Consider the following 51,134-nt stretch of genomic DNA (forward strand, 5'->3'; position numbering starts at 1 on the left):
CCGAGCCATCACTCGAGTGTTGCCTTCGAGCGCAAGCGCGCTGATCACCAGGCTGCCGAGCGTGATCGCCAGCGCCAGCAGTGCGATCGCGATCCCAAGCGCGCGCTGGCTGACGCGGCGCAGCTTCTCGCCGAGCATCATGCGATCGTTGTCCGAGCGCTGGAGGCTCATTGCCTGATCTCGATGGCGAGACCGAGGCGTCTGGCGCCAGGGACACTGCCGCAGGCGACGACCAGCACCATTGCTCCGTCGGGGATCATCCGGATCAGGCAGCCAGCCCCAGCCGCCGGCAGATTTCGGTGGTCGGGCCGGCCATGTTCATGCTGTAGAAATGCAGCCCGGGCGCGCCCTCGGCGATCAGCTTCTCGCACAGGCGGGTGACCACGTCGAGGCCGAAGGCACGGATCGAATCGGTGTCGTCACCGTAGCTCTCGAAGGTCTTGCGCATCCAGCGCGGGATCTCGGCGCCGCAGGCGTCCGAGAAGCGCGCCAGCTTGCTGAAGCTGCCGATCGGCATGATGCCGGGCACGATCGGGATGTCGACGCCCAGCTTGCGCACCGCGTCGACGAAGTTGAGGTAAGCGTCGACGTTGTAGAAATACTGCGTGATCGCCGAGTTGGCGCCGGCCTCGGCCTTGCGCTTGAAGGCGGCGAGGTCGTCCTGCGGGCTGCGAGCCTGCGGATGCCATTCGGGATAGGCGGCGACTTCGATGTGGAAGCGGTCGCCGGTCTCGGCACGGATGAATTCCACGAGCTCGTTGGCGTAGCGGAATTCGCCCGGATCAACCACGCCCGAGGGCAGGTCGCCGCGCAGCGCGACGATGCGACCGATGCCGGCTTCCGTGTACTCCTGCAGGATCTCGCGAATGCTGTTGCGGGTGGAACCCACGCATGACAGGTGCGGCGCAGCCGCGAAGCCGGCAGCGGCGATCTCCTGCACCGTGGTGAAGGTGCGCTCGCGGGTGGAGCCGCCGGCACCGTAGGTCACCGAGAAAAACGATGGCCTGAGTGCGGCGAGCTTGTCGCGCGTGATGCGCAGCTTCTCGGCGCCTTCGGCGGTGGTGGGCGGGAAGAACTCGATCGAGATTTCGGTGCTCATTGTGTGTCCGGGTCTGTGTCGCCGACCGGTGTGCGGATGGCGGGGAAGAAGGGTTCGCGCGTGCTGTCGCCGCCGGGGACGAAGTGGTCGCTGTCGTCCGCCGTCACGGCCAGCCGTGCCTCTGGCGGTAACGCCAGCGCCGGTTTGGTGATCACGTGGCCGTCGTGGCTGACCCGCCCGGTTGCAACCAGTGCGCGCGCTGCGGCACGCGAGGGCGCGAGCCCCTGCATCACCAGCAACTGGTCGACGCGCAGCAAGCCGTGACGGTCGGCCGGATGTCGGCGCTCGGCCGCCTGGCGTGGCCGTCCCTGGCGGGCATGGAAGGAGTTCATGCTCATCGGGACGGCCTCCGGCGTCGATCAGTAGCGGTACGAGTCCGTCTTGTACGGGCCCGCTTTCGGCACGCCGATGTAGGCCGCTTGCGCGTCGGTCAGCTCGGTGAGCTGCACGTTGAGCTTCTTCAACTGCAGGCGGGCGACCTTCTCGTCGAGGTGCTTGGGCAGGGTGTAGACGCCCACCGGATAGTCGGCCGTGCGGGTGAACAGCTCGATCTGCGCGATCGTCTGGTTGGCGAACGAGCTCGACATCACGTAGCTCGGGTGGCCGGTGGCGCAGCCGAGGTTCACCAGGCGGCCCTTGGCGAGCAGGATGATTCTCTTGCCGTCGGGGAAGATGATGTGATCGACCTGGGGCTTGATCTCTTCCCACTCGTAGCCCTCGACACTGGCGACATCGATCTCGTTGTCGAAGTGACCGATGTTGCACACGATGGCCTGGTCCTTCATCTTCGCCATGTGGTCGTGGGTGATCACGTGGTAGTTGCCGGTGGCGGTGACGAAGATGTCGGCCTTGTCGGCAGCGTATTCCATGGTCACCACGCGGTAGCCTTCCATCGCGGCCTGCAGCGCGCAGATCGGGTCGACCTCGGTCACCCACACCTGGGCCGACAGCGCGCGCAGCGCCTGGGCCGAGCCCTTGCCCACGTCGCCGTAGCCGGCCACCACCGCGACCTTGCCGGCGATCATCACGTCGGTGGCGCGCTTGATGCCGTCGACCAGCGATTCGCGGCAGCCGTAGAGGTTGTCGAACTTCGACTTGGTGACCGAATCGTTGACGTTGATCGCCGGGAACTTGAGCTCGCCGCGGGCATGCATCTGGTACAGGCGGTGCACGCCGGTGGTGGTCTCTTCGGTCACGCCCTTGACCTGCGCGAGGCGGGTCGAGTACCAGGTGGGATCCTGCGCCAGCTTGGCCTTGATCGCGGCGAAGAGCACGGTCTCTTCTTCCGAGCCAGGCTTGGCCAGCACCGAGATGTCGGATTCCGCGCGTGCGCCCAGGTGCAGCAACAGGGTGGCGTCGCCGCCGTCGTCGAGGATCATGTTGCTGTAGCCCCCATCCGCCCATTCGAAGATGCGGTGGGTGTAGTCCCAGTAGTCCTCGAGCGACTCGCCCTTGACCGCGAACACCGGGATGCCGTCGGCGGCGATTGCGGCGGCGGCGTGGTCCTGGGTCGAGAAGATGTTGCACGAGGCCCAGCGCACCTCGGCGCCGAGCGCGGTCAGCGTCTCGATCAGCACCGCGGTCTGGATGGTCATGTGCAGCGAACCGGTGATGCGCGCGCCCTTCAGGGGCTGGCTGGCGGCGTATTCCTCGCGGATCGCCATCAGGCCGGGCATTTCGGTTTCGGCGATGCGGATTTCCTTGCGGCCCCAGTCGGCGAGCGACAGGTCGGCGACGACGAAATCGGTGAAGTTGGTGTCAGTCACGGCGTTCATGTAAAGCTCCATGCTATCGCCGGGCGGAACGTGGGGGAGGGCAACGCGCGGCGCTGCAGGGAGCTCACCCGACATCCCGAACCCGGCAGGGTTGAAGATGATTAGCAGGTGAGCGCCGTTGTACTGCAACCCGCCGGGCGGCGGGGTCCGAGCCTGGGGGCCTGGCAGCAGGGGATGCGGCCGGCGCCTCGCAGCGCTCCTCGGAAAGGACTGGATTATAGCAAAGCAGCGTGCCGTGGGAGCGGGCTTGCCCGCGAAAGCGGCACTTCAGCGCGGGGATGTTCGCGGGCAAGCCCGCTTCCCACGCAACCGCCTCCCACGGCAGGATTGCGCCGTTCAGGTGCTGCCGTGCTTGCCGTTGCTGCGCACGATGCTGACGACGATGGTGATCACGGTGAGCGGCATCACATAGCCGAGCATGATCCCCGAGAACGCCTGCACGCTGGCGTGCTGCTGCGCCTGCAGCACCAGCCAGGCGGTGTAGGCCATGTAGTAGGCGAGGAACACGACGCCTTCCCAGCGCGCGATCTCGCGCCCGGTGATCATGATCGGCAGGCAGGCGAAGGCCACCGCGAGCATCACCCACAGATCGAAGTTGCGTGCCGCCTCCGACACCGGCAGGCCGACGCCCGAGGCGATGCCGGCCGCGCCGAGTACGGCGAGGATGTTGAACACGTTGCTGCCCACCACGTTGCCCACGGCGATGTCGCGCTGGCCGCGCATGGCGGCGACGATCGAGGTGGCGATCTCGGGCATCGAGGTGCCGACCGCCACCACGGTGAGGCCGATCACCAGGTCGCTGACGCCGAAGGCGCGCGCGAACGCCACCGCGGCATCGACCAGCCAGTCGGCGCCCACCACCAGCATCACCAGGCCGACCACGATCAGCGCGACCTGAACCGCCCAATGGCTGTCCCAGGTCGAGGTCGGGATCTCGGTCTCGAATTCGTCCTGCACCGCCTTCGAAGCGCGCCGCGACTGGATCACCAGGAACACGGTGTAGGTGATCACCAGCGCGAACAGCACGATCGACTCCAGCAGGCCGATGTTGCCGTCGAGCGCCATCACCACCAGCAGCGCCGAGGCGCCGATCATGATCGGGATTTCCTGGCGGATGATCTGCTCGTCGACCAGCAGCGGCGTGATCAGCGCCGAGATGCCGAGGATCAGCAGCACGTTAGCGATGTTGCTGCCGACCACGTTGCCGATGGCGAGGTCGGGCGTTCCGGCGAGCGCGGAGCCGACCGAGACCGCCATCTCGGGTGCGCTGGTGCCGAAGGCGACCACGGTGAGGCCGACCACCAGCGGCGACACGCCGAAGGAGACGGCCAGCCGCGAGGCGCCGCGAACCATCACGTCGGCGCCGATGACGAGGGTGACCAGGCCGAGGACGAACATCAGGACTTGTTCAAGCATGGAGAAGCTCTGTGGCAGCGAAGCGGTGAAATCGTACTTGCCCGGGCAGGCCTCACGCCAGCAGAACCGTCGGAGCGCGTCGGGAGGCGTGGGGTTCCGCCAGGGCCGGTTTTTGTGGGAGCGGGCTTGCCCGCGAACAACCGCGCGCTCAGGCGCTGCTTTCGCGGGCGAGCCCGCTTCCACGGCAGGAGGTAGGGGAGGTGCTACCTGCTTGGTGGCTTACAGTCCGGCGTCGGCGCGCAGTGCGGCGGCCTTGTCGGTCTGCTCCCAGGTGAACTCCGGCTCGTCGCGGCCGAAGTGGCCGTAGGCGGCGGTCCTGGAGTAGATCGGGCGCAGCAGGTCCAGCGTCTGGATGATCGCCTTCGGGCGCAGGTCGAAGTGCTTGCCGATGAGCTCGACGATCCTGTCGTCGGCGATGCGGCCGGTGCCGAAGGTGTTGACCATCAGCGACACCGGGCGCGCCACGCCGATCGCGTACGCCACCTGCACCTCGCACTTGTCGGCCAGACCGGCGGCGACGATGTTCTTCGCCACGTAGCGGCCGGCGTAGGCGGCCGAGCGGTCGACCTTGGACGGGTCCTTGCCGGAGAACGCGCCACCGCCGTGGTGGGCCGCGCCGCCGTAGGTGTCGACGATGATCTTGCGTCCGGTGAGGCCGCAGTCGCCGTGCGGACCGCCGACCACGAAGCGGCCGGTGGGGTTCACCAGGTAGCGCACGTCGCCCTGCATCAGCTCATTGGGCAGCACCGGCTTGATGATCAGCTCGATCACCGCCTCGCGGATCTGCTCCTGGGTGACGTCCGGGTCGTGCTGGGTGGACACCACCACGGTGTCGATCGCCACCGGCTTGCCGTCGACGTACTTGACCGTGATCTGGCTCTTGGCGTCCGGACGCAGCCACGGAAGCCGCCCGTCCTTACGCACCTCGGCCTGGCGCTGCATGATGCGGTGCGCGTAGTAGATCGGCAGCGGCATCAGGCTGGGGGTTTCGTTGGTGGCGTAGCCGAACATCAGGCCCTGGTCGCCGGCGCCCTGGTCGAGCGGATCGTCGTTGGCGGCATTCACGCCCTGGGCGATGTCGGGCGACTGGCGGTTGATCGCCGCCAGCACCGCGCAGCTCTTGTAGTCGAAGCCGATGTCGGAGTTGTCGTAGCCGATGCGGCGGATGACGTCCTGCGCGATCTCGCGATAGTTGGGGTGGGCGGTGGTGGTGATTTCGCCCGAGATCACGACGAGACCGGTCGACACCAGGGTCTCGCAGGCGACGCGCGCCTTGGGATCTTCGGCCAGCACCGCGTCGAGCACGCCGTCGGAGACCTGGTCGGCGACCTTGTCGGGATGACCTTCGGAGACCGATTCGGAGGTGAAGAGAAATTCAGCCATTTTGCTGCTCCTGAAAAACAAAAATCCCCGTTGCGGTGGCCTTGCGTCTGCGGCCAGCTCCGGGGATTTCGTCGAGCAGCCGACGCTTTAGCAGTATTTTTCGAGCAGGCCCTGCCTGCTGTGCCGCCCTGCAAGTTGTCGAGTTAACTCGGCGGTAAGTCGCGGATTATAGACCGAAGCGGCCGGGTGTGTAAGCATTCGGGGCGGAGCGTGATTTCCGTGTTTCCGTGGGAGCGGGCTTGCCCGCGAACATCGAGCGCTCGGTCGCTGCATTCGCGGGCAAGCCCGCTCCCACAGGTCATGGTTGTCGTTCCGCGACTCTCCGGGCACTTTTTACGGGACCCCGTCCGTGTTGTTCCAAAGCTTCTTCCGCCTTCTGTCGCACCTGTCGCTGTCCTGGCTTCACCGCCTGGGCGGCTGGCTCGGCTGGCTGACCTACAAGACCTCGCCGTCCTATGCCCGCCGCTTGCGCGAGAACCTCTTCAACGCGCTCGGCCGCGAGGACGAGGCGGTGCTGCGCGCGGCGATCGTCGAGGCCGGGCGCCAGGCGCTCGAGCTGCCGTTCATCTGGGGGCGGCCGGCGTCCGAGGTGGTGGCGAGCGCGGTGCGCACCGAAGGCTGGGAGCTGGTCGAGGCGGCGCGTGCCGAAGGCGCGGGTATCCTCTTCATCACGCCGCACCTGGGCTGCTTCGAGATCACCGCGCAGTGCATCGCGGCCAAGATCCCGATCACCGTGCTCTATCGCCCGCCGCGCAAGGAGGTGCTGCAGCCGCTGATGGAGGCGGGTCGCGCACGCGGGCAGATGCGCACCGCGCCGGCCGATCTGTCCGGCGTGCGCAAGCTGGTCAAGACCCTGCGCAGCCACGAGGCGGTGGGCATGCTGCCCGACCAGGTGCCGGGTGCGGGCGAGGGCGTATGGTCGACCTTCTTCGGCAAGCCGGCGTGGACGATGACGCTGGCCGCGCGCCTGGCCGCGGTGAAGGGCGTGCGCGTGATCTACACCTGGGCCGAGCGCCTGCCGCGCGGCGAGGGCTACGTGTTCCGCCTGCAGGCACCCACAGAGGCGCTCACCGGCGACATCGATACCGACGTGGGGGTCATCAACCGCGAGGTCGAGCGCATGATCCTGCAGTGTCCGCAGCAATACCTGTGGGGCTACAACCGCTACAAGGGGCCGCGCCGCGAGCCCGAGGACGAGTCGCCCGCAGGCAGCGATGGCGCCACCGATGCAGGGCATCGCGCATGAGCCGCATCGTCGTCGCCCTGATCTGGCTGCTGCACTGGCTGCCGCTGTCGCTGCTGGCGCCGATCGGCAGTGGCTTTGGCCGCGTGCTCTACTGGGTGATCGTGCCGCGGCGCAAGGTCGTGCTGATCAACCTGCGCCTGTGTTTTCCCGAGCTGTCCGAGGCCGAACGCCGCGCATTGGCCAAGCGCCACTTTGCGGTGACCGGGCGCAGCATGCTCGAGCGCGGTCTGGCCTGGTGGGCGAGCGCCGAGCGCCTGCGCGCAACGGTGCGTATCGACGGCCTCGAACACCTGCAGGCGCTCAAGGCGGCAGGGCGTCCGGTGCTGCTGCTGGCGCCGCACTTCGTCGGCCTCGACATGGCGGGCACCCGGCTGTCGCTCGAAGGCGACTTCGTCAGCGTGTACTCGCCGCAGAAGGACAAGGTGATCGACCACTGGCTGCACCACGGTCGCAGCCGCTTCAACGACCAGTTGCTGCTGTCGCGCCACGACGGCGTGCGCGCTACGGTGAAGGCGATGAAATCCGGTCGTCCGCTCTATTACCTGCCCGACCTCGACTACGGGCGCAAGGAATCCATCTTCGTGCCCTTCTTCGGCGTGCCCGCGGCAACCATCACCGGCCTGCCGCGGCTGGCCCGGCTGGCGGGTGCGGCGGTGATGCCCTGCGTGGTGCGTATCCTCCCCGGCGGTGAAGGCTATGTGCTCGAGCTCGGTGCGCCATGGGCGGATTACCCCTCGGACGACGTCGAGGCCGACACCCGGCGCATGAACACGTGGCTGGAAGGCGTGATCCGCACCATGCCCGAGCAGTACTACTGGGTGCACCGCCGCTTCAAGACCCGCCCCGAGGGCGAGCCGCGGATCTACTGAAGAGACACTGACTGGAAGGATGTGATGAAACTGCGCTTCACCAAGATGCACGGCCTGGGCAACGACTTCGTCGTCATCGACGCCACGCACGCGCCGATCGATCTCACCCCGGCGCGGGTCAAGGCGATCGCCGACCGCCACTTCGGCGTCGGTTGCGACCAGTTGCTGGTGGTGGAGCCGGCCAGCCGTGCCGACGTCGATTTCCGCTACCGCATCTTCAACGCCGACGGCGGCGAAGTCGAGCAGTGCGGCAACGGCGCGCGCTGCTTCGTGCGCTTCGTGCATGACAAGGGCCTCACCGCCAAGGACGAGATCCGGGTGGAGACCAGGTCCGGGGTGATCGTGCCGCGCCTGCGCGCCGACGGCCTGGTCACGGTGGACATGGGCGTGCCGGAGCTGACGCCGGCGAAGATCCCCTTCGTGTCCGATTCCGACGCGGTGGTGCTGCCCCTGCAGGTGGGAGACGACACGGTCGCGATCACCGCGGTTTCGATGGGCAACCCGCATGCCGTGCAGGTCGTCGCCGATGTCGATACCGCGCCGGTGACCGAGCAGGGCGCGCTGATCGAGCGTCACGAGCGCTTTCCGGCGCGGGTCAATGCCGGCTTCCTGCAGGTGGTGGATACGCATACCGTGCGCCTGCGCGTGTTCGAGCGTGGCGCGGGCGAGACCCTGGCCTGCGGCACCGGCGCCTGCGCGGCGGTGGTCGCGGGCATCCTGCGCGGGCTGGTGGAGACGCCAGTGCGGGTGTGCACGCGCGGTGGCGAACTCGAGATCGCCTGGGCGGGGCCGGGCACGCCGGTGCAGATGACCGGGCCGGCCGTCACCGTGTTCGAAGGCGAGATGGAGCTCGACTGAAACCTCCGCCTGCAAGGCTCACATGAAGCAGCGAATCAACCGTGCGGGGCGATCGATGTCCCGCCAGGAGTCCATGGAATGAATGCCGAAGATGTCGCGTACTACCTGCGCGCGCACCCTGATTTTCTCAGCCAACATCACGAGCTGTTCACCCAGCTCACCGTGCCCCACCCGCAGCATGGCGGCCAGGCGATCTCGCTCGCCGAGCGCCAGCTCCACGCGCTACGCGACAAGATCCGTCAGCTCGAGCTGAAACTCGCCGAACTCATCCGCTTCGGCGAGGAGAACGACGACATCAGCACCAAGGTGCATCGGCTGTCGGTCGCGCTGCTCGAGGCCGGTAGCGTCGATTCGGTACGCCAGGCACTGATCGACGGTCTGCGCGACGACTTCGCCGTGCCGCACGTCAGCCTCAAGCTGTGGGGTGTGGCGGCCACCGACGATGCGAGCGGGGTGGCCCATCCGGACGCGTTCGGGGTCAGCGAAGCGGCACGCCGCCATGTCGAGACGCTGCGTCACCCCTACTGCGGCGTGCCCGAGAGCATCGAGGTTGCGAGCTGGTTCGGCGAGGCGGCGCCCCACATCCGTTCGCTGGCCTTGATGCCGCTGCGCAGCCAGGGCGCATGTTTCGGGCTGCTCGCGCTCGGCAGCGCTGAAGGCGAGCGCTTCTACCCCGAGATGGGTACCCTCTATCTCGACCGCATCGCCGACCTCGCCGCCGCCGCGCTGGCTGCACGCGCGCGCTGACCCGCCGCCAACCGACAGGCGATCTGCCGATGCCGCCGCCGCTCGACCCTAGCTCACCGCTGCCGGCCGACTGCGAAGCCTGGCTTGACTGGCTCGCCAACCAGCGGCGCGCCTCGCCGCTCACGCTCAAGGCGTATCGCGCCGGGCTGCATGCGCTGCTGCGCCTGGCCGACGGGCGGCCGGTGGTCGAGCTGGAGGTGCAGGACATCCGCCGCTTCGTCGCCCGCCTGCATGGCGAGGGCCTGCAGGGGCGGTCGATCGCCCGCCACCTGTCGTCCTGGCGCGGACTGTTCCGCTGGCTGATCCGCCAGCATGGCGCGCGCGCCAATCCCGCGCTCGGCGTGCGCCCACCCAAGTCGCCGTCCGTCCTGCCGCGCGTGCTTTCGCCGGAGCAGGCCAATGCGCTGCTCGATCCAGAAGCGCAAAATATGCTCGAAACGCGTGATGTCGCGATATTCGAACTTTTTTATTCTTCCGGTCTGCGTGTGTCGGAGGTCGCCAGCCTCGACATCGACGGTGGCCTGGACCTGACCGAAGGCATGGTCACGGTGGCCGGCAAACGCAATCGCAGCCGCAGCGTGCCGGTCGGCAGCCATGCGACGACCGCGCTCGCAGCCTGGCTGGCGGTGCGCAGCCAGATCGCACGGTCGGGCGAACGCGCGCTCTTCGTCACTCGCAGCGGCGGCCGCCTGAGCGCGGGCGGCATCGCCAGCCGGCTCGGCCACCGCGCCCGCCTGCTGGGGCTGGGGGTTCATGTCCATCCGCACATGCTGCGCCACAGCTTTGCGAGCCACCTGCTGCAATCCAGCGGGGATCTCCGTGCCGTGCAGGAACTGCTCGGCCACGCCAGCATCCGCAGCACGCAGGTCTACACCCACCTCGACTTCCAGCACCTGGCGAAGGTGTATGACGCGGCCCATCCGCGAGCGCGAAAATAGATCACACTGTGTGATGAAATTCCCCATCTTGGGGACTTTTGCCGTCCGCGCATTCATGGGCTCCGCTATGCTGATTGCCTCTTAGTAAACGTTAAATCTCTAAATAACGCCGCTAGCTCGCAGAACTGCTTAAGACGGGTGAGGCGCGACTGGATTCGCATGTCTCCAACGGTTCAAATCCCCTCCACGGCGCGCGTGCCGGCGGCCAGTCCCGACGAGCAGCCTTCCGCCCATCGCGTCCTCAAGTCCGTCGCGCTGCTGCTTGCCCGCCACGAAATTCGCAGCCTTCGGCGCTGGTTCGACGACTTCGATCGCGACATCCTGCTGCCCATCCTTCTTGGCGAAATTGCCCTGCACAACATCGGTGCGCTGCAAAACGGCGTTGCCCGGCGTTCCGGCACCCGGGTCGGCAAGGCGCTGCCCGTGAATGCCGAGGCCCCTGCGGCCATCAGCACCGGCCTCAAGCCCTGTAACGCCTACTCCATCGCAGCGGCCACGGGGCTCCCGCGCGAAACCGTGCGGCGCAAGATCGTGCGTCTGATCGAACTCGGCTGGATTCATCGGCGTGACAACGGCCATCTCTTCATCACCGATGTGGCGCTGGAACAGTTCGGCACGATGCTGAGTTCGCGCGCCCTGGCCGAAGTGCTCGAAACCGCGGATCAGGCCCGTCGGCTGCTTGGCCAGGACGATTGAGGTCTGCTAGCGCGCCTGCGCGGGCGGGCGGTACTCCGGATTGGCGCCGGGTTCGGCCACGAACAGGGCTGCAGCGAACAGCCCGAGTGCGAGCACCAGCAGCATGAAGTAGCGAAGCTGCGCGGCCGGGCCGGGCAGACGACGGCGCGCGCTGTAATACATCGCGCGCATGTACAGCGCGCCCATCGCGGCCATCGTCAGCAAGGCGGCGCCGAGCAGGCGCGACGCGGCCGGGTCGAACTGGTGACCGACCGACGGGTCGCCGCGCCCCGGCATGAAGAAGCTCGGCGCCTGAGTGAGCAGGTACAGCCCGCCGATCAGGCACAGGGTCAGCATCACCACTTGCAGCGAGCGCATGGCGGGGCTGCGCTCAGGCGCCGAACAGGTCGCCGGCGCGCGGCGGCGTCAGCCCGAAGTGCTGCCAGATCGAATGCGTGGCCATGCGTCCGCGCGGCGTGCGCTGCAGGTAGCCCTGCTGGATCAGGTAGGGCTCGATGACGTCCTCGATGGTGTCGGTGGATTCGCCGATCGCCGCCGCGATGTTGTCCAGGCCGACCGGGCCGCCGCCGAATTTCTCCAGCATCGCCGACAGCAGCTTGCGGTCCATCAAGTCGAGGCCGAGCGTGTCCACGTCGAGCATCTTCAGCGCGGCGTCGGCGACCGCGGTGGTGATGCTGCCGCCGGCCTTGACCTCGGCGTAGTCGCGCACCCGGCGCAGCAGGCGGTTGGCGATGCGCGGCGTGCCGCGCGCGCGGCGGGCGATCTCGAGCGCGCCGCTGTCGTCGATCTCGACGTTGAGCAGGCGCGCCGAGCGGCTGACGATGAAGGCGAGCTCGTCGGCGGTGTAGAACTCCAGCCGCGAGACGATGCCGAAACGATCGCGCAGCGGGTTGGTGAGCATGCCGGCACGGGTGGTGGCGCCGACCAGGGTGAAGGGCGGCAGGTCGAGCTTGACCGAGCGCGCCGCCGGGCCTTCGCCGATCATGATGTCGATCTGGAAGTCTTCCAGCGCGGGGTAGAGGATTTCTTCCACCACCGGCGACAGGCGGTGGATCTCGTCGATGAACAGCACGTCGTGCGGTTCGAGGTTGGTGAGCAGCGCGGCGAGGTCGCCGGCGCGCTCGAGCACCGGGCCGGAGGTCTGGCGCATGTTAACGCCCATCTCGGCGGCGACGATGTGGGCGAGCGTGGTCTTGCCCAGCCCGGGCGGGCCGAACAGCAGCACGTGGTCGAGCGCCTCGCCGCGGTTGCGCGCGGCCTGGATGAAGATCTCGAGCTGTTCGCGGATCTTGGCCTGGCCCACATATTCGGCCAGGCGCTTGGGGCGCAGCGCGCGCTCGATCGCGTCTTCCTGGCGGTCGGCGGGCTGGGCGGAGATCAGGCGCTCGACAGGTGCGGCGCGCAGTTTGTCGGTTTCGATCATGGTGGCAGCTTAGCGCGTGTTCAGCCCCTGGACAGCAGCTTCAGCGCCTGGCGGATGCCGTCGGAGACGCCGACGTCCTCGGCCAGCCCCTTCATCGCGCCGAGCGCCTCGCGCTCGTTGTAGCCCAGCGCCAGCAGCGCGTTGAGGATGTCGCTCCTCGCGTCGGGGGGCGCGCCGGCGGCGGTGGCGAGCTTTGCCCCGGCCGTGCTGGGCAGGGCCTTGCCGAGCTTGTCGCGCAGCTCGAGCAGCAGACGTTCGGCGGTCTTCTTGCCGATGCCGGGAATCTTCACCAGGCGCCCGCTCTCCTGCAAGGCGATGGCCTGCGCGAGGTCGTTCACCGACAGCCCCGACAGCACCGCCAGCGCCATGCGCGCGCCGATGCCCGATATCTTGAGCAACTGGCGGAATGCTGCACGTTCCTCGTCGCTGGCGAAACCGAACAGGAAGTGGCCGTCCTCGCGCACCACGTGGTGGGTGTGCAGGCTCACCGCGCCGCCGGTTGCGGGCAGGTTGTAGAAGGTGCTCATCGGCACGTCGATCTCGTAGCCGACGCCGTGCACATCGACGAGGATCTGCGGCGGGTTTTTTTCCAGCAGGGTGCCGGTGATGCGTCCGATCATGGAAGTGTTTCGGGAAAACGCCAGCGCTGGCGGGAGCCGCAAGTCTATCAGGGCTGGTGGCTGGTGCTGCAGAGAAGGTGGTATTTCATACAGGTTCAGGAGCCGCGCCACCTGAAGCGGGGCGCGCGGGCGGCTTCTCACGCTAGAATCCAGCGGTTTTGTCGGGTTCGTGCCGCTGCCGCCGGCCGCCGGCCGCCTGTCGTCAATTCTGGCGAATTACATCAACGAGGAGACCTCCGAATGCAGTCGATGAAGAAGCTCGCCGTCGCCGTAGCGCTTTGCAGCGCGGCCACCGTCCACGCCGCCGACATCAAGGTCGGCATCGCGCTCGACATTTCCGGTCCGTTCTCGGCGCTCGGTGCCGAGGCGCGCGACGGTTTCGAGCTGGCGATCGAGAAGCTCGGCAGCAAGCTCGGCGGCCAGCCGGCCGAATTCATCCGTACCGACTTCGGCGGCAATCCGGAGCAGGCCAATCAGCTCGTCGCGCGCTACCTGCAGCGCGAGAAGATCGACTTCTTCACCGGTCCTATCGGCTCCAACGCCGCGCTTGCAGTCGGTCCGGCCTTGTTCGCGGCCAAGGTGCCCTACCTGTCGAGCAACCCCGGTCCCAGCGCCTATGCCGGCGAAAAGTGCAGTCCCTGGTTCTTTGCCCAGTACCAGAACGACACCTACGACGAGGCCGCGGGCAAGGTCGCCAATGAGAAGGGCTACCAGAACGTGGTGCTGATCGCGCCCAACTACCCGGCCGGCAAGGATCACCTCAACGGCTTCAAGCGCCTGTACAAGGGCGGGGTGAAGGACGAGATCTACACCAAGCTCGGCCAGATCGACTACGCCGCCGAGATCGCGCAGATCCGTGCGGCCAAGCCCGATGCGGTGTTCTTCTTCCTGCCCGGCGCGATGGGCATCAACTTCGTCAAGCAGTTCGTCGGTGGCGGACTCAAGGACGTGCCGCTGATCGCCCCCGGCTTTTCGGCTGACGAGGACGTGATCCAGGCGGTGGGCGAGCCGATGCTCGGCGTGCTCAACACCGCGCACTGGACCCACGACCTGCAGGTGCCGGCCAACGTCGAGTTCGTCACCGCCTTCCGGCAGAAATACGATGGCCGCTACCCCTCGGTGTACGCGGCGATGGCCTACGACACGCTGATGGCGATGGACGCCGCGGTGCGCGACGTCGGCGGCAATGTCGACGACCGCGAGGCGGTGCTCAAGGCGCTGAAGAACCCGAGCTTCAAGTCGGTGCGCGGCGAGTTCAAGTACGGGGTGAACAACTTCCCGGTACAGAACTACTACCTGCGCGAGGTCGGCGAGGACGCCGAAGGGCGCCTCACCAACAAGCTGGTGGGCACCACGCTCGAGCAGCACCAGGACGCCTACGTGGGCGCGTGCAAGATGTAATGCGCGGGTCGGTGCGGGCGGATTCCGGTAGGAGCAACTGTCTGCGGGAGCGGGCTTGCCCGCGAAAGGGCGCGAATATCGGCCCATTTCGCGGGCAATCCCGCACCCACAGATTTCCCCCCCCCGCCCAGGCCATTCAGCCGCGGCCATTCGCATGACCGACACGCGCCGCGTCCGCGCAACCAACCGATCACCTCCCGATGGATGCCATCTTCGTCTTCGAGCAGCTGCTCAACGGCCTGGGCTACGGTCTGATGCTGTTCCTGATCGCCGCCGGGCTCACGCTCGTGTTCGGCATCATGGACACCATGAACCTCGCCCACGGCTCGCTGTACATGGCCGGCGCCTATGTCGCCGCGCGCGTGCATGAGGCGAGCGGCGCGTTCGCGCTCGCCGTTGGCGCTGCGGTCGTGGTTACGGTGGCGGTGGCGGCGGTGCTCGAGTTCGTCGTCATCCGCCGTCTGTACCGGCGCGACCACCTCGTCCAGGTGCTCGCCACCTTCGGCATCATCCTGATCGCCGACGACCTGGTGAAGGCGATCTGGGGTGTGGCGCCGCTGCTGGCGTCGGCGCCGGCAGCGCTCGCCGGGCCGGTGCAGTTGTTCGAGGGCCTGCCCTATCCGTCCTACCGCCTGCTGCTGATCGGCGCCGGGCTGACGGTGGCGCTCGCGCTCTACCTGCTGGTCAACAACACCCGCATCGGCATGCTGGTGCGCGCCGGGGCGTCGAATCGGCAGATGGCCGAGTTCATGGGCGTGCGCGTGGGCGCGGTGTTCGCTTTCGTGTTTGCGCTCGGCGCCGGGCTGGCGGCGCTCGCGGGCGCGCTGATGGCGCCGATCAGCGCGGTGCAGATCGGCATGGGCGAAGCGATCCTGATCCCGGCGCTGGTGGTGATCGTGATCGGCGGCATCGGTTCGGTGCGCGGCGCCTTCGTGGCTGCGCTGCTGGTTGGGCTGGTGGATACAGCCGGACGCGCCTTCCTGCCGCCGGCGCTGCGTGCGGTGCTGCCGCCGTCGGTGGCGGCGGACCTCGGCCCGGCGCTCGCCGGCATCGCCATGTACGTACTGATGGCGGCGGTGCTGACGCTCAAACCCGCGGGGCTGTTCCCCGCGCGCGGGTGATGATCGTGATCCTGCAGCACATTCACGTCCCGGCTGGCCGTTCTGTCGCGCGGGCTTCGGCCGTGGGAGCAACTGTCTGTGGGAGCGGGCTTGCCCGCGAATGCAGCGGTTGGCGCTGCGATGTTCGCGGGCAAGCCCGCTCCCACGGTGTGAGGTGATGCTGAAGATGGCCTTCGACCGTCCTGCGCATTTCCCCGGTCTCTCTCGCCGCCTGCCGTGGCTGGTGCTGGCGTTGCTGGCGGCATTTCCGCTGATCGCGCCGGCCTTCGGGCTCGAGTACTACGTCGGCTTCGTGCGCCGCCTGCTGATCGTCGCCATCGCCGCGACCAGTCTCAACTTCATCCTCGGCTACGGCGGCATGGCGGCGCTCGGGCACGCCGGCTTCATCGGCGTGGGCGCCTACACCGTGGTGGCGCTGGTCGAGGCGGGGAGCGCGTCGGCCTGGCTGGCGTGGGGCGGCGCGGCGGTGGTCGCGGCGCTGGCCGCGGCGGCGATCGGCGCGGTGTCGCTGCGCACGCGCGGGGTGTACTTCATCATGATCACGCTCGCCTTCGCGCAGATGCTTTACTACCTGGCGGTGTCGCTGCGCACGTATGGCGGCGACGACGGCTACGGGCTCTACACGCCGCTTGAGATGGGCGCCTGGCTCGACGGCGCGCATCCGCAGGTCTTCTACTGGGTGGTGCTGGCGATCGCGGCAGGGGTGTTCGCGCTCTTCAGCCGGGTCGCGCATTCGCGCTACGGCCATGCGCTGCGCGGCATCCGCGACAACGAGACGCGCATGGTGGCGCTCGGCTACCCGGTGTATCGCTTGAAGCTCGCCGGCTTCGTCGCCGCGGGCGCGGTGGCCGGGCTGGCCGGCGGCTTGCTCGCCAGCCACAACGCCTTCGTCAGTCCGGGGATGATGCACTGGACGCAATCCGCCCTGCTGCTGGTCATGGTGATGCTCGGCGGCCTCGGCCGGCGCTGGGGCGCGCCCTTGGGTGTGGCGCTGTGGCTGACGCTGGAGGAGGTGCTGAAGATGTACACCGACTACTGGCACTGGCCGCTGGGTGTCCTGCTGCTGCTGGTGGTGTTCCACGCGCCGCAGGGCCTGGCGGCGCTGCTCGAGCGTCGCGGCGGGAAGGAGGCGACACGATGAGCCTGTTCAGGGCCGAGGGCCTGGTCAAGCGCTTCGGTGGCCTGCTCGCGACCGACCACGTCGACCTCGCCGTCGAGGCGGGCGAGATCCATGCGTTGATCGGCCCCAACGGTGCAGGCAAATCCACGCTGGTCAATCTGGTCTCCGGCCTGTTGCCGGCCGACGCCGGGCGTATCGTGCTCGACGGCGTCGATCTCACCGCGCTCGCGCCGCACGTTCGTAGCCGCTTCGGGCTGGCACGCTGCTTCCAGATCACCAGCGTGTTCGGCAACGATTCGGTACGCGACAACCTGGTGCTGGCGGCGCAGGCGCACGCCGGCTCGAGCTTCCGGTGCCTGGCGCGGCGCGATGCCGAGCATGCGCTGCAGCAGCGCGCCGAGGCGCTGGCGCAGCGGGTGGGCCTCGCCGATGTGCTCGAGCGCAACGCCGGCACCCTGGCGCACGGGGTGCAGAAGCGGCTCGACGTGGCGCTCGCGCTCGCCTCGCGCCCGAAGCTGCTGCTGCTCGACGAGCCGATGGCGGGCATGGGGCCGGAGGATTCGCAGCAGATGGTGGCGCTGATCCGCAGCCTCGCCAGCGAGATGGCGATCCTGCTCATCGAGCACGACATGGACGCGGTGTTCCAGCTCGCCGACCGCATCTCGGTGCTGGTGTACGGCAAGGTGCTGACCTCGGGCGATGCCGAGCACGTGAAGGGCCACCCCGAGGTTCAGTCGGTCTATCTGGGCACGGAGGCCCGGGCATGAGCGCGACACTGCTGCGCTGCCGCGGCCTGGAAGCCGGCTATGGTCTCAGCCAGGTGTTGTTCGGGCTGGATTTCGACATCCAGCCGGGCGAGGTGGTGGCGCTGCTTGGCCGCAACGGCATGGGCAAGAGCACGACCATAAAGGCCATCGTGGGTGGGCTGCGTCCGCAGCGCGGCGAGATCCATTTCGACGGCAAGCCCATCCACGGTGCGCGTGCCGACCAGATCGCGCGCCTCGGTGTGGCGATCGTCCCTGAGGGGCGGCAGTGCTTTCCCAACCTCAGCGTGCGCGAGCACCTCGTTGCCTTTGCCGACACCCGCAACGGAGCCGCCGAGCCGTGGACGCTGGCGCGCCTGTACGCGCTCTTTCCACGCCTGGCCGAGCGCGCTGGCCACATGGGCAATCAGCTCTCGGGCGGCGAGCAGCAGATGCTGGCGATCGCGCGCGCGCTATCGACCAACCCGCGCCTGCTGATCCTGGACGAAGCCACCGAGGGCCTGGCGCCGGTGATCCGCGACGAGATCTGGCGCTGCCTCGCGCTGTTGAAGGCGCAGGGCCAGACCACGCTGGTGGTCGACAAGTACATCGAGAAGCTGCTGGCGCTGGCCGATCGCAACCTGATCCTCGAGCGCGGGCGGATCGCCTGGCAGGGAACGTCGGCCGAGCTGGATGCCCGGCGCGAGCTGTGGGCGCGTTATCTCGGCGTGTAGGCGGCTGTTCGCGGGGGAGCCCGCTCCCACGGAGAAAGTCGCGGCACGCGCATGGTCAGAGCGAGTCTGCCAGCGAACAGCGATGTGAGACCGCGCCGGCTGCAGCGCTCAGAAGAAAGCGAGCGCGATCGCCAGCACGACGCCATGCACCAGCGCCGCGATCAGGCTGCGCTTGACCGCGGGCGCGAGGCTTTCCGGGTCGTCGGCGTATTCGATCAGGTCGCGCCCGGCGGGGAAGGACAGCGCCACCGTCAGCGCCGCGGCGGCACTCTTCTGCGGCAGCCAGTCGTTGGCGACCGTCAGCACCAGCCACGCGTAGGCGACGATGGCGATCAGCAGGTAGCCCCACTTGGCGACCTGGCGATCCATGCCGAACACGAGCGACCCCGCGGGCCCGGCGGCGAAGCGCCCGATCACGGAGAGGTTGGTGGCAAGCAGTGCGAAGGAAGGTGCAGCCAGTGCGAGCACATGCGCCGGCTGGCGCCCGAACGCGACCGCGGCCACCAACAGCGCTGCGACGGCGGCCAGCGCGATCCAGGACGCCCGCATCGCAGCCGGGCTCACAGCAGCACGATGTCGAACTGTTCCTGCGTGTAGCTGCCCTCGGCGTGCAGGGAGACCTTCTTGCCGATGAAGTCCGACAGCATCGCCAGCGCCTGGCTCTCCTCGTCGAGGAAGAGATCGATCACGTTGGGCGAGGCGAGCACGCGGAATTCCCTGGCGTTGAACTGGCGCGCCTCGCGCATCAGCTCGCGCAGGATCTCGTAGCACACGGTGCGCGCGGTCTTCACCTCGCCGCGGCCGCTGCAGGTCGGGCAGGGTTCGCACAGCAGGTGGGCGAGCGACTCCCGTGTGCGCTTGCGGGTCATCTCCACCAGGCCGAGCGCGGTGAAGCCGTTGATCGTCATCTTGGTGTGGTCGCGCGACAGTGCCTTGCGGAACTCCTCGAGCACCATCTCGCGGTGCTCGATGTTCTCCATGTCGATGAAGTCGATGATGATGATGCCGCCGAGGTTGCGCAGGCGCAGTTGGCGGGCGATGGCCTGGCTGGCCTCGAGGTTGGTCTTGAATATGGTGTCGTCGAAGTTGCGCGCGCCGACGAAGCCGCCGGTGTTGACGTCGACGGTGGTCATCGCTTCGGTCTGGTCGATGATCAGGTAGCCGCCGGATTTCAGATCCACGCGGCGGGCGAGTGCCTTCTGGATCTCCTCTTCGACGTTGTAGAGCTCGAACAGCGGGCGCTCGCCCGCATAGTGCTCGAGCAGCGGCAGCACCTTGGGCGTGTATTCGGCGGCGAAGGCGGTGAGTTTCTGGAAGTTTTCCCGCGAGTCGACGCGGATGCGCGAGGTCTCGTCGGTGACCAGGTCGCGCAGCGTGCGCTGGCCCAGGCTCAGGTCCTCGTGCAGCACCTTGGGCGGGAACAGCCCCATCGTGGAGCTGGAGACCTCGCGCCACAGCTTGCGCAGGTAGGCGATGTCGGCGCCGAGTTCCGCGTCCGAGGCGGATTCGGCCATCGTGCGCACGATGAAGCCGCCTGGCTCGTCCTCGGGCACCAGCGCAGTCAGCCGGCTGCGCAGGGCTTCGCGCTCGGCCTCGTCCTCGATCCGCTGCGAGATGCCGATGTGTTTTTCCTGCGGCAGATAGACCAGCAGCCGCCCGGCGAGGCTGATCTGGGTCGACAGGCGCGCGCCCTTGGTGCCGATCGGGTCCTTCAACACCTGCACCATCAGGCTCTGGCCTTCGGCGAGGATGCGTTCGATGGGGCGCGCGGATTCGCCGTGCTGGCGGTCGCTCCAGATGTCCGCCACATGCAGGAAGGCGGTGCGCTCCAGACCGATGTCGATGAAGGCCGACTGCATGCCGGGCAGCACGCGCACCACCTTGCCGAGGTAGATGTTGCCGACGATGCCGCGGCTGGCGGTGCGTTCGACGTGCAGCTCCTGCACCACGCCCTGTTCGACAAGCGCGACACGGGTTTCCTGCGGGGTGAAGTTGATGAGGAATTCGATGCTCATGATTGGGGCGCGCTCACAGCGGGTAACCGAAGATATCGAGCAGCGCTGCCGTGTCGAACAGTGGCAGCCCCATGATCCCGGAGTAGCTGCCGCGGATTTCCTCGATGAAGATCGCCGCGTGGCCCTGGATGCCGTAGGCGCCGGCCTTGTCCATCGGCTCGCCGGTCGCGATGTAGCGCCGGATGTCGTGCTCGGAGAGCGTGCGAAAGCGCACCTCGCTTACCGAAACGCGGCTGCGCGTACGCTCGCCGTCGCTCATCGCGATCGCGGTCAGCACGCGGTGCTGGCGCCCGGACAGGCGAGCAAGGATGGCGTGAGCATCGGCCGCGTCGCGCGGCTTGCCGATGATCTCGCCGTCGAGCTCGAGCGTGGTGTCGGCAGCGAGTACCGGATGCAGAAGCATCTTGCGCCACAACACGCGGCGCATGCCGGCCTGGGCCTTGGCGAGCGCAAGGCGTTCGACGTAGCGCTCGACGGCCTCGCCCGGGATGGGCGTTTCATCGACGTCGGCATCCTCGCCGCGCTCGCCGGAACGGAAGATCAGCACGTCGAAATTGACCCCGATCTGACGCAGCAGGTCGCGACGGCGTGGGCTTTTCGAGGCAAGGTAGATGCGTGGCGTGGGGTTCATGGACGGAAGTCGGCAAGGCGAAGCGCAGGCGCAAGCATGCGCGCGGGCGCATGGAGCGGTGGTTTGTCCCGAATTCTAATGGGTTTCGCGCACGGCCGCCGCCAGCGCCAGCGCGGGAGCGGGTTTTCGTGGGAGCAACTGTCTGTGGGGGCTTGCCCGCGAAAGCAGCGCTTCAGCCAGTGCAATTCGCGGGCAAGCCCGCTCCCACTGGGTCACTCCCGGTGGTAGGGATGATTCTTCAGCACCGTCCACGCGCGATACAGCGCCTCGGCCAGCAGCGGGCGCACGAGGGCGTGGGGCAGGGTGAGGCTGGAGAGCCGGATCGCTTCGTGCGCGGCGGCCTTGAAGTCCGGCGCGAGGCCATCGGGGCCGCCGACGATCAGCGCCACGTCCTGGCCCTCGCCCTGCCAGGCTTCGAGTCGGCGCGCGAGCGCCAGGGTGGTGAGGTCGGTGCCGCGCTCGTCGAGGATCACGCGCCGGCAACGTGGCGGCAGGGCGGCCTCGATGCGCCCGGCTTCGGCGGCCATCATCGCCTCCACCGTCTTGCCGCTGGTGCGCGGCTCGGCCTTGACCTCGATGAGCTGCAACGGCAGCTCGCGCGGCATGCGGCGGGCAAACTCGTCGAAGCCGGCCTGCACCCATCCCGGCATGCGGTGGCCGACGGCGACGACGAAGAGCTTCACGTCAGCGCGTGGCGGCGCGGCGGCTCGCCAGCGGCGTGTTCCACAGCTCTTCGAGCTTGTAGTGCGCGCGCACCGCAGGCTGCATCACGTGGACGACGATGCTGCCGAGGTCGACCAGCACCCATTCGCCGGTCTCCTGGCCCTCGGTGCCGATGATCTCGCCGCCGGCTTCCTTGACCTTGTCGTGGACGTTCTGCGCCAGTGCGCGCGTCTGCCGGCCGGATTCGGCGCTGGCGATGACGATGCGGTCGAACAGCGGGGTGAGTTTCGAGGTGTCGATGACTTCGATGTCGCGCGCCTTGATGTCTTCCAGCGCGGCGACGACGATTTTTTCGAGGGAGGGGGTGTCCATTCGGGTCCTTGGATGATGCGGATGGCTTCGTTGTGGGAGCAACTGTCTGTGGGAGCGGGCTTGCCCGCGAAAGCGGCGCTTGATCTTGCGACTTTCGCGGGCAAGCCCGCTCCCACGGGAGGGAAGTAACTCGGGGGCAGGCCCCTGTCACTCCCGGTAAAGATGGTGCGCGGCAATATAGTCGAGAACCGAATCGGGCAGCAAATAGCGTGCGCTGTGGCCGTTGCCGACCAGATCGCGGATCAGCGAGGCGGAGATCGCCAGCGGCGTCATGTCGAAGGGCATGACGCGACCGGCGGGCGCACTGCGCAGGTCGGCCGCGTTGGCGGTGTGGCGGTTGCGGCAGGCGGCGTCGAGTTCGGGCGACAGCGTGGCCGGCCAGCGCCGGCCGTGGGGGGCGTAGCCGGGGCGGTTGGCGACGGCGATGTGGGCGAGGCCGAAGAGTTCGGTCCAACGGTGCCAGGTGGGCAGGCCCTCGAAGGCGTCGGCGCCGAGGACCAGCACCAGCGGGCGCTGCGGGCCGACTTCGGCGCGCAGGCGCTGGAGGGTGAGTACCGTGTAGCTCTTCTGCCGCGCGCGCACTTCGCCGTCGTCCACCTGCAGCGCGGGGTTGCCGGCGACGGCGAGGTGGGCCATGGCCAGGCGGTCTTCGGCGGTGCTGCCGGGTTCGCCGCGGTGCGGCGGGCGCCCGGCCGGGATCAGGCGCAGGCTGCCGAGGCCGAGCGCTTCGCGTGCCTCTTCGGCCAGGCGCAGGTGGCCGATGTGGATGGGGTCGAAGGTGCCGCCGAGCAGGCCGAGCGGCAGGCTGGTGCAGGTGTCCGGCCCTTGTGCTGCCTCTGCCGCAGCAGGCAGGTGCTCAGCCGCCATGCTGCTCATCGGTGTCGGGCGTGCGCGGCGCCTGGCCGTCGGGCAGGCCGAAGACGTCGCGGGTGGCGGTGTAGAAGGTGGTGAAGATCACCGGCAGGATGATGAGCGGAATCGGCAGCGCGGCCAGGCTGGCGAGCGTGGGCGACAGCAGCCCGAGCACACCGATGAGGATACCGGGCAGGATGGCGCCGAAGATCGCCAGCCCGATCGCATAGGCAAGGAAGGGGCGCCAGTTGCGCAGGCAGGCGTAGAAGCTGAAGAACAAGGCCTTGGGCGCCGGCACCTTCCACCACGCGGCCAGCGCCGGCGCGAACCAGTAGGCCATCATCACCGGCGTGGACAGCACGACGCCGACCATCAACGTGAAGCCGAGCGATGAATCGCCGCCCATCTGCGCTTCGATCTCCTCGCCACGCATCACCGTCGCCAGGCTGCCGTCGTCGACCAGCGAGACGAGCAGCAGCACGACGATGGTGGCCGCGAGGTAGAGGCCGCCGATCGCAACCAGGGCGGGCAGGTTGGTCTTGAAGCCGGAAAACAGCACGTCCGGCCCGACCTTGCGGCCGGCGTCGGTGGCGCGGCAGGCGTTGAGCACGCCTACCGAGAGCGCCGGCATCAGCAGCGAGGCGACGAGCTGGCCGAGCAGCGGAACGATGCTCATCAAGACGATGGACAGCAGATAACCGAAGGTGGCGAAGGTGATCAGGGCCGGATTGCGGCGCCACAGCTGCATGCCCTCGCGCAGCCAGGCCCAGCCGCGCTGCATCGGGAGTTGTTGTGCTTGCATGTAGGGAGGTTCGTCTTCGAGTGTGTCGGGGTCAGGGTTTGGGGGTGTCGTCGAGCCCCGAGGGTGCATCCGGCTCGGGCGTCTCGGTCGGGGGAGTCGTGTCGTCGTTGCGGGTGGCCATGTCGGGTCCGCGCAGGGCGAGCAGCGGCGAGAAGGTTTCCTTCCAGGCGGCGTAGAGTGCGCCGGCGGTCACCGGGATCAGCACCAGCATGCCCAGCCCGGCAGGAATCATCGCCACCCACACGCCGACATAGAGCAGCGCGGCGAGCACGATGAAGGCGAGCAGGTTGTGGAAGCAGGCCCGCACCGAGAGCTTCATCGCGTCGAGCGGCGCGACCTCGTGCAGCATGACCAGCGCGGGGGCGAACCACATCGCCATCATCAGCAGCGCCCACAGCACGGTGAATACCACCACGCCGAGCATCATGCCGCCGGCCGCCATGCCCGCGCCTGCCAGCGCGCCCACGGCCATGCCGGTGAGCGCCGCGCTGCCGCCGATCGCCGCGGCTACCATGGCGGCGAGCAGCAGGCCGAGGAGATGGAAGGCGCCGACCAGCAGCAGGTTGCCGGCATGGCGGCGGATGCCGTCGAAGAGTGCGTCGATGCGCAGCGCCTCGCCCCGATCGACCGCCTGTGCCCCCGAGAGCATGCCGGCCACCAGCACCGGCAGCGCGACCGGCGCCGCCGCCCAGCCCAGGAAGGGCAGCATGCCGAGCGCGGCGATGATCACGAAGAAGATCAGGGCCTGGATGGCCCAGAGACCGGGGGCCTTCATGAACAGCCGCCAGCCTTCGGCCAGCCAGCTGAGGGCGTGGCCGGGGGCGACGTCACCGGGGGCGGGCGGTGGTGGATGGGGTGGGCGCGGGGCTGGGTTCATCGTGGGAATTCGCTGGGTTCGGCGCGTGTCGTGGGTCGGGGTCGGGGGCGGGGTGTCAGTGTGGCAGGGGGGGCACGCCGGCGCTGCGCAGGCGCAGGATGTCGCGGTATTCGTTGGGGTCCTTCACCAGCACCATCTCGCCCGCGCGCGGCAGGTGGAAGTCCGCCGCGCGCGACAGCCAGAAGCGCAGGGCGGCGGCGCGCATCAGCGTTGGCCAGGCCGCGCGTTCGGCGTCGGTGAACGCGCGCTCGGCATGGTAGGCGGCGAGCAGGGCGGCGACACGGACTTCGTCGAGCCCGCCGCCGGGGGTCGAGCACCAGTCGTTGACGGTGACGGCGACGTCGAACAGCAGCGCGTCGAAACCGGCGAAGTAGAAGTCGATGACGCCGCCGATGCGCACGCTGCCGTCGGTGTCGGTGTCCCACAGCACGTTGTCGCGGAACAGGTCGGCGTGGATCGCGCCGCAGGGCAGGGCGGCGAGGTCGATCGTGGCCTGGCTGGCGATCTCGGCGTCGAGCAGGGCCTGCTCGGCCGCGGGCAGGAAGGGGCGCACGATCTCGGCCGTGGCCGCGCGCCAGGCGGCGCCGCGCGGGTTGTCCTGGCGGCGGCCATAGGACTGGCCGGCCAGGTGCAGGCCGGCGAGCATGGCGCCGACTTTTTCGCAGTGGGGCAGGCCGGGGGCCATCTCGGAGCTGCCCGACAGGCGCACGACGAGCGCGGCCGGGCGGTCCTGCAGGGTGCCGAGGTATTCGTTGTCGCGGTTGGCGATCGGGCCCGGCACCGGCAGGCCGTGGCGCGCGAGGTGCGCCATCAGGTGCAGGTAATAGGGCAGCTCGGCGCGCGACATGTCTTCGAACAGGGTCAGCACATAGCGGCCGAGCGTGGTGGTGACGAAGAAGTTGCTGTTCTGCACCCCGGCAGAGATGCCCTTGAGCTCGACCAGGCGGCCGACGGCGTAGTCCTTGAGCCATTCGGCGAGCACGGATTCGGGGACGGGGGTGAAGACGGACATGCGGGCTCCGGGCGGTGGAAGCGGATCAGGCGGCGTGGGCGGCCAGGGTGTGGCCGCTGTGCGTGTCGTGGCTGTGCGGGTGTGCGTCGGTGCGTACGCTGTCTGCGGTGGCTGCCTTTACGGCCTGCCAGGCGGCAAGCTTGGCGTCAAAGTTGCGCGCCGCGTGTGCCGGGCTGGTAGAGGGCAGACGGGTGAAGTGCAGCGCGGGTAACGCGATCTGCCCACGCACATGGCGGCGGAAGGCGGCTTCGGCGGCGGCGCCGTTGAAGAAGACGTGGCGGATGTGCGGACAGGCGGCGAACAGCCCGGCGAAGTCGTTGGACTCGATGCTGGCGGGGTCGATCGCACTGTCCAGGCTGCCTGCGCGGACGCAGGTGCCGATCACGTCCCATAGCGCCACGCCGGCGGTGTTGAGACGTTGCAGGCGCACCGGATAGGGCAACTCGGGGCCGGCGCCGAACAGCGCGCCCATGATCGGCCAGAAGGCGTTACGCGGGTGAGCGTAGTACTCGGCCGCGGCGAGCGAGGCCTCGCCCGGCATGCTGCCAAGCACCAGCACGCGTGCATCCTCAGTGCAGGCCGGGGGGAAGCTCCGGCAAACCGGGAAACGGGGGACAGACCCCGATTTTCCGCGGGAAGTCAGGGGCATACCCCTATTTTCCTGCGCTGCGGCGGTCGTGCTCACCAGGACTTGATCACCCACATCGGCACCGCGAGTTCGGGCGCGCGGTCGTCGCGCACCATCTGGCCGTTGCCTTCCTTGTCGATCAGGTAATAGGGCACGCCATGCGGCGGCGTGACCTTGACCATGTAGAGCTTGCCGCGGATGCGGTACTCGGTGACGGTGTCCTCGCCACGCTGGAGGATGGTCACCTCGGGCTCGTCGACCTCGGCGCCTTCTGCGGGAATCGGCGGCGGCTCGGGTATCGGTTCGAGGCCGGCAGGCTGCTGCTGGGCGAATGCCGGCACGGCAGCGGCCAGCAACAGGGCGATGAGGGTGCGGCGCATGATGTTCTCCTGAAGATGGCTCAATTCTAGCCCGTAATGCCGGCGCACGCCCCGCGCCGGCTCACAGGTTGAGCATCATCTCGCGCTCGGCGGGCAGGGGCTGGAAGCCGCGGCGCTCGTAGTGCTTGAAGATGGCCTCGACCACCTCCTCGGGCTTGTCGATGACCTGCACCAGGTCGAGATCCTCGCGCTTGATCATGCCCTCGGCGACCAGGCGGTCGCCGAGCCAGTCGAGCAGTCCCTGCCAGAACGGGCGGTGCACCAGGATGATCGGGATCCTGCGGCTCTTCCTGGTCTGCACCAGCGTCATCGCCTCGAGCAGCTCGTCGAGCGTGCCGAAGCCGCCCGGCATCACCACGTAGGCCGCGGCGAACTTCACGAACATGAACTTGCGCGCGAAGAAGTGCTGGAAGGTCTGCGAGATGTCCTGGTAGGGGTTGGCGCTCTGCTCCATCGGCAACTGGATGTTGAGCCCCACCGACGGGCTCTTGCCGAAGAAGGCGCCCTTGTTGGCGGCCTCCATGATGCCCGGGCCTCCGCCCGAGATCACCGCGAAGCCCGAATCCGACAGCAGGCGGGCGACCTGCTCGGCGAGCATGTAGTACATGTGGTCGGGCGGAATGCGTGCGCTACCGAAGATCGACACCGCCGGGCGGATCGCCGACAGGCGTTCGGTCGCCTCCACGAACTCTGCCATAATCCCGAAAATTCGCCAGGACTCGCGCGCGTTGTAGCGCGGCGCGCTGTCGTCGGGCACGCTGCGGGGGAGTTTGTCTTTCGCGGTCATTGTTGTTCTCTCTGGGGTCAGGTCTTGCATCTGCTCATTCGATCGAGTCCCGATGAGCAGATGCAAGACCTGACCCCTTGTCGGCCAAGGATGTTCCAGAAGATGCCCACCCTGCTGCTCGTCGACGGCTCCAGCTATCTCTATCGCGCCTTCCATGCGCTGCCCGACCTGCGCAATTCGCAAGGCGAGCCGACGGGCGCGATCCGGGGGGTGCTGTCGATGCTAAGGCGGCTGGAAAGCGACTACAAGGCGGAATTTCGCGCCTGTGTCTTCGACGCCAAGGGCAAGACCTTCCGCGACGACTGGTATCCCGAATACAAGTCACACCGCCCGCCGATGCCCGACGACCTGCGCGCGCAGATCGAACCGCTGCACGAGGCGGTGCGGGCAGAGGGCTGGCCGCTGCTGTCGATCGAGGGCGTGGAGGCGGACGACGTCATCGGCACCTTGACGCGGCTGGCGCACGAGCGCGGCTGGGAGGTGGTGATATCGACCGGCGACAAGGACCTCACCCAGCTCGTGCGCCCCGGGGTGCGCTGGGTCAACACGATGAGCGAAGAGGTGCTCGACGAGGCCGGGGTGGAGGCCAAGTTCGGCGTGCCGCCCGCGCGCATCATCGATTACCTCGCGCTGGTCGGCGACACGGTGGACAACGTGCCTGGCGTGGAAAAGTGCGGGCCGAAGACCGCGGTGAAGTGGCTCAGGGAATACGGCGATCTGGACAACCTGGTCGCGAACGCCGACAAGGTCGGCGGCAAGGTCGGCGAGAACCTGCGCAGGCATCTGGACTTCCTGCCGCTCGGCAAGAAGCTGGTGACGGTGGCGACGGATGTGGCGCTGCCGGTGACGCTGGACGAGCTGCCTGCGCGTGAGGACGACAAGGCGGCGCTGCGCGCGCTGTACGAGCGCTTCGAGTTCCGTGGCTGGCTGAAGGATCTGGACGGCGCAGCGGGCGCCGCTGCAGAGGGTACCGATGCCGTGGGAGCGGGCTTGCCCGCGAACAGCCGCCGCCCGGCCGCCGCGGAGGGGAATAGGGGACAGGCCCCAATTTCCGGTTCTGACGACCTGCAGGGCGCGCACCGCAACGGCTACGTGGCCATCCTCGATTGGGCGATGTTCGACGCCTGGCTGGCGAGGATCTCCGCCGCCGAGCTCACCGCCTTCGATACCGAGACCACCAGCCTCGACCCGATGGCGGCGAAGCTGGTCGGGATGTCGTTCTCGGTCGAGCCGGGCGAGGCCGCTTACCTGCCGCTGACCCATCGTGGCCAGGACCTGGCCGCGCAACTGCCGCTCGCCGAGGTGCTCGACAAGCTCCGCCCCTGGCTGGAGTCGGACCAACACGCCAAGGTCGGCCAGAACCTGAAATACGACGCCCACGTGCTCGCCAACCACGGCATCACGCTGTGCGGCATCGCCCACGACACCCTGCTGCAGTCCTACGTGCTGGAATCCGACAAGCCGCACGACATGGATTCGCTCGCCAAGCGCCACCTCGGCCTCACGACCATCCCCTACACCGACGTATGCGGCAAGGGCGCCAAGCAGATCGGCTTCGACGAGGTCGCGATCGAGCGCGCCACCGAATACGCCGCCGAGGACGCCGACGTCACCCTGCGCCTGCATCAGCACCTGTGGCCGCAGCTCGAGGCCACGCCGCAGCTCGCCGCGCTGTACGGCGACATCGAGCTGCCGGTGCTCGGTGTGCTGCAGCAGATGGAGCGTACCGGCGTGCTCATCGACCCCTTCCTGCTCAGCCAGCACTCCGAGGAGCTCGGCCGCCGCCTGCACGCGCTCGAAGGCGAGGCCCACACGCTCGCCGGCCAGCCCTTCAACCTCGGCTCGCCCAAGCAGCTCGGCGAGATCCTGTTCGGCAAGCTCGGACTGCCGGTGGTCAAGAAGACCGCCACCGGCCAGCCCTCCACCGACGAAGAGGTGCTGGAAAAGCTCGCCGAGGATTACCCCCTGCCCAAGCTGCTGCTCGAACACCGCAGCCTGTCCAAGTTGAAGAGCACCTACGCCGACAAGCTGCCGCGCATGGTCAATCCGCACACCGGCCGCGTGCACACCAGCTTCTCGCAGGCCACCGCGGTCACCGGCCGGCTGTCCAGCTCCGAGCCCAACCTGCAGAACATCCCGATCCGCACGCCAGAGGGCCGCCGCATCCGCGCCGCCTTCATCGCGCCGCGCGATCACCTGATCGTGTCGGCCGACTATTCGCAGATCGAGCTGCGCATCATGGCCCACCTGTCGGACGACGCGCGCCTGCTCGAGGCCTTCGCGCAAGGTGAGGACGTGCACCGCGCCACCGCCGGCGAGGTCTTCGGCGTGCCGCCGGCCGAGGTGACCAGCGAGCAGCGTCGCTACGCCAAGGTGATCAACTTCGGCCTCATCTACGGCATGAGCGCGCACGGCCTGGCCAAGAACCTGGGCATCGAGCGTGGCGCGGCGCAGACCTGGATCGACCGCTACTTCGCGCGCTACCCCGGTGTCGCCGACTACATGGAGCGCACCCGCAACGAGGCGCGCGACAAGGGCTTCGTGGAGACCGTGTTCGGCCGCCGCCTCTACCTGCCCGACATCCGCGCCAGCCAGGCCGGCCGCCGCCAGGGCGCCGAGCGTGCCGCGATCAACGCGCCGATGCAGGGCACGGCCGCCGACCTGATCAAAAAGGCGATGATCGCCACCCGCGATTGGCTGGCCTCGTCCGGGCTGAAGTCGAAGCTCGTGCTGCAGGTGCACGACGAGCTGGTGCTGGAGGTGCCAAGGGCCGAGCTCGACACCATCCGGGAAGCGCTACCCAGACTGATGGGCGGCGTCGCCGAGTTGAAGGTGCCGCTGCTGGTGGAGGTGGGCGCGGGGGATAACTGGGACGAGGCGCACTGATGACCGAGCAGGTGCTCGCGGAGAAGCCGCTCGTCAGCAGCATGAAGGTGTACCGCCGCCTGCTCGGCTACACCCGGCCTTATCTCGGCTACTTCGCGCTCAGCATCCTCGGTTTTGCGATCGCGGGCGGGTGCAAGGCGGCGCTGGCGAGCGTGCTCAAGTACTTCATCGACGGCCTCGCCGCCCCCGATGAGCCGATCAGCACCGGCCTGGCCTGGCTCGACATGCTCGACCTCGTCCTCGCCATCCCGGTGATGATCGTCGTCATCGCCCTGCTCGAAGGCCTCGGCACCTTCCTAGGCAACTACGGCATCTCGCGCGTCTCGCTCGGCCTCATCCATGACCTGCGCACCCAGCTCTTCGGCAGCTTCCTGGTGCTGCCCAACCGCTTCTACGACGCCAACAATTCCGGCCACCTCGTCTCCAAGCTCACCTACAACGTGTCAATGGTGACCGACGCCGCCACCGACGCGGTCAAGATCCTGTTCCGCGAGGGCCTCACCGTCATCGCGCTGCTCAGCTACCTGCTGTGGATGAACTGGCGCCTGACGCTGACCCTGCTCGTGGTGCTGCCGGTGATCGCCTGGCTGGTGTCCAACGCCAGCCGCAAGTTCCGCCGCCTGTCGAAGAACATCCAGACCTCGATGGGCGAGGTCACCCACGTCGCCTCCGAGACCATCCAGGGCTACCGCGTGGTGCGCAGCTTCGGCGGCGAGGGTTACGAGCGCGCGCGCTTCGTCAAGGCGAGCACCGACAACACCAAGCGCCAGTTGAAGATGGTGCGCACGCAGGAGACCTTCTCCGCGCTGATGCACCTGATCGTGTATTCGTCGATGGGCCTGCTGCTATTCACCGTGCTCAAGGTGCGCGGCGACGCCTCGGCCGGCGACGTGGTCGCCTACATCACCGCCGCCGGCCTGCTGCCGCGCGCGATCCAGTTGCTCGGTGGCGTCAGCGCCCGCATCCAGCGCGGCGTGGCCGCGGCCGACAGCATCTTCGAACAGCTCGACGAGGCGCCCGAGCCCGACAGCGGCAGCATCGAGCGCGAACGCGTTGCCGGTCGCGTCGAGGCGCAGGGGCTGGGCTTCACCTATCCGGGCGCAGAAGGGCGCGCGCTGCAGGGCATCGACTTCAAGGCCGAACCCGGCCAGATGATCGCCCTGGTCGGCAAATCCGGCAGCGGCAAATCCACGCTCGCCAACCTCATCCCGCGCTTCTACCAGCACGACGAAGGCCGCCTGCTGGTAGACGGCGTGCCGGTCGAGGACTACACCCTGGCCAACCTGCGCCACCACATCGCGCTCGTCACCCAGCAGGTGACGCTGTTCAACGGTACGGTGGCCGAGAACATCGCCTACGGCGAACTCGCCGGCGCCAGCCGCGAAGAGATCGTCGCCGCCGCCGAAGCCGCCAACGCGCGCGAATTCATCGACCGCCTGCCGCAGGGCTTCGACACCGAGATCGGCGAGAACGGCGTGCTGCTTTCCGGCGGCCAGCGCCAGCGCCTGGCGATTGCGCGCGCGCTGCTCAAGAACGCGCCGATCCTGATTCTGGATGAGGCCACCTCCGCGCTCGATACCGAGTCGGAACGCCTCATCCAGGCCGCGATCGAGCGGCTGATGGAAGGGCGCACCACCCTCGTCATCGCCCACCGGCTATCGACGATCGAGAAGGCGGATCAGATTCTGGTGATGGAGGCGGGACGGATCGTGGAGCGGGGGACGCATGCCGAGCTGGTGGCACGCGGTGGCGTGTATGCGCGCCTGCAGGCGATGGGGGACGACACCGAGACGACCTGAGCAGCGGGGGTAGTGGGAGCGGGCTTGCCCGCGAACAGTGCATGCCCGGCCATTGCATTCGCGGGCGAGCCCGCTCCCACGAATCAACGGCAAATCGATCGGGTCGCACTCGATTGACGATTGAGGCCTACAAGGCCTCCGCGTCGATGTAGATCTCATCGACCGTGATTTCCGCATCAAGGCATTCCAGCCGGAAGCTACCTTCGGTGAAGGACTCGTGCCGCACGGTCTCGCCGAAGCGATAAACCTCCACGCAGCGCTTCTCCGGGTCGATCAGGAGGTATTCGCGCAGTGACGGGATCGTCTGGTAGGCGAAGAGCTTTTCGCGACGGTCGATGCGTTCGGTGCTGGGCGACAGTACCTCCACCACCATGCACGGGTGCCGGCGGTAGTAGGGCTCGCGATCCTGCGGGTCGCAGGCGAGCAGCAGGTCGGGGTAATAGAAGTAGGTCTGGTCGGCGTGGTCGACGCGCACTTTCATGTCGGCGATGAAGAGCTGGCAGGCCTTGCGGCGCGCGTGCGGAATCAACGCGGCGTGCAGGGCGCCCGCGACCAAGCCGTGCTGCGCGCTCGCGCCACCCATCGCGACCACCTCGCCGTCGAGGTATTCGTGCTTGATCTCGGTCCGCGTCTCGCCGTCGAGGTAGTCGTCGATGCTGATCGGGGCAGGGCGTGTCTGTGCATTTCTCATGAAGCCTCCGTTGTGGCGAACCGATCAAAGTCTGCACCCAATTCTGCCGATTTGCTGCGGGACTTCAAATCGCCCAGTTGGCCAACTGCAGCGCTTCCACGCGCTCGAACTCGCGCAGATTGTTCGACACCAGCGTCAGGCCTTCGCTGCGTGCGTGCGCTGCGATGTGCAGGTCATTGACGCCGATCGTCTGGCCACGCGTTTCAAGCTGGGCGCGGATGTTTCCATAGTGCATCGCGGCCTTGGGCCCATAAGGGAGCACTTGAAGGCGGCTGCAGAAATCCTCGACTGCGGCCAGCGACCGCGTCGGCGCATTGCTCTTTTCGGCGCCGTGCATCAACTCCGCGAGCGTGATCGACGAGATCGCCATGTGACCCGCGTTCTCGTTGAACAAGGCCAGCGCCGACAGCGGCCGGCGCTTGATCACGTAGATCACGATGTTGGTGTCGAGCAGGTAGCGCAACATCAAAGCGCCTCGCGTTCCTGCTGTTCCTGGCTGGCGCGGGTTTCCATGAAGTCGTCGGCAACCTGGGGGCCGTCGATGAAGAAGGAGTCCCAGCTATGGCCCACCGGCGCGATGATCCGCTCCACCCCATGCGCGCGGATATCCACGCGCTTCACGTCGGGCGGGAGGCGCATGTCGGCCGGCAGACGCACGGCCTGGCTGCGGTTGTTCGTAAAGACGGTGCTCGTTGTCATGAGTGCCTCCTTCATTGAGTTGGATACGGCGCGAGTATATCCCGTTACGCGACTGGGGCATTCGATGCCTGGCGGGCTCCTTCTCCGACGCCCGACACATTTCGACCCTGCCGCGCTTGATGGCGTGCTCACGCGCTGGCTGCCGCTTCCGGCGCTTGAGCCCGCTGTATCGACCGGCTATGCTCGGCCGATACAAGGAATACGCGCCATGGCCTCGCCCAAGATCAAGCCCGAATTCGACGCCGACGCCTACATGGCGTGGGAAGAGGATCAGCCCGAACGCCACGAGTACCTCGCCGGCGAGGTGTTCGCCATGTCCGGCGGTACCGATGCGCATTACACGATCCTGGGCAATGCCTACGCTGGACTACGCGCGGCCCTTTCCGGCAAGCCCTGCCGCGCCTTCGTCTCCGGCATGAAGCTGCGCATCGACCGTGTCGACGCCGTCTTCTACCCCGACGTCTTCGTCACCTGCGATGCGCGCGACCGCCAGCCCGAGGCCAGTCTCGCCAAGCAGCACCCGGCCCTGGTCATCGAGATCCTGTCCGACTCCACCGCCGCCTTCGACCGCGGTCGCAAGTTCGAGCTCTACCAGCAGATCGGCACCCTGCAGGAATACCTGCTCATCGAGCAGGACCGCAAGCACGCCGACCTTTTCCGCAAGAACAGCGAGGGGCTGTGGGTGCTTCATCCAGCGAGCGGGGGCGATGTCGTCAGGCTGGAAAGCGTTGGGGTCGATTTAGTGCTGGACGGGCTGTACGAGGATGTCGAGCTATGAGCAAATTCAAGACCTGACCCCAGCACCCCTACGCCGCTTCCCGCATCGGCACGATCGCTTCCAGCGAAGCGCCAAGCGCATCGCGTGCGCGCTCGACGTCGTAGCGCCGCTGCAGGTTCAGCCAAAGGTCTTCCGACGTGCCGAAGTAGCGGGCCAAGCGCAGCGCTGTGTCGGCCGTAATGCCGCGCTCTTCACGAACGATCTCGTTGATCCGCGCCGCGGTCACACCCAGCGCACGCGCAAGCGCATTGCTGGAGAGTCCGAGCGGCGCCATGAACTCCTCGCGCAGCACTTCGCCCGGGTGCATGGGGGCAAGCTTCTCGCTCATCGCGGCCTCCTTTCAGTGGTAATCGACAATCTCGACGTCCTCAGCCCCATCTGCCGTCCAGCGGAAACACACGCGCCACTGGTCGTTGATGCGAATGCTGTGTTGCCCCGCCCGATTACCCGACAAAGCCTCAAGCCGGTTTCCTGGCGGAATGCGTAGATCCTTGAGATCCTTTGCCGCGTCCAGCAATACCAGCTTTCGGCGAGCGCTCGCCTCAATATTGGCGAAGCGTGCAACACGTCCCCGTGCAAACAGTGATGCGGTAAGAGGACAGCGAAAACTCAGGATTGACATAAAAGAATGTATATCGATAACCGATACTTTTCAAGGCTCTTACCTCAATGCCGCGCCGGCTCATACTCCGGCACCCACCGCTTCAGCCCCATCCGCACATCCTCGTCCGCCACCGGCCCCGGCTGCGACAGCCACAGCTCCAGCTCATCCAGAAAACTCTCCGCCACCGGCCGCGAGCGCGCGATGCGCAGCTTGGGATGCGGCGTCTCGCGCGTCTCCTCCGCATCCGCCAGCAGCTCCTCGTACAGCTTCTCGCCCGGCCGCAGCCCGGAAAATTCGATGCGGATCTCGTCTTCCGTGTAGCCCGACAGCCGGATCATGTTGCGCGCGAGGTCGACGATCTTCACCGGCTCGCCCATGTCGAGCACGAACACCTCGCCGCCCTTGCCCATGGCCGCCGCCTGCAGCACGAGCTGCGCAGCCTCGGGGATGGACATGAAGTAGCGGTTGATCTCCGGGTGGGTCACCGTCACCGGCCCGCCGCGGGCGATCTGCTCGGCGAACTTGGGGATCACGCTGCCGGTGCTGCCGAGCACGTTGCCAAAGCGCACCATCTCGATCTGCGTGCCGCCCTTGCCCGAGCTGTGCAGCGCCTCGCAGGCCATCTCGGCCAGGCGCTTGGTGGCGCCCATAACGTTGGTGGGGTTCACCGCCTTGTCGGTGGAGATCAGCACGAAGCGCTCGGCGCCATGGCGCTGCGCGTGCGCCGCCACCAGCAGCGTGCCGAGCACGTTGTTGCGCACCGCCTGCCAGGCGTTGGCCACTTCCATGAGCGGCACGTGCTTGTAGGCGGCGGCGTGGAAGACGAGCTGCGGCTTCCAGGTGGCGAAGATCTCGTCGAGGCGCGCCGCGTCCTTCACGTCGCCGGCCAGCGGCACGATCTGCGTCTCGGGCTTGTGCACGCGGAACCACTGCTCGATGTTGTACAGCGCGAACTCGCTCGCCTCCATCAGCACCAGCCGCGCCGGGGCGAAGCGCGCCAGCTGGCGGCAGAGCTCGCTGCCGATCGAACCGCCGGCGCCGGTGATGAGCACGGTCTTGGCGCCGATCATGTCCTTGAGGTGGTCGGAGTCGATCTTCACCGGCTCCCGCCCGAGCAGATCCTCGATGTCGACCGGTCGCATCGCATTGATCGCCACCTTGCCGCTCATCAGGTCCTCGATGCCGGGCACGGTGAACACGTTCGCGCCCGCCCGCACCGCGGTATCAGCCGCACGCTTCAGCGCGTCCGCCGCGGCGGACGGCATGGCCAGGATCACGTGCTGGGCCTTGAAGTCCTCCAGCACCTGCGGCAACTGCTCGATCCCGCCCACCACCGGCTGACCATGGAGCTCCAGGCCCCACTTGGCCGGGTTGTCATCGACCAGGGCGACCACGTGCCAGTCCGGGCTGCGCTCGAGCTCGCGCACCAGCATCGCGCCGCCGGTGCCCGCGCCGACCACGACGACCGGCTTGCCTTCCGCACGCAAAGCACCGTAGATGCGGTGCTCCTTCCACATCCGCCACGCAGCGCGGCCGCCGCCCATCACCATCAGCAGCAGCACCGGATACAGGATCAGCATGGAGCGCGGAATCTCAGGCCCCGGTCGACGGTCGAGCGCAAGCAGAGCGACCAGGCTGAGTGCCGACACGCCCACCGCGCGCAACACGCGCTTCAGGTCCGGCAGGCTGGCGAAGATCCACATGCCGCGATAGAGGCCGGCCCAGCGGCAGGCGACGGCATGGATCACCAACAGTACGCCCAGGCCGAGCAGAAGCTTGTCGGTATAGACGCCGGGAAGCGTGAAGTTGAAGCGAATCCACATCCCCCCGACCCATGCGATGACCACCGCAAGCAGGTCGAAGAGAAAGACGAGAACCGATCGGAATGAGTTATTCATAGACAAGCAAGTATCCAGCTGTCGCCCGAGCGGGCGGCTTGTAGAGGGGTTGGGCTCAGACGGAGCGCGCCTCGCCGGGCGCAATCACTGCACCGTCTTCCACCTGCACGCCATAGCCGAGCGCGCTTCCGGCCTGCATCCAGGCGCGATGCCCCAGCACCGACCCACCTGCCATGCAGGCATTCACGCCGAGGTGCCCGAAGGCGTCGACCTTGCAATGGTGGTCGACTGTAGCGCCGCAATTAACGATCACGCCCTGGCCAAGATGGGCTTCCGTCCCGACCACAGCACCCGCCATCACCGCGCATCCAGGGGCCAATGCCGCTGTCGGCGACACGAAGGCCGTCGGGTGGACCACGCTCAGTAGCTCGCGGCCAGCTTCCCGTACCCGCACGTGAAGCTTCTCCCGGACGGCATTGTTGCCGATCGCGACCACCATTGCATCGGCGTGCTCGCGTAAGGAGTGAAGCGAGTCCGTCCTGCCGAGGATCGGATAGCCCCACACCTTCGCGTTCGCATCCGCGCCGTCATCGACAAAGCCGATGAGTTCATCCCGCCCGAGCAGCAGAATCGCCTCGGCCACGGAGCGTCCATGCCCACCCGCCCCAATCACAATGACACGCTTGCTCATGCCGCTGGCCCCACTTCCAGCTCGCCCGCGCGGAGCTTGATTGCCAGGAGCACAAGCGGCGCGTAGGCCAGCACGGCCCCAATCACCCCGTCGACCCTGCCCGTGCCAACGAGCAGCGCAATCGGCAGCAGCCATGCGAGGTTGATCACGCCGACGGTCAGCGTCACCGGCAGATGGCGTCCAAACTGGCGCGACGCGTATTGGTAAGCATGACTGCGGTGCGCCTCATACACCTTGTCGCCGCGCAACAGACGGCGCATCAGCGTGAAGGTCGCATCCACCACGAACACCCCGAGCAGAATCACCCAACTCCAGAACAATGCCGGATCGACCCAGCCCGCCTGAATCGACATGATGCCCAGCACGATGCCCAGGAAGCCGCTTCCCGCGTCGCCCATGAAGATCCGCGCGGGCGGGAAGTTCCAGTAGAGAAATCCTGCCACCGCCGCGGCAAGCATCAACGGCAACAAGGCCAGATCCGGCTTGCCAAGCAGCATATAAAGCAGCGCCCCACCTACGCATACACAGATCGCTTCCACGCTGGCGATGCCGTCGATGCCGTCCATGAAGTTGTAGAGGTTGAGTAGCCAGACCAGATACACCGCCACCAGGGCGAACCCGGGCCAGCCGAGATCGAACTGCACCCCGAAAAGCTGCAATGCCGGAGCGCCGCCCAGCCAGCCAAGCGCCCAGAAGGCCGCGACGAAATGTGCCAGCAGACGCCAGCGCGCCGCGATGTGGCCGTGGTCATCCAGAAAACCGACCAAGGCGACGATCCCTCCAGCGCCAAGCAGTGCAAGACATGCAGACGAATCAAGGCCGCCTGTTGCAGCAATGAGTGCAAGCGCAACCAGAAAACTCACGACGATGGCGACCCCACCACCGCGCGGTGTCGGCACCGAGTGCGAACTGCGCGCATTAGGGATGTCCATCAGGCTTCGCGAAAGCGCGTATTTGCGCAAACCATAGGTCAGCCCCCATGAGGCTGCTGACACCAAGAAAATCAGAAACCAGGAGTTCATTGTTTTTGCTGCTCGAGGAAGTGCTGAGCCGTCTTTTGGAGTGCAGCATCGACACTGACGGGGGGCGTCCAACCCAGGCGTTCGCGCGTGTGCGCGATGTCGACCTGCAAGGACCCGCAAAGCCTTTGTGCGATGGATTGCTTTCCAAGCGCTTTCGCCGCGGTCTCCAGCATCCACGCGGGCACCGGCAGCAAGCGTGGCCGCTTGCCAAGCGCGCGTGACATCCGCCGCAGAAGCCCCGTCGTTGAGAGATCCTCGCCGTCGCTGACCAGGAACGTCTGATTCGCCGCTCGTGGATGGTCGATGCAGGTCACGATCAGATCGACGAGATTCTCCAGCGCGACAAGGCTGCGCTTGTTGTGGATCGCGCCCAATGGAAGAGGAACGCCCCTGTACAACCATTTCATCATGTTGAGAAAGTTCGCCTTCACGCCCGGCCCGTAGACCAATGCGGGGCGAATGATGACGACCTCCATGCCGGTTTCGGCTGAGAGTTTGCGCAACTGCTGCTCGGCCTCCCACTTCGAGACGCCGTAGGGGTCGATCGGGGCGGGCGCTTGCTGCGCTGTGAATGGCTGTCCCGGCGCGGTGCTTTCACCGTTGACCTTGATCGAGCTGATGAAAACGAACCGCGTCACGCCTGCCGCCGCCGCCTGTCTGGCCAACTGAAGGGTCCCGTCGACGTTGATGCGACGGAACTCTCTTAGCGGATCGGCCGCGTCATCGTTCATTACATGCACACGTGCAGCACAGTGGATCACAATCGCAATGCCGTCTAGCGCCTGGCTCCAATCCTGCGCGGGGTCGAGCGTCGCATGAGCCACTTCACATCGCCCCCGCAGTGCCGCATCGATTGGACCGCGCACTGCGATGCGTAACGCCGCGCTTTCTTCTAGTCGATTACACAGCGCGCTCCCGACAAAACCAGTCGCCCCCGTGATAAGTATCCGCATATTAAAAGCTTATTTAACTTTGTATAAAATGAGCGCCCCGATGCAGGACGCAGCAAAGAAGTATCTGTCTCGAAGTCGCCGTCGAAATTTACTTGAGTTCACTGCTAGCCAGACGAGGTCCTTGCGCCTCATGCTGCACAAACGCGCCTGAGGTTGATTCGTTGAATTTCCGACAAGTTGAGCGATCATGCTTGCTTGTTGGAACCCCCAGCCGTTCAATATCTTTCTTGAACGCGCATGGAAGGCCCGAAATCCCTGATTGACGCCTACTTGGTTTGTGCTGTGCTGCCTGTAGAGCATACTTGGCGCTGGGTCGATGATCCATTTGAAACCATTAGATCGAGCAAACGCATAAATAAACCAGTCATGTAGTCCGATGTTTTTGATCTCGCCAGCCTTTTTAACAACGCATTCTTTAACTTTATTTGCCAACGAAGCGCTCAAGACATAAGTGCATCCAGGGCCAGCGGCCTCAAATAAATAATCGAACTCTCGCTGTGTTTGCGCTTTGTCAATTATTCTTTCACGACCGTTTTCCCAAAATGCAGTAACGTTGCTCGAGTAGCCATCGGCACCCGAAGTCGCTAGAGCTTTTATTCCTCGAAAGAGCTTGTCCGGCAGCCAAATATCGTCTTGATCAGATAATGCAACATAGTCATAAGGGGTGAAATCAACTTCTGCTAAAAGTCTAAAAAAATTGGGAGCTGCGCCGCCAAAACTATCGCCATAAGGTAAGAGTACGATTTTATCGTCCTTCTCGGCTAGTGTACGGATGTGGCTTTCAGTTCCATCGGTTGACACGTCAACACTGATATAGAGGGTGACATCAACACCTTCTTGGGCTTTGATTGATGTGATTTGCTCATCAATCCATTGCATTCCATTGTATGCCGCAAGGCAAACAGCTATCTGTGGTCTGGTGGTGCTATCGTGCATCGAAATATATCTATTCTCTAAAATTTATGAACAGGCTGTCGTGGCAGAACTGTTTGTTCAGAAAGCATGACCATCGCACCCGAAGGCCATGGGTCCCTCGCTCGGCAGGTTGCGGTAATTAGGCCGGTTTTGCGGTGTCGGGATCTCCTGGGCATCACAGATGCTAGCCAGCATTAGCACGGACAGCGGATAGTAGATCATCGACTTGGCACGGATCGGCAGCAGCAGGTTGGCGATGCCGAGTGAGATCGGATCTAAGCGTATTCGGCTCCCCGGGATGCGGATGCCTATCATTGCGTCTCGACCCAACGGCGATTAGGTTGGGAGACGAAGTTCATGGTGCAGCTCATGCAGGTAGCTCGATAGCCTAGTTAGACACCTGTCGCACAAGGTGCTTGCTCGCATCCCCTCCGGTGCCTCGGCATAGCAGCGCAACTCCGGTGCATTACCCGAAGGTCGAAGGTGCACGATCTCGCCCGACGCGAACGTGGCCCGCAGTCCATCCGTCGTATCTAGCGCTACAACCTCACCCGCATCCGGTGCCATCAGCCTTGCAGCCAGCCGGGCGTCAAACTCCAGCCTCCCCATCAACGCGCGGCTTAGGTCGGTCGGCACAGACTGTATTCGATCGCTCGCGGTGAAGCGCCTCGGCAAGTCGTCACCCAGTTCCGACAGCCGCAGGCCCTTCAACCGCGCTATCGCGAGCAGGGCAAGCATGGGCAGCACCGAGTCGCGCGTTGGCAGGGCCTTCAGCACAGAATCACCGCGTTCTACGTCGCTGCCGAGCAGAAAGCCTCCGTTCGCCTCGTAGCCTACTACCCGTCCTCCGTCGCGATAGGCGCCCATGTTTGCAATCACGTAGGGCGAGCCGATCCGTGTGCGTACCACTTGGCGGAAGGATCCGCATTGTTCCACCGCGGTATTGCTGCTCACCGGGGTCACCACCACGTCGGCCCGCAGATACTGCGCGCAAAGGATGCCTACCACGTCACCGCGCAGCCAGGTGCCGGTCTCGTCTCCGATCAGCGGCCTGTCGGCATCGCCGTCGGTCGATAGGATGGCGTCGAAGCGATGCGCCTGCGCCCACGCGCGTGCCTGCGTAATGTCTTCGGCGCGGACCGCCTCGGTGTCGATCGGCACGAAGACGTCGGTACGCCCGAGCGACAGGACCTCTGCGCCCAAGCGTTCGAGCACGCTTCGCAGCACATCACGCGCCACGCTCGAATGCTCGTATAGCGCGATGCGCAAACCGGCCAAGGTGCCCTCGCCAAAAAAACCGGTGTAGCGCCCGATGTAAGCCTCTAGCGCCGTGCCATCCACCGTCGGCAGATCAGCAGGCGTTAGGCCGTCCGGCACCGCTACATCCGAATCCAGGATCGCCTGTTCGTCCGCCTTGGCGATCTCGCCATCGGCGCGGTAGAACTTGATGTCGTTGCGGTCGAAGGGGATATGGCTGCCCGTCACGACGATGCCGGGACTGCCGTGAAGGGCGCAGTAATACGCAAGCGCAGGCGTCGGCACGCCACCAACGTACACTGCCTCGCGGCCGACATCGCGCATTGCCTGGATACAGGCCGCAGCAATCCGCGGGCTGCTCGGGCGCAGGTCGTGACCGACAACGATGCGCGAACTGCCGGTTGCCACCGTTTTCAGGAAAGCCTGGGTGTAGGCGTAACAGACCGCGTCGCTCAGGTCGGCGACCAGACCGCGCACGCCACTGGTGCCGAAGCGCACGTTGTGGGCGTCGGCGAGATGTCTCAACGGTCGGCTCATCTCATGCACGGCCATACTTGTCCTCGAAGCGCACGATGTCGTCGTCGCCGAGATAGGAGCCCGACTGCACCTCGATCAGTTCCAGCGGAATCACGCCGGGGTTTTCCAGCGCGTGCACCTGTCCGATCGGGATGTAGGTCGACTGATTCTCGGTGACCAGGTAGGTCTTGTCCCCGTTCGTCACCCGCGCTGTGCCGCTCACCACGATCCAGTGCTCGGCGCGGTGGTGGTGCATCTGCACCGAGAGCTTCGCGCCTGGCTTGACCGTGATCCGCTTCACCTGATAGCGGTGGCCATTGTCGACCGAGTCGTACATGCCCCAGGGGCGATGGACCTCGCGGTGGCTGATGTGCTCCTGCCGGCCCTCGGCCTTCAGGCGCTCGACGATCCCCTTCACGTCCTGAACCTTGTCCTTGTGCGCCACTAGCACCGCGTCCGGGGTCTCGACCACTACTAAGTTTTCCACGCCCACAGTGGCCACCATTCGGCTGTCGGCATGAACGAAGGTGTTGCAGGTCGCCTGACCGATCACGTCGCCCTTGAAGACGTTGCCGTACTCGTCCTTGGTGCTCACGTCCCACAACGCGGACCACGAACCGACGTCGCTCCAACCTGCGTTCAGAGGCACCATCACGGCGTCGGCGGTTTTCTCCATCACCGCATAGTCGATGGAATCCTCGGGGCAGGTCGAAAAGGCGGCTGCGTCGACCCGGGTGAAGTGTATGTCCTGCGAACCACCCGCCAGCGCGGCGCGACAGGCAGCGAGGATGTCCGGCCGGAAGCGTTCAAGCTCTTCCAGGTATCGGCTGGCGCGGAACATGAAGATGCCGCTGTTCCAGAAGAAGCGACCGCTCGCCACGTAGCCCCCGGCGGTAGCGAGGTCGGGCTTTTCAACGAAGCGGGCGACGGAAAATCCGCCTTCGCCAACAGCCGCGCCTTGCTCGATGTAGCCGTAGCCGGTTTCAGCGTGGCTGGGCACTATGCCGAAGGTCACCAGCTTCCCGTCGCTGGCCAGTGGCAGCGCTGTCCCGATGGCAGTATGGAAGCTTTCAACCTGCTGGATCAGATGATCGGCCGCGAGCACCAGGAGTACAGGATCCTCGCCATCCGCTACTGCCTGCAGAGCGGCAAGTGCAATCGCCGGCGCGGTGTTCCGGCCCACCGGCTCGAGCAGGATATTGGCCTCCTCGAGCCCAAGCCGGCGCAGCTGCTCTGCCGCAAGGAAACGATGTTCCTCATTGCAGATCAGGCGGGGGAGGGCGGTCTCTAGACCCTGCAGGCGTGCGATGGTGGCCTGCAGCATCGACCATTGGTCGTCGCCCAGTGCGAGAAACTGCTTGGGATTGAGTTGGCGGGAGAGTGGCCAGAGGCGGGAGCCGGAGCCGCCGGCCATGATGATGGGGGCTAGCATATTCGTTAAGGTGAAACTGGAGGTCGATGAGGCAAATGAACGCTGATCCGCTTTGCAGTGAACGCTAAGCTTGTCGCGCGACTGAATAGAGTGAAACCGATAACCGGCGTGTGCAAAGGGGTGGCCCCATCGCTCACGATAACTCCCGCAACCTCGGATTCTTCAAATCCTTCGCTGATAACTGTGGTGGATCGATCGGCCACTGAATCCCCACGTCCGGGTCGTTCCAGATCAGCCCGCCCTCGTCCTCCGGGAAGTAAAAATCGGTGCACTTATACTGGAAGTCCGCCACCTCGCTCAGCACGCAGAACCCATGCGCATAGCCGGGCGGAATCCACAGTTGCCGGTGGTTCTCGTCGTTCAGCTCGACCCCGACAAACTTGCCATAGGTGGCCGAGGCCGGATCGATGTCCACCGCCACGTCATACACCGCCCCCCGGCTCACGCTCACCAGCTTGCCCTGCGGGCGGGTCTTCTGGAAATGCAGCCCGCGCAGCACGCCGCGCTGCGAGCGCGAATGGTTGTCCTGCACGAAGGGCAGGGTGATGCCCGCCTCGTGGTAGCGATCGACCTGGAAGGTCTCAAGGAAGAAGCCGCGATGGTCGCCGAAAACCTTCGGCTCGATGATCAAGACCCCGGGCAAGGCCGTTTCGATGACCTTCATTTCGCCGCATCCTGCGTCACCAGACGCTGAAGATACTGCCCATAGCCGGTCTTGCTCAGGGCATCTGCCTGTTGCGACAACTGCTCGCCGCTCAGCCAGCCCTGGTGGTAGGCGATCTCTTCCAGGCAGGCCACCTTCAGCCCCTGGCGGGCCTCGATGGTCTGCACAAAGTGGCTCGCCTCCATCAGCGAGTCGTGCGTGCCCGTGTCCAGCCAGGCAAAGCCGCGCCCGAGCAGGCTCACGTGTAGGTCGCCGTGCTGCAGGTAGGCGTTGTTGACGTCGGTGATCTCCAACTCGCCCCGTGGCGAGGGCTTCACCTGCCTGGCGACCTCCACCACCGAGTTATCGTAGAAGTACAGCCCGGTCACCGCATAGCTCGACTTCGGCGCCTTGGGCTTCTCCTCGATCGAGATCGCCTTGCCGGCCGCGTCGAACTCAACCACGCCGAAGCGCTCGGGGTCGGACACGTGATAGCCGAACACGGTCGCCCCGCGCTCCCGAGATGCGGCCTCGCGCAGCATGGCGCTAAAGCCGTAGCCATAGAAGATGTTGTCGCCCAGGATCAGGCACACGCTGTTGTCACCGATGAAGTCCGCGCCGATCAGGAATGCCTGCGCCAGGCCATCTGGCGAGGGCTGCTCGGCGTAGCTCAGCGCGATGCCGAATTCCGACCCATCACCCAGCAGCTTGCGGAAGTTGGGCAGATCGTCGGGCGTCGAGATCACTAAAATCTCGCGGATGCCCGCCAGCATCAGCACCGACAGCGGGTAGTAGATCATCGGCTTGTCGTAGATCGGCAGCAGTTGCTTGGAAACGCCGCGCGTAATCGGATGCAGCCGGGTGCCGGAACCGCCGGCGAGGATGATGCCTTTCATGCCTTCTCTCCCAAACGGGCCAACTGGTAGCTGCCGTCCAGCACACGCTCCCACCACTGACGATTGTCCAGATACCACCGCACGGTCTTGCGGATGCCGCTCTCGAAGGTCTCCTGCGGCGTCCACCCCAGCTCGCGTTCGATCTTCGACGCATCGATCGCATACCGCCGATCATGCCCCGGCCGATCCTTCACGAAGGTGATCAGCTCCCTGTATGAGCGGGCTTGCCCGCGAACAACCCAAGGCACCATTTCATCCAGCAAATCACAAATCGTCTTCACCACCTCGAGATTCCGCTTCTCATTGTGCCCGCCAATGTTGTACGTCTCCCCAACCTTCCCCCGCGTCACCACCTCGACCAGCGCCCGCGCATGATCTTCCACATAGAGCCAATCCCGAATCTGCGATCCATCGCCATACACCGGCAGCGGCTTACCTGCCAGGGCGTTGAGGATCATGTGCGGGATGAGCTTTTCCGGGAAATGGTAGGGCCCGTAATTGTTCGAGCAGTTGGTCACCAGCGTCGGCAGGCCGTAGGTCCGCTGCCACGCCCGCACCAGATGATCGGAGCTGGCCTTGGAGGCGGAGTAGGGCGAACTGGGCGCGTAGGGTGTGGATTCGGTGAACAGATCGTCCGTGCCTTCCAGGTCGCCATACACCTCGTCGGTGGAGATGTGGTGGAAGCGGAAAGCCGCTTTCGCGTCATCGGCGAGCGCATTCCAGTACCGCCGCGCGGCCTCGAGCAGCGTGTAGGTGCCGGCCATGTTGGTCTGGATGAACTCGGCTGGACCGTCGATCGAGCGGTCCACGTGGGACTCGGCGGCGAGATGCATCACCGCGGTAGGGCTAAAGTCGGCGAATACGTGATCAAGTGCTTTCGCATCGCAAATGTCGACCCTGTAAAAGCGATGACGATTCGAACCGCCAATTGATAAGAGCGAATCAAGGTTTCCTGCATAAGTCAGCTTGTCCACATTGGCTACACAATAGTCTGCCGTCCCCATGAGGTGCCGAACAACGGCCGAGCCAATAAACCCCGCTCCCCCTGTAACAAGGAATCTGTTATCCATAAAAAACCATTTCCATTCTAGAAGAGCTCACCGGTACCGCCGCTCAGGAAAATTCATATGCACTAATCCCCGACGTCCTATGACCCGTGAAGGGGGGGGGCTTGTCAAAGCCCGTCAGTGAGCAAGCGCCAAAGTTGCGCCCAGTCAGCAGCAAACGGCGCGTCTGGTGGTGGGCGTTTTCTATTACCAAACTGCCAGGTTCCAGAGGCCAAGCCCTTGATCGCCGTCGCCCACGCTTGCGCGTCCTCCGCAGGCAAGAATGTCACCGCCTCGCAGTTGCCAACGGTCTCGTGGGCATACGGAAGATCAGCAACCAAGAGCGGCTTCGCATTAACCTTGGCCTCCGTAATGGGCAAGCCCCATGTTTCCAGTCGAGAGGGAAACAACACGACGTCGCTATCTCGGTACTGCCTTTGCATTCCATCTCTTGTTTGTTGGCCAATGAACTTGACGCCCGCTATAGCTGAAAATCGCCTGTAAAGATCCCGCGCATAGGGGTTCTCGCTGCCGTCCAGAGTGAGTCGCAACTCCACCGCGCCCTGTAGCTCTGCGGGCAAAAATCGCATGGCTTCGCATAACACCTCGAAGTTCTTGAAGACGCGTGGCAGAGCTGGGTACAGAAGTACTAGAGGTTGAGAACGGGTAGGAAGGCGAACTGCTGCAGTCGTCGTGCCTTGCGTTGAAGAGCTCTCGCGCTGCGTTGGATACGCCACGACTAGATTGGCGTGTGAGTACAGGCGCCGAAAAGCATCGCGCAACCAGTTCTGCTGGACGATGACCATATAGTTGCGCTGGATAAAAAAGCCGTACAGGTATCCGTAAAACAAACTAAAAAGCGCGAATTTCGGATCCATCCGCGCGTCTCGCCAGGTCAGCCGGTGAAAGGGTGATGGGTTGTGGCAGTAAACTGCTTGGCGGCGCGCTTGAACGCGCGGCGTTATGTCGTGCAGAGAGAGCCACAAGTCAGGTTTGAGTTGTTTGGATAGCTCGTTGAACTGAAACCATTCGAGCCGGAGGCGCTTGAACCATGACCGCTTGGAGTCTGGAAATTCAATTACGTTAATACGAGGGTTCGCAACAAGTTCCTTTCGATGCACGAGCGCAGTAATCTTCCAATCCTGCGGCACAGATTGCACCGCGGCTTCCAAGCTTTCCTGAAGCACGGTCAGGGGGCCACCTTCACTAAAGTTAACGGCTGACACCACCAAGTGTTTTGGTTCTGCCCTCACAGCCGCTCCCACCTGTGAGTTGTTTCGTTATAGCGTCGAATTACTCGTGCGGGGTTTCCAGCGGCAACGCACCGAGGTGGGATGTCACGTGTCACTACCGCCCCAGCACCGACCACTGCGCCGTCTCCGATCGTTACGCCCGGCAGTATGCAGACCGATTCACCAATCCATACATTGTTTCCGATGCGCACGGGAATAGCGCTCAGGGGGCGTTGTGCTGGGGGAGTGTGCGGTCCGTCCTCAAAGGCGTCTCCATCAAATCGTCCGTGGTTATGATCTGAAATGAAAACACGGCTTGCAATGAGCGCGTTGTCACCGATTGTGATCTGTTTGATGCTGGCAATATGAACGTGATCGTTGATTTGGATGTCTCTGCCAAAATGCACTGAGCCAGGCCCGAAGCAATCAAGCCGGAGATCAATTCCGCAGGTCATGTTTTGGCCGAGCTTGAGTGGACTGTCGCTTCTAATTCGTATTGGACGACGGACAAGTCTGCAGTTTCTGAAAAGCAATCGTGTATGTAGCGTGTCAAGCATCAAGCTAAGTAAGCCGCGAATTCCATAACGGGAAAAGTAAGGTAATCTCATATGAAGTTCGAATCTATTGATCGGCTATCCGATAGGGCTCTAATTGACTTGCGCCTTCTGATCAACTTTAGCGCTTTCGGCAGGAAATACAGAAACATCAAGAAGCTGGGTGAGAAATATCCTGTGCCTCGGAAGAAGAGTTCTAGCACTATCGTGTAAGTAAAGCACATAGGAATATATTCATCCTTTTTGGTGCTGATATTTTTTGTGATCTGTCTTCTTAGTTCGAGTCCTGATAAAAAAGCGACGACTGTTGTTGAAAAGACTAGAATAATTCCAACGACGCCAAACTCGCCGATGATCTTCGCGGCAAGGAAGCCTCCGTCTAATCTGTTGAGCGATCCTGCTGTGAGTGCTTCGATTTTTGCGGCGGCTTGGCCGGGGGGTTCTGAGCCAAGATTCTGAAAGCCCACTCCGAGGCCAGACGAATAATGCAAGGCAGATGCAATGCTTTCCCAGCCTTGAGCGTAAACAAGCCGGGAAAGATTCTCTGCGTCGGGATCAGTGAGACGGTTTAAAAAGTAGTCGATGGATATGGTGCCCGAAGCAATCAACGCTATGCTGAGCGCAAGCGATGCTGAGATGGTCGTGAAGATTTGGCGATTGCTTAGTGAGACGGTCGAAACCAAGAAAGTTGCGACCAGTAACGTAAGGTTCGGAAGTGTGAGTGAGAGAAAGAGGCTTATTAAACAAACGAACGGGCGGAGAGCTTTTTTGCAGACTAGAACGTAGGAGCACGCAATAGGTGCATAAATCAGAGCAAAGTGGCTTGGTTCAGAGAACGGTGGCAGCGGCCTGTTTAGGTGTTGGTAGGGGCCGAGGGGGAGCAAGTTTAGAGTTCCTGCAAGCCCAATGAAAATTAAAGTCCAAAAAACGATTTTTAACGACCTCTGGAGTTCTTCTTCTTTTTCTTGCTTTAACATACTCGCTACTGCGAACCCGCAAAGCAAGAGCAATAGAATGGTGAGGACGGGTTTCGTCTGGTCCCCACTTCCCATGGAGTAGTTGTTGACAACGGTCCAGAGTATTGAAATTACAGAGGCCATAAGATAAGCGACACTTATCTTGACGGTTTGTTGTTTTATGATGACGAGCGTAAGTATTATGGTGCTCGAGACAAGAAGGCCTGCTGAAAAAGACGATAGGGTGAGGCTAACCATCAAGGCGGACGGGAGTAGCAGCCACGTCAATAGTGAGATTGTCATGGCTTGCGCGTTAAGCGAGATCGAATTGCTACTTTTAGCTGTGCGAGGAGTTGGTCAATCCGCGCAACGGCGACGGATGTCGCTTTATGTCTAATTTTCGCGCGTGCAGTTTCTTCCAGTGCAAGCGATACCGCTCTATTGCTGACGCCGCCATCTCCCATGACCGCAGAAACGATATCGATAAAGCCAGCTTTCAACGTTGAACCTGAACGGAGTAAAAAGTCGTAATCTCCTGCGATTCGGTAGCTTGTGTCATATAGGCCGAATCGCTCGTAGAGGTTCCGGCTATGTAGGGAGCCGACGTGAGCAACACACATGTAGCGGCGAAAGCGCTTCCACCGCCAGGGTTGCCCGATAATTCGTCCGTTGATCTTTCCAAATGCGATTCGCGAGCTCCAGTAGTCAACTTCCGGTTGCTTATGGATACCGTTCAGGTATACGGCAAGCGTGTTCGGGAGCAGCACGTCATCTGCACCTACGAACCCGATGTAGCGCCCAGATGCCTGGGCTAAGGCCTTGTTCCATGCGTCGTAAATGCCGTTATCGGGCTCACTAGTCCAGTACGCTAGGTGGTGTGCGTAAGACTGTATTATGTCTTGCGTGCCGTCGTTGGAACCGCCGTCGATAATGATGTACTCGATATCGTCAGTTAGTTGAGGCGTGATGCTTTCGATCGTCGCTCGGAGCGTCTTCGCGCCGTTATATACAACGGTGATTATCGAGATCGTGGGTTTTGAATAATTCGACATAAATTAGTGGGGTTTCAAGCGTCTGTGGCGTTATTTCAGCGTTATTTTTTAGTAATAAGGGAGTCTGTGTGAATTAATTTAAAAATTAGCGTTGGGTGTCGAGAGTCAAGGCGCTGAAAATTCGCAGCTGGTGCGTGATCAAGACCCTTGATGCGCGTTTGCTTGCCTTGGCACAGGCGTGTTTTCGGTGTACCAGCGATACGTGCAATCGAGCCCATTGATGAGTACCGTCTTCGGTCTCCACCCCAGCCGTGCCAGGCGGCTCACATCCATCAGCTTGCGCGGCGTGCCATCCGGCTTGGTGGTGTCGAACATCAGCTTGCCCTCGTAGCCGATCACCTCGACCAGCGTCTCGGCCAGCTCCCGAATGGTCACATCCGTCCCCGTGCCGACGTTGATGTGCGAGCGCATCGGCTCGGTCTCGCTGGCGTAGCGCTCCTGCGGAATGTTCTGCAGATGCACCACGGCCTCGGCCAGGTCATCCACATGCAAGAACTCACGCATCGGCGTGCCACTGCCCCAGATCACCACTTCAGGCGCCTTCGCCAGCTTGGCCTCGTGGATGCGGCGCATCAGCGCGGGGATGACGTGGCTGTTTTCGGGGTGGAAGTTGTCGCCCGGGCCGTAGAGGTTGGTCGGCATGGCGCTGCGGTAGTCGCGGCCGTGCTGGCGGTTGTAGCTCTCGCACAGCTTGATGCCGGCGATTTTGGCGATGGCGTAGGGCTCGTTGGTGGGCTCGAGCAGACCGGTGAGCAGCGCCTCTTCCTTCATCGGCTGTTCTGCGAACTTCGGGTAGATGCACGACGAGCCGAGGAACATCAGCCTCTGCACGCCGTGGGTGTGGGCAGCATGGATAATGTTGGCCTCGATCATCAGATTCTGGTGGATGAACTCGGCCGGGTAGGTGTTGTTGGCGTGGATGCCGCCGACCTTGGCCGCAGCCAGATAGACCTGGTCGATGCGATGGGCGGCGAAGAAGGCGTTGACCGCGTGCTGGTCGGTGAGGTCGAGTTCGTTGCGCCCAGCGGTGAGGATGTTGGTGCAGCCCAAGGCCTGCAGCCGGCGCACGATGGCCGAGCCGACCATGCCGCGATGGCCGGCGACGAAGATGGTTTCGGTGAGGTTCATGTTCAGGGATTCAGTAATTTTCACGGGCCGCAGGCTCCGTGGGAGCGGGCTTGCCCGCGAATGCAGCGCTTGTTTCATGCACTTTCGCGGGCAAGCCCGCTCCCACAGTGGCGACTACAAGGCGGTTGGTCAGTTTTCGAGGGCGACTGGCACATCGTGCCCGTGCGCCTTCAGGAACGCATGTCGCTGCGCCGCCTTCAGGTCTTCGGCGACCATCTCGGCGCACATCTCCTGCACGGTGATCTCCGGCGTCCAACCGAGCTTTTCCTTGGCCTTGGTCGGATCGCCGAGCAGCGTCTCGACCTCGGCGGGGCGGAAGTAGCGCGGATCGACGCGCA

At 65.1% G+C, this 51,134-nt stretch carries 57 protein-coding genes and 1 riboswitch (1 of these 58 running past the window's edge); of the genes, 14 read left to right on the plus strand and 43 right to left on the minus strand.

Features of this window, described 5'->3' with window-relative positions:
- From RBT54_RS09820 to metK, 6 genes are all read right to left on the minus strand, one after another.
- Positions 1-171: the 5' end (the start) of a response regulator gene (locus RBT54_RS09820; protein ID WP_320366651.1), read on the minus strand. The gene continues 2,592 nt to the left of window position 1, outside the view; only the first 171 of its 2,763 coding nucleotides appear in the window; it begins with the start codon at positions 169-171; its stop codon lies beyond the left edge, outside the window.
- A gap of 94 nt (positions 172-265) precedes the next feature.
- Positions 266-1,099, minus strand: coding sequence for a methylenetetrahydrofolate reductase [NAD(P)H] (metF, locus tag RBT54_RS09825; protein ID WP_320366653.1), 834 nt, complete (start codon positions 1,097-1,099; stop codon positions 266-268).
- Positions 1,096-1,437: a S4 domain-containing protein gene (locus RBT54_RS09830; RefSeq protein ID WP_320366655.1), complete on the minus strand. Its 342-nt coding sequence runs from the start codon at positions 1,435-1,437 to the stop codon at positions 1,096-1,098. Before RBT54_RS09830 ends, metF begins: the two co-directional genes overlap by 4 nt.
- A 21-nt stretch (positions 1,438-1,458) precedes the next feature.
- Positions 1,459-2,874, minus strand: coding sequence for an adenosylhomocysteinase (gene ahcY, locus RBT54_RS09835; protein ID WP_320366657.1), 1,416 nt, complete (start codon positions 2,872-2,874; stop codon positions 1,459-1,461).
- A gap of 103 nt (positions 2,875-2,977) precedes the next feature.
- A riboswitch (S-adenosyl-L-homocysteine riboswitch) is annotated at positions 2,978-3,082 on the minus strand.
- Between the two features lie 128 nt (positions 3,083-3,210).
- Positions 3,211-4,290: a calcium/sodium antiporter gene (locus RBT54_RS09840; protein WP_320366659.1), complete on the minus strand. Its 1,080-nt coding sequence runs from the start codon at positions 4,288-4,290 to the stop codon at positions 3,211-3,213.
- A gap of 219 nt (positions 4,291-4,509) precedes the next feature.
- A complete protein-coding gene (gene metK, locus RBT54_RS09845) occupies positions 4,510-5,673 on the minus strand; it encodes a methionine adenosyltransferase (protein WP_320366660.1) in 1,164 nt (387 codons plus the stop codon).
- 349 nt (positions 5,674-6,022) lie between these two features.
- Between metK and RBT54_RS09850 the strand changes: the two genes are divergently transcribed.
- The 6 genes from RBT54_RS09850 (at position 6,023) to RBT54_RS09875 (ending at position 11,027) form a co-directional block, all read left to right on the plus strand.
- Complete coding sequence (locus tag RBT54_RS09850; RefSeq protein WP_320366662.1) at positions 6,023-6,919, plus strand: lysophospholipid acyltransferase family protein; 897 nt, start codon at positions 6,023-6,025, stop codon at positions 6,917-6,919.
- Positions 6,916-7,788, plus strand: coding sequence for a lysophospholipid acyltransferase family protein (locus tag RBT54_RS09855; RefSeq protein WP_320366663.1), 873 nt, complete (start codon positions 6,916-6,918; stop codon positions 7,786-7,788). Before RBT54_RS09850 ends, RBT54_RS09855 begins: the two co-directional genes overlap by 4 nt.
- Positions 7,789-7,812: 24 nt before the next feature.
- The gene (gene dapF, locus RBT54_RS09860) at positions 7,813-8,646 is read left to right on the plus strand and encodes a diaminopimelate epimerase (RefSeq protein ID WP_320366664.1); all 834 of its coding nucleotides are present in this window, start codon (positions 7,813-7,815) and stop codon (positions 8,644-8,646) included.
- Between the two features lie 78 nt (positions 8,647-8,724).
- The gene (locus RBT54_RS09865; RefSeq protein WP_320366666.1) at positions 8,725-9,393 is read left to right on the plus strand and encodes a DUF484 family protein; all 669 of its coding nucleotides are present in this window, start codon (positions 8,725-8,727) and stop codon (positions 9,391-9,393) included.
- Positions 9,394-9,422: 29 nt separating this feature from the next.
- Positions 9,423-10,331, plus strand: coding sequence for a tyrosine-type recombinase/integrase (locus RBT54_RS09870; RefSeq protein ID WP_320366668.1), 909 nt, complete (start codon positions 9,423-9,425; stop codon positions 10,329-10,331).
- Positions 10,332-10,490: 159 nt separating this feature from the next.
- Positions 10,491-11,027, plus strand: coding sequence for a hypothetical protein (locus tag RBT54_RS09875; RefSeq protein WP_413788439.1), 537 nt, complete (start codon positions 10,491-10,493; stop codon positions 11,025-11,027).
- Positions 11,028-11,033: 6 nt separating this feature from the next.
- Here RBT54_RS09875 and RBT54_RS09880 read toward each other — a convergent pair whose 3' ends face one another.
- From RBT54_RS09880 to ruvA, 3 genes are read right to left on the minus strand one after another with little or no spacing between them, the layout of a single operon-like run.
- Positions 11,034-11,384 (minus strand): hypothetical protein, encoded by a 351-nt coding sequence (locus RBT54_RS09880; protein ID WP_320366672.1) that lies wholly within the window; start codon positions 11,382-11,384, stop codon positions 11,034-11,036.
- Positions 11,385-11,397: 13 nt separating this feature from the next.
- Complete coding sequence (ruvB, locus tag RBT54_RS09885; RefSeq protein WP_320366673.1) at positions 11,398-12,450, minus strand: Holliday junction branch migration DNA helicase RuvB; 1,053 nt, start codon at positions 12,448-12,450, stop codon at positions 11,398-11,400.
- Positions 12,451-12,470: 20 nt separating this feature from the next.
- Entirely contained in the window at positions 12,471-13,070 is a 600-nt protein-coding gene (gene ruvA / locus RBT54_RS09890; RefSeq protein ID WP_320366675.1) for a Holliday junction branch migration protein RuvA, read from the minus strand.
- 240 nt (positions 13,071-13,310) lie between these two features.
- Between ruvA and RBT54_RS09895 the strand changes: the two genes are divergently transcribed.
- The 5 genes from RBT54_RS09895 to RBT54_RS09915 all read left to right on the plus strand — a co-directional run bounded on the left by RBT54_RS09895 (position 13,311) and on the right by RBT54_RS09915 (position 18,189).
- A complete protein-coding gene (locus tag RBT54_RS09895; RefSeq protein ID WP_320366677.1) occupies positions 13,311-14,471 on the plus strand; it encodes an ABC transporter substrate-binding protein in 1,161 nt (386 codons plus the stop codon).
- 200 nt (positions 14,472-14,671) lie between these two features.
- Complete coding sequence (locus tag RBT54_RS09900; protein ID WP_320366679.1) at positions 14,672-15,592, plus strand: branched-chain amino acid ABC transporter permease; 921 nt, start codon at positions 14,672-14,674, stop codon at positions 15,590-15,592.
- Between the two features lie 166 nt (positions 15,593-15,758).
- Positions 15,759-16,733: a branched-chain amino acid ABC transporter permease gene (locus tag RBT54_RS09905; RefSeq protein ID WP_320366759.1), complete on the plus strand. Its 975-nt coding sequence runs from the start codon at positions 15,759-15,761 to the stop codon at positions 16,731-16,733.
- The gene (locus RBT54_RS09910; RefSeq protein ID WP_320366681.1) at positions 16,730-17,479 is read left to right on the plus strand and encodes an ABC transporter ATP-binding protein; all 750 of its coding nucleotides are present in this window, start codon (positions 16,730-16,732) and stop codon (positions 17,477-17,479) included. Before RBT54_RS09905 ends, RBT54_RS09910 begins: the two co-directional genes overlap by 4 nt.
- Positions 17,476-18,189 carry an ABC transporter ATP-binding protein gene (locus RBT54_RS09915; RefSeq protein ID WP_320366683.1) on the plus strand — a complete coding sequence of 238 codons (714 nt, stop codon included), beginning with the start codon at positions 17,476-17,478 and terminating at the stop codon, positions 18,187-18,189. The genes RBT54_RS09910 and RBT54_RS09915 overlap by 4 nt, the downstream gene beginning before the upstream one ends.
- Positions 18,190-18,297: 108 nt before the next feature.
- On the opposite strand, the gene RBT54_RS09920 is transcribed toward RBT54_RS09915, so the two are convergent.
- The 12 genes from RBT54_RS09920 to RBT54_RS09975 form a co-directional block, all read right to left on the minus strand.
- Positions 18,298-18,738, minus strand: coding sequence for a hypothetical protein (locus RBT54_RS09920; RefSeq protein WP_320366684.1), 441 nt, complete (start codon positions 18,736-18,738; stop codon positions 18,298-18,300).
- Between the two features lie 11 nt (positions 18,739-18,749).
- A complete protein-coding gene (rng, locus tag RBT54_RS09925; RefSeq protein ID WP_320366686.1) occupies positions 18,750-20,204 on the minus strand; it encodes a ribonuclease G in 1,455 nt (484 codons plus the stop codon).
- A 13-nt stretch (positions 20,205-20,217) separates the two neighbouring features.
- Positions 20,218-20,835: a Maf family protein gene (locus RBT54_RS09930; protein ID WP_320366688.1), complete on the minus strand. Its 618-nt coding sequence runs from the start codon at positions 20,833-20,835 to the stop codon at positions 20,218-20,220.
- 212 nt (positions 20,836-21,047) lie between these two features.
- On the minus strand, positions 21,048-21,518 hold the full coding sequence (rlmH, locus tag RBT54_RS09935; protein ID WP_320366689.1) for a 23S rRNA (pseudouridine(1915)-N(3))-methyltransferase RlmH: 471 nt from the start codon (positions 21,516-21,518) through the stop codon (positions 21,048-21,050).
- A gap of 1 nt (position 21,519) precedes the next feature.
- The gene (rsfS, locus tag RBT54_RS09940; RefSeq protein WP_320366691.1) at positions 21,520-21,870 is read right to left on the minus strand and encodes a ribosome silencing factor; all 351 of its coding nucleotides are present in this window, start codon (positions 21,868-21,870) and stop codon (positions 21,520-21,522) included.
- Positions 21,871-22,017: 147 nt separating this feature from the next.
- On the minus strand, positions 22,018-22,737 hold the full coding sequence (gene nadD, locus RBT54_RS09945) for a nicotinate-nucleotide adenylyltransferase (protein WP_320366692.1): 720 nt from the start codon (positions 22,735-22,737) through the stop codon (positions 22,018-22,020).
- On the minus strand, positions 22,727-23,524 hold the full coding sequence (locus RBT54_RS09950; RefSeq protein WP_320366694.1) for a BPSS1780 family membrane protein: 798 nt from the start codon (positions 23,522-23,524) through the stop codon (positions 22,727-22,729). The genes nadD and RBT54_RS09950 overlap by 11 nt, the downstream gene beginning before the upstream one ends.
- A gap of 31 nt (positions 23,525-23,555) precedes the next feature.
- Positions 23,556-24,401, minus strand: coding sequence for a BPSS1780 family membrane protein (locus RBT54_RS09955; RefSeq protein WP_320366696.1), 846 nt, complete (start codon positions 24,399-24,401; stop codon positions 23,556-23,558).
- Positions 24,402-24,456: 55 nt separating this feature from the next.
- A complete protein-coding gene (locus tag RBT54_RS09960; RefSeq protein ID WP_320366698.1) occupies positions 24,457-25,413 on the minus strand; it encodes a homoserine kinase in 957 nt (318 codons plus the stop codon).
- A 25-nt stretch (positions 25,414-25,438) separates the two neighbouring features.
- Entirely contained in the window at positions 25,439-26,062 is a 624-nt protein-coding gene (locus RBT54_RS09965; RefSeq protein ID WP_320366700.1) for a DNA-deoxyinosine glycosylase, read from the minus strand.
- Positions 26,063-26,094: 32 nt separating this feature from the next.
- A complete protein-coding gene (locus tag RBT54_RS09970; RefSeq protein ID WP_320366702.1) occupies positions 26,095-26,421 on the minus strand; it encodes a DUF2782 domain-containing protein in 327 nt (108 codons plus the stop codon).
- Positions 26,422-26,482: 61 nt separating this feature from the next.
- Positions 26,483-27,208: a TIGR00730 family Rossman fold protein gene (locus RBT54_RS09975; protein WP_320366703.1), complete on the minus strand. Its 726-nt coding sequence runs from the start codon at positions 27,206-27,208 to the stop codon at positions 26,483-26,485.
- Between the two features lie 102 nt (positions 27,209-27,310).
- Between RBT54_RS09975 and polA the strand changes: the two genes are divergently transcribed.
- Both polA and msbA read left to right on the plus strand, forming a co-directional pair.
- Positions 27,311-30,094, plus strand: coding sequence for a DNA polymerase I (gene polA, locus RBT54_RS09980; protein ID WP_320366705.1), 2,784 nt, complete (start codon positions 27,311-27,313; stop codon positions 30,092-30,094).
- Positions 30,094-31,893 carry a lipid A export permease/ATP-binding protein MsbA gene (gene msbA / locus RBT54_RS09985; protein ID WP_320366707.1) on the plus strand — a complete coding sequence of 600 codons (1,800 nt, stop codon included), beginning with the start codon at positions 30,094-30,096 and terminating at the stop codon, positions 31,891-31,893. Before polA ends, msbA begins: the two co-directional genes overlap by 1 nt.
- Positions 31,894-32,020: 127 nt before the next feature.
- Here the strand turns inward: msbA and RBT54_RS09990 are convergent, their stop codons facing one another.
- The 3 genes from RBT54_RS09990 to vapB form a co-directional block, all read right to left on the minus strand.
- Complete coding sequence (locus RBT54_RS09990) at positions 32,021-32,584, minus strand: Uma2 family endonuclease (protein WP_320366710.1); 564 nt, start codon at positions 32,582-32,584, stop codon at positions 32,021-32,023.
- Between the two features lie 64 nt (positions 32,585-32,648).
- Positions 32,649-33,050, minus strand: coding sequence for a type II toxin-antitoxin system tRNA(fMet)-specific endonuclease VapC (vapC, locus tag RBT54_RS09995; protein WP_320366711.1), 402 nt, complete (start codon positions 33,048-33,050; stop codon positions 32,649-32,651).
- Positions 33,050-33,283 carry a type II toxin-antitoxin system VapB family antitoxin gene (gene vapB, locus RBT54_RS10000; RefSeq protein ID WP_320366713.1) on the minus strand — a complete coding sequence of 78 codons (234 nt, stop codon included), beginning with the start codon at positions 33,281-33,283 and terminating at the stop codon, positions 33,050-33,052. Before vapB ends, vapC begins: the two co-directional genes overlap by 1 nt.
- A 208-nt stretch (positions 33,284-33,491) precedes the next feature.
- On the opposite strand from vapB, the gene RBT54_RS10005 reads away from it, so the two are divergent.
- Entirely contained in the window at positions 33,492-34,061 is a 570-nt protein-coding gene (locus tag RBT54_RS10005; protein ID WP_320366715.1) for a Uma2 family endonuclease, read from the plus strand.
- A gap of 28 nt (positions 34,062-34,089) precedes the next feature.
- Here RBT54_RS10005 and RBT54_RS10010 read toward each other — a convergent pair whose 3' ends face one another.
- From RBT54_RS10010 to RBT54_RS10100, 19 genes are all read right to left on the minus strand, one after another.
- Complete coding sequence (locus RBT54_RS10010) at positions 34,090-34,389, minus strand: HigA family addiction module antitoxin (protein ID WP_320366717.1); 300 nt, start codon at positions 34,387-34,389, stop codon at positions 34,090-34,092.
- A gap of 12 nt (positions 34,390-34,401) precedes the next feature.
- Positions 34,402-34,683, minus strand: coding sequence for a type II toxin-antitoxin system RelE/ParE family toxin (locus RBT54_RS10015; protein ID WP_320366719.1), 282 nt, complete (start codon positions 34,681-34,683; stop codon positions 34,402-34,404).
- Between the two features lie 44 nt (positions 34,684-34,727).
- Complete coding sequence (locus tag RBT54_RS10020; protein ID WP_320366721.1) at positions 34,728-36,563, minus strand: nucleoside-diphosphate sugar epimerase/dehydratase; 1,836 nt, start codon at positions 36,561-36,563, stop codon at positions 34,728-34,730.
- A 55-nt stretch (positions 36,564-36,618) separates the two neighbouring features.
- Complete coding sequence (locus RBT54_RS10025) at positions 36,619-37,194, minus strand: acetyltransferase (protein ID WP_320366723.1); 576 nt, start codon at positions 37,192-37,194, stop codon at positions 36,619-36,621.
- Entirely contained in the window at positions 37,191-38,216 is a 1,026-nt protein-coding gene (locus RBT54_RS10030; RefSeq protein WP_320366725.1) for a glycosyltransferase family 4 protein, read from the minus strand. Before RBT54_RS10030 ends, RBT54_RS10025 begins: the two co-directional genes overlap by 4 nt.
- Positions 38,213-39,169: an SDR family oxidoreductase gene (locus RBT54_RS10035; protein WP_320366727.1), complete on the minus strand. Its 957-nt coding sequence runs from the start codon at positions 39,167-39,169 to the stop codon at positions 38,213-38,215. Before RBT54_RS10035 ends, RBT54_RS10030 begins: the two co-directional genes overlap by 4 nt.
- A 9-nt stretch (positions 39,170-39,178) precedes the next feature.
- Positions 39,179-40,105: a glycosyltransferase gene (locus RBT54_RS10040; RefSeq protein WP_320366729.1), complete on the minus strand. Its 927-nt coding sequence runs from the start codon at positions 40,103-40,105 to the stop codon at positions 39,179-39,181.
- A gap of 57 nt (positions 40,106-40,162) precedes the next feature.
- Positions 40,163-40,399, minus strand: coding sequence for a sugar phosphate nucleotidyltransferase (locus RBT54_RS10045; RefSeq protein ID WP_320366730.1), 237 nt, complete (start codon positions 40,397-40,399; stop codon positions 40,163-40,165).
- 21 nt (positions 40,400-40,420) lie between these two features.
- Positions 40,421-41,893: a phosphomannomutase gene (locus RBT54_RS10050; protein ID WP_320366732.1), complete on the minus strand. Its 1,473-nt coding sequence runs from the start codon at positions 41,891-41,893 to the stop codon at positions 40,421-40,423.
- Positions 41,880-43,289: a mannose-1-phosphate guanylyltransferase/mannose-6-phosphate isomerase gene (locus RBT54_RS10055; RefSeq protein WP_320366734.1), complete on the minus strand. Its 1,410-nt coding sequence runs from the start codon at positions 43,287-43,289 to the stop codon at positions 41,880-41,882. The genes RBT54_RS10050 and RBT54_RS10055 overlap by 14 nt, the downstream gene beginning before the upstream one ends.
- 133 nt (positions 43,290-43,422) lie before the next feature.
- Entirely contained in the window at positions 43,423-43,953 is a 531-nt protein-coding gene (rfbC, locus tag RBT54_RS10060) for a dTDP-4-dehydrorhamnose 3,5-epimerase (RefSeq protein WP_320366736.1), read from the minus strand.
- The gene (gene rfbA, locus RBT54_RS10065; RefSeq protein ID WP_320366738.1) at positions 43,950-44,828 is read right to left on the minus strand and encodes a glucose-1-phosphate thymidylyltransferase RfbA; all 879 of its coding nucleotides are present in this window, start codon (positions 44,826-44,828) and stop codon (positions 43,950-43,952) included. The genes rfbC and rfbA overlap by 4 nt, the downstream gene beginning before the upstream one ends.
- Positions 44,825-45,898, minus strand: a complete 1,074-nt coding sequence (rfbB, locus tag RBT54_RS10070) for a dTDP-glucose 4,6-dehydratase (RefSeq protein ID WP_320366740.1) — start codon at positions 45,896-45,898, stop codon at positions 44,825-44,827. The genes rfbA and rfbB overlap by 4 nt, the downstream gene beginning before the upstream one ends.
- Positions 45,899-46,002: 104 nt before the next feature.
- Complete coding sequence (locus tag RBT54_RS10075; protein WP_320366742.1) at positions 46,003-47,046, minus strand: glycosyltransferase; 1,044 nt, start codon at positions 47,044-47,046, stop codon at positions 46,003-46,005.
- 77 nt (positions 47,047-47,123) lie between these two features.
- Positions 47,124-47,714, minus strand: coding sequence for a DapH/DapD/GlmU-related protein (locus tag RBT54_RS10080; protein ID WP_320366743.1), 591 nt, complete (start codon positions 47,712-47,714; stop codon positions 47,124-47,126).
- The gene (locus RBT54_RS10085) at positions 47,711-48,919 is read right to left on the minus strand and encodes a hypothetical protein (protein ID WP_320366745.1); all 1,209 of its coding nucleotides are present in this window, start codon (positions 48,917-48,919) and stop codon (positions 47,711-47,713) included. Before RBT54_RS10085 ends, RBT54_RS10080 begins: the two co-directional genes overlap by 4 nt.
- Complete coding sequence (locus RBT54_RS10090) at positions 48,916-49,668, minus strand: glycosyltransferase family 2 protein (RefSeq protein WP_320366747.1); 753 nt, start codon at positions 49,666-49,668, stop codon at positions 48,916-48,918. Before RBT54_RS10090 ends, RBT54_RS10085 begins: the two co-directional genes overlap by 4 nt.
- Positions 49,669-49,806: 138 nt before the next feature.
- A complete protein-coding gene (gene fcl, locus RBT54_RS10095; RefSeq protein WP_320366761.1) occupies positions 49,807-50,796 on the minus strand; it encodes a GDP-L-fucose synthase in 990 nt (329 codons plus the stop codon).
- Positions 50,797-50,925: 129 nt separating this feature from the next.
- Positions 50,926-51,134 (minus strand): GDP-mannose 4,6-dehydratase (locus RBT54_RS10100; RefSeq protein WP_320366749.1); only part of this gene is annotated, 209 nt, incomplete at its 5' end.

The organism is Thauera sp. (genome assembly GCF_034003485.1).
Taxonomy (GTDB): domain Bacteria; phylum Pseudomonadota; class Gammaproteobacteria; order Burkholderiales; family Rhodocyclaceae; genus Thauera.

Excerpts from the sequence above, each read along its gene's own strand:
- metF (WP_320366653.1), bottom strand. The coding sequence starts at position 1,099 with ATGAGCACCGAAATCTCGATCGAGTTCTTCCCGCCCACCACCGCCGAA.
- RBT54_RS09830 (WP_320366655.1), bottom strand. The coding sequence starts at position 1,437 with ATGAGCATGAACTCCTTCCATGCCCGCCAGGGACGGCCACGCCAGGCG.
- ahcY (WP_320366657.1), bottom strand. The coding sequence starts at position 2,874 with ATGAACGCCGTGACTGACACCAACTTCACCGATTTCGTCGTCGCCGAC.
- RBT54_RS09840 (WP_320366659.1), bottom strand. The coding sequence starts at position 4,290 with ATGCTTGAACAAGTCCTGATGTTCGTCCTCGGCCTGGTCACCCTCGTC.
- metK (WP_320366660.1), bottom strand. The coding sequence starts at position 5,673 with ATGGCTGAATTTCTCTTCACCTCCGAATCGGTCTCCGAAGGTCATCCC.
- RBT54_RS09855 (WP_320366663.1), top strand. The coding sequence starts at position 6,916 with ATGAGCCGCATCGTCGTCGCCCTGATCTGGCTGCTGCACTGGCTGCCG.
- dapF (WP_320366664.1), top strand. The coding sequence starts at position 7,813 with ATGAAACTGCGCTTCACCAAGATGCACGGCCTGGGCAACGACTTCGTC.
- RBT54_RS09865 (WP_320366666.1), top strand. The coding sequence starts at position 8,725 with ATGAATGCCGAAGATGTCGCGTACTACCTGCGCGCGCACCCTGATTTT.
- RBT54_RS09870 (WP_320366668.1), top strand. The coding sequence starts at position 9,423 with ATGCCGCCGCCGCTCGACCCTAGCTCACCGCTGCCGGCCGACTGCGAA.
- RBT54_RS09875 (WP_413788439.1), top strand. The coding sequence starts at position 10,491 with ATGTCTCCAACGGTTCAAATCCCCTCCACGGCGCGCGTGCCGGCGGCC.
- RBT54_RS09880 (WP_320366672.1), bottom strand. The coding sequence starts at position 11,384 with ATGCGCTCGCTGCAAGTGGTGATGCTGACCCTGTGCCTGATCGGCGGG.
- ruvB (WP_320366673.1), bottom strand. The coding sequence starts at position 12,450 with ATGATCGAAACCGACAAACTGCGCGCCGCACCTGTCGAGCGCCTGATC.
- ruvA (WP_320366675.1), bottom strand. The coding sequence starts at position 13,070 with ATGATCGGACGCATCACCGGCACCCTGCTGGAAAAAAACCCGCCGCAG.
- RBT54_RS09895 (WP_320366677.1), top strand. The coding sequence starts at position 13,311 with ATGCAGTCGATGAAGAAGCTCGCCGTCGCCGTAGCGCTTTGCAGCGCG.
- RBT54_RS09900 (WP_320366679.1), top strand. The coding sequence starts at position 14,672 with ATGGATGCCATCTTCGTCTTCGAGCAGCTGCTCAACGGCCTGGGCTAC.
- RBT54_RS09905 (WP_320366759.1), top strand. The coding sequence starts at position 15,759 with ATGGCCTTCGACCGTCCTGCGCATTTCCCCGGTCTCTCTCGCCGCCTG.
- RBT54_RS09910 (WP_320366681.1), top strand. The coding sequence starts at position 16,730 with ATGAGCCTGTTCAGGGCCGAGGGCCTGGTCAAGCGCTTCGGTGGCCTG.
- RBT54_RS09915 (WP_320366683.1), top strand. The coding sequence starts at position 17,476 with ATGAGCGCGACACTGCTGCGCTGCCGCGGCCTGGAAGCCGGCTATGGT.
- RBT54_RS09920 (WP_320366684.1), bottom strand. The coding sequence starts at position 18,738 with ATGCGGGCGTCCTGGATCGCGCTGGCCGCCGTCGCAGCGCTGTTGGTG.
- rng (WP_320366686.1), bottom strand. The coding sequence starts at position 20,204 with ATGAGCATCGAATTCCTCATCAACTTCACCCCGCAGGAAACCCGTGTC.
- RBT54_RS09930 (WP_320366688.1), bottom strand. The coding sequence starts at position 20,835 with ATGAACCCCACGCCACGCATCTACCTTGCCTCGAAAAGCCCACGCCGT.
- rsfS (WP_320366691.1), bottom strand. The coding sequence starts at position 21,870 with ATGGACACCCCCTCCCTCGAAAAAATCGTCGTCGCCGCGCTGGAAGAC.
- nadD (WP_320366692.1), bottom strand. The coding sequence starts at position 22,737 with ATGGCGGCTGAGCACCTGCCTGCTGCGGCAGAGGCAGCACAAGGGCCG.
- RBT54_RS09950 (WP_320366694.1), bottom strand. The coding sequence starts at position 23,524 with ATGCAAGCACAACAACTCCCGATGCAGCGCGGCTGGGCCTGGCTGCGC.
- RBT54_RS09955 (WP_320366696.1), bottom strand. The coding sequence starts at position 24,401 with ATGAACCCAGCCCCGCGCCCACCCCATCCACCACCGCCCGCCCCCGGT.
- RBT54_RS09960 (WP_320366698.1), bottom strand. The coding sequence starts at position 25,413 with ATGTCCGTCTTCACCCCCGTCCCCGAATCCGTGCTCGCCGAATGGCTC.
- RBT54_RS09965 (WP_320366700.1), bottom strand. The coding sequence starts at position 26,062 with ATGCCCCTGACTTCCCGCGGAAAATCGGGGTCTGTCCCCCGTTTCCCG.
- RBT54_RS09970 (WP_320366702.1), bottom strand. The coding sequence starts at position 26,421 with ATGCGCCGCACCCTCATCGCCCTGTTGCTGGCCGCTGCCGTGCCGGCA.
- RBT54_RS09975 (WP_320366703.1), bottom strand. The coding sequence starts at position 27,208 with ATGACCGCGAAAGACAAACTCCCCCGCAGCGTGCCCGACGACAGCGCG.
- polA (WP_320366705.1), top strand. The coding sequence starts at position 27,311 with ATGCCCACCCTGCTGCTCGTCGACGGCTCCAGCTATCTCTATCGCGCC.
- msbA (WP_320366707.1), top strand. The coding sequence starts at position 30,094 with ATGACCGAGCAGGTGCTCGCGGAGAAGCCGCTCGTCAGCAGCATGAAG.
- RBT54_RS09990 (WP_320366710.1), bottom strand. The coding sequence starts at position 32,584 with ATGAGAAATGCACAGACACGCCCTGCCCCGATCAGCATCGACGACTAC.
- vapC (WP_320366711.1), bottom strand. The coding sequence starts at position 33,050 with ATGTTGCGCTACCTGCTCGACACCAACATCGTGATCTACGTGATCAAG.
- vapB (WP_320366713.1), bottom strand. The coding sequence starts at position 33,283 with ATGACAACGAGCACCGTCTTTACGAACAACCGCAGCCAGGCCGTGCGT.
- RBT54_RS10005 (WP_320366715.1), top strand. The coding sequence starts at position 33,492 with ATGGCCTCGCCCAAGATCAAGCCCGAATTCGACGCCGACGCCTACATG.
- RBT54_RS10010 (WP_320366717.1), bottom strand. The coding sequence starts at position 34,389 with ATGAGCGAGAAGCTTGCCCCCATGCACCCGGGCGAAGTGCTGCGCGAG.
- RBT54_RS10015 (WP_320366719.1), bottom strand. The coding sequence starts at position 34,683 with ATGTCAATCCTGAGTTTTCGCTGTCCTCTTACCGCATCACTGTTTGCA.
- RBT54_RS10020 (WP_320366721.1), bottom strand. The coding sequence starts at position 36,563 with ATGAATAACTCATTCCGATCGGTTCTCGTCTTTCTCTTCGACCTGCTT.
- RBT54_RS10025 (WP_320366723.1), bottom strand. The coding sequence starts at position 37,194 with ATGAGCAAGCGTGTCATTGTGATTGGGGCGGGTGGGCATGGACGCTCC.
- RBT54_RS10030 (WP_320366725.1), bottom strand. The coding sequence starts at position 38,216 with ATGAACTCCTGGTTTCTGATTTTCTTGGTGTCAGCAGCCTCATGGGGG.
- RBT54_RS10035 (WP_320366727.1), bottom strand. The coding sequence starts at position 39,169 with ATGCGGATACTTATCACGGGGGCGACTGGTTTTGTCGGGAGCGCGCTG.
- RBT54_RS10040 (WP_320366729.1), bottom strand. The coding sequence starts at position 40,105 with ATGCACGATAGCACCACCAGACCACAGATAGCTGTTTGCCTTGCGGCA.
- RBT54_RS10045 (WP_320366730.1), bottom strand. The coding sequence starts at position 40,399 with ATGATAGGCATCCGCATCCCGGGGAGCCGAATACGCTTAGATCCGATC.
- RBT54_RS10050 (WP_320366732.1), bottom strand. The coding sequence starts at position 41,893 with ATGGCCGTGCATGAGATGAGCCGACCGTTGAGACATCTCGCCGACGCC.
- RBT54_RS10055 (WP_320366734.1), bottom strand. The coding sequence starts at position 43,289 with ATGCTAGCCCCCATCATCATGGCCGGCGGCTCCGGCTCCCGCCTCTGG.
- rfbC (WP_320366736.1), bottom strand. The coding sequence starts at position 43,953 with ATGAAGGTCATCGAAACGGCCTTGCCCGGGGTCTTGATCATCGAGCCG.
- rfbA (WP_320366738.1), bottom strand. The coding sequence starts at position 44,828 with ATGAAAGGCATCATCCTCGCCGGCGGTTCCGGCACCCGGCTGCATCCG.
- rfbB (WP_320366740.1), bottom strand. The coding sequence starts at position 45,898 with ATGGATAACAGATTCCTTGTTACAGGGGGAGCGGGGTTTATTGGCTCG.
- RBT54_RS10080 (WP_320366743.1), bottom strand. The coding sequence starts at position 47,714 with ATGAGATTACCTTACTTTTCCCGTTATGGAATTCGCGGCTTACTTAGC.
- RBT54_RS10085 (WP_320366745.1), bottom strand. The coding sequence starts at position 48,919 with ATGACAATCTCACTATTGACGTGGCTGCTACTCCCGTCCGCCTTGATG.
- RBT54_RS10090 (WP_320366747.1), bottom strand. The coding sequence starts at position 49,668 with ATGTCGAATTATTCAAAACCCACGATCTCGATAATCACCGTTGTATAT.
- fcl (WP_320366761.1), bottom strand. The coding sequence starts at position 50,796 with ATGAACCTCACCGAAACCATCTTCGTCGCCGGCCATCGCGGCATGGTC.